Source organism: Rheinheimera sp. WS51 (assembly GCF_050936095.1).
In the GTDB taxonomy this organism is placed as follows: Bacteria; Pseudomonadota; Gammaproteobacteria; order Enterobacterales; family Alteromonadaceae; genus Alishewanella.
The window spans coordinates 1-57,671 of sequence record NZ_JBOTRC010000003.1 but is presented as its reverse complement, the minus strand read 5'-3'; the positions used below and the strand labels follow the sequence as shown (position 1 = coordinate 57,671).

Here is a 57,671-nt window from a genome sequence, read left to right as displayed (position 1 = left end):
TCGGTTTCTGCCAATGCATAAAATCATGTAAATCACTGTGCTTGCTGATGATTTCTGTGCCGGGGCGTAGCATTAAATGAAAGGTATTACCTAAACAAATTTCAGCACCAGTTGCTTCTAACTCTTCTGGCGTCATGCCTTTTACCGTGCCATAAGTGCCTACAGGCATAAAAGCAGGCGTTTCTACAACACCACGCTCAAAGATCATCCGGCCACGACGGGCTTTACCGTCTGTTGTATCTAATTCAAATTTCATTATTATCCTCGTAAGCCAGAGAAACAGTCTGGCTCTATTTTGCTGCGATTATAACAGCATATGTGATAAAACTAAGCAATAAACAGCTGCTATTAGCTTATCGAATAAGCATGGCATCGCCATAAGAGTAAAAACGGTACTGCTCGGCAATAGCCGTCTCATATGCCTGCATTACATAGTCTCGCTGACTAAATGCAGAAACCAACATAATTAAGGTTGATTCCGGCAAATGAAAGTTAGTAATCAAGGCATCAACGACTTTAAATTCATAACCAGGGTAAATAAATATTTGCGTATCGCCTTTATAGGCAATTAAGTCGCCATTACCTTGTTGTGCCGCAGACTCCAATGAACGTACCGAAGTCGTGCCTACTGCCACTACTTTTCCACCACGCGCCTTACAAGCAGCAATAGCAGCAACGGTAGTTTCTGGTATATCAATATATTCAGCATGCATTTTGTGCTCTAACACATTAGCAACCCGAACTGGCTGAAAGGTGCCGGCACCAACATGTAAGGTTACATACGCAAACTCAACCCCTTTAGCGTTCAATTGCTGCAATAAAGGCGCATCAAAATGCAAGCCTGCGGTAGGCGCGGCTACCGCGCCGGGTTTTTCACTATAAACCGTTTGATAACGCGCTTTGTCTTCATCGGTATCTGGCCGGTCAATATAAGGCGGTAAAGGCATATGGCCTAAACGCTCTAGCATTTCTAAAACAGGTTCATCCGTGCTAACGGCTAACTCAAACAACTCATCATGGCGTTGCACCATTTCAACCTGTGCAGATTGCTCTAAAATTAGTATGGCCCCAGGTTTCGGTGCCTTACTGGCGCGAATGTGAGCCAAAAACCGCTTTTCATCTAATACGCGTTCAACTAATACCTCAACCTTGCCACCAGTCGACTTTTGGCCAAATAAACGCGCAGGGATCACCTTAGTATTATTAAAAACCAATAAATCACCGGGGTTAATAAAATCGATAAGTTGCTTAAAAATATGATGACTTAAGGCGCCATTAGCTTTATCCATCACCAATAAACGGCTAGATGAACGTTCAGCTTTAGGGTGACGAGCAATAAGCTGCTCAGGTAGCTGAAAAGAAAAATCACTTACTTGCATAACTTAGATCCTAGTTGGCTTTACCGACCATACTACCGGCCTAACGACTCGGCACGAAAAAACAGCGAGGATATTACCAGAAACTTGCGATTATTGGCATTTTTGCTGTAATACAGTGCCAATTAACTCTGCCATCAAATGATAACTGTCTACTTTACTTGAAGTAGGACGCCACACGACACCAATTTCTCGATAAGCATTTTCTGCTGCAGGTGTTTTAATAATTAATTCTGTGCCTGTTAATAAACCGCTATTAATGGCCATTTGCGGCATAAAGGTCACACCTAATTTATTATTTACCATCTGAGTTAAGGTGTGCAGGCTAGTAGCAAAGAAGGGGTTCACTTTACGGCTATCGGCCAGCTCACAAGCCGTAACAGCATGGCCCGTTAAACAATGCTCACGCTCTAATAAAAAAATACTTTCATCTGGCCATTGGCTAACATCCTGGTTATAACCTCGTTTTTCCCAATCTTTATGTAGCACCAGCTTAAAAGGATCTTTGGCTAAAGTCTGACTATGAAAGCCTTGAGTTTCATAAGGTAGCGCCAGCAGCACCATATCTAAACGACCATCAGCTAAGGCTTGTAAAGAGTTATCTGAGGTATCTTCTCGCAATAATAACTTTAACTCAGGATATTGCTGTCGACAGGCCTGCATCACTTCACTTAACACAAAAGGCGCGATAGTAGGAATACAGCCTAACCGAAACGGCCCTGCCATCGGTTTTCCCTGATAACGAGCAAAATCAGCTAACGACTCACACTGGCCTATAATCTGTCGCGCTTGGCGTACAACTTCTTCACCAACAGCGGTAAAGATAAAGGTTTTATGATCACGCTCTAATAGCTGGGCATCAAGACTTTGCTCTAAATTAGCCACAGCGGCACTCAACGTAGACTGACCAATATAACAAGCTTCAGCCGCACGGCCAAAATGCTGATGTTCATGCAAAGCTAATAAATATTGTAATTGCTTTAAACTAGGTAAATGTTTCATAACAGTTTCTAAGTCATCAATTAAATAGCATAAATAAAATGCAAAACCGCCATCGGCTGGTATCAGCAACCGACAGCGGTATTAGTAGCCTACAACCTAGTGTAGCTTAACCAAAAATGCCCTTTAAGATATAAAAGAACACTATGGCCAAACCTGCACCAACCGGTAAGGTGATAATCCAAGAAATAAAGATATTACGAACCACCCCTAAATTAAGTGCTGCAATGCCGCGAGCTAAGCCAACACCCAATACGGCACCCACTAGAGTTTGAGTAGTAGAAATAGGTAAACCGGTACCCGAGGCAATAACCACTGTTGAAGCTGCAGATAATTCAGCAGCAAAACCACGGCTAGGGGTTAAGTGTGTAATAGCCGTACCTACTGTTTTTATTACCCGCGCACCTAAGGTTGCTAAACCAATTACAATCCCGACTGCACCTAAGGGTAAAATCCACCAAGCTAAGGCAGCTTTACTATTAATTTCGCCGCCAGACGTTACAACGCTAACTACTGCAGCTAGTGGACCTATTGCATTAGCAACATCGTTAGAGCCATGAGCAAAAGCCATACAACAAGCTGTTGTGATCATTAACACGCCAAAAATGCGCTCTACGTTATTAAACTGCATTCTTTTATCAGCAGCAGGGTCAAATTTCAAACGAGAAATAACCACTTTACCAATAATACCAACCACAACCGCAATAGCGATGGCAAGGTAATAACCATTAGCTGTGCCTAAACCTAAACCAACATGCTTTAAGCCTTTTTGGATAGTCACTAACGACATCATAAAGGCGGCAAAAGCCATATAGAAAGGCACATACTTTTTAGCATTTTCCAGCGGATTATCGGTATTAAAAATAAGTCTCTGTGCACTCATAAAGAATAAGTAAGCCAGCACACCAGCCAGCATAGGCGTTACCACCCAGCTACCGACAATACCGCCAACTTTATCCCAGTGCACAGCTTCCATACCTACGCCTACCGCTGCAAAGCCGATAATGGCACCAACAATAGAGTGAGTAGTAGACACCGGCCAACCGAAATAAGAAGCCACTATTAACCAAGTCGCCGCAGCTAATAAAGCCGCTATCATGCCGTACGCCATTAACTCTGGCGCATCAACGAAGAAAGATGGGTCGGTAATACCGCCTCGTATTGTTGAGGTAACAGAACCACCAGCTAAGTAAGCGCCAGCAAATTCAAATATTGCAGCAATAAATATTGCTTGTTTAATGCTAAGTGCTTTAGAGCCCACAGAGGTTCCCATTGCATTAGCTACATCATTAGCACCAACGCCATATGCCATTAGAAAGCCAAATATCACAGCAATGGCAATTAAAATTACACCGTACGATTGTAAAATATCCATTAGAAAAACCTTTTTTAACGACCTAGCATTATTTCGAGCCGTGAACCCACTCGCAGCGCGATATCGGCTAAATCGCCAACCCACTCTAACGTACGGTATAAAAACATGACATCTATAGGGTTTAGCTCCCCTTCTAGTAAGCGTAACGCCCTGCGTAGCTTGATTTGCATCTCATCGGTATCTTTTTCTATCCGATCTAAGCGTTCAATCATTTTCACTACTAAATCAACTGCTCTGCCTCGAAAGCCCGTTTCAAGCAATTCTTCAAACTCATTAATCACGTCACTTGCTAACTGTGTTGCATCAATACAGCGTTGCACATACAGTTTAAAGTCTGCTTGTAGCTCTGCGGGTATTAATAATTCACGGCCCAAAATACGACCGGAAATGTCTTTGGTTTTATTAGCAATTTTATCCTGCTGTGAGACTAGCTCTAAAATATCAGCACGATCAACAGGCAGGAATAAACCTCGAGGTAAGTTAACTCGAATTTCCCGTTTTAAAATGTCGGCTTCCTTTTCCAACAAAACGATTTTCTTCCGAACCTCAGCAGCTACTTCCCAGTTTTTCTGGTACACAGCTTCAAAAAAAGGTAATAATTGTTCACTCGTTTCATGCACCTTGCGAATATGTTCCTCTATCGGCTTAATAGGTGATTTAGCAAACACGGATAAAAAAGTACTAGCTGGCATAGCCTGGCCTCGTATATTTGTTTGACGGTAGTCGGTGCGCATTGTAACGATAATCTCAGCGCATGAAAAATGAAAAATGAATACAAAATGAAAAACAGCCCTTAAAAGGCCGTAAAATCTTGCATTTTATAGTTAATTTAACTGATGTTACTCTCTAGCATCTTGTTCTAGCTGTTCATCAGTGCTATGGCGAACCACTTTACCTTTAACGAAAAATATTACATATTCAGCTAGGTTTTTGCAGCGATCGCCTATCCTTTCTAAAGATCTGGCAGACCAAAGCACATTCATCACTAAGGGTATTGTTGTTGGCTGTTGTGTCATATAAGTCATCAATTGCTGAGTTATCGTTTTATACTCCTTATCAATATGCTTATCTTCTTTATGTACGCGTAATGCCATTGCTACATCCATGCGGGCAAAAGCATCTAACACATCGTGCAGCATCTGTCCTACATGCCTACCCATACTGTCTAAGTTAATTAACAACTCCTGCTGGGTACTATCAAATGGCTCAAGGGCTGCTCGAGCAACGCGACGAATTTCATCGCCTATGCGCTCTAAATCGGCTATCGCTTTTATTATTGCCATAATTAAGCGTAAATCACTCGCGGCAGGCTGACGACGAACGATGATTTCGGTACAGGTTTTATCTATGGTTAATTCCCAATTATTAACCGCAAGATCTTTTGCAATTACCTGCTCTGCAAGTTCAGTGTTCGCGGTTAAAATAGCTTGCAAGGCATGGCTTAACTGCTGCTCTAATAAGCCCCCCATCGCCATGACTTGATTACGAACTTGGTCAATTTCTTCATTAAATGAGCTTGAAATATGTTTGCTTAAATTAAGCTTATCCACTAAGTGCTCCGATTAAAAATACTCGCTTATATTTACTCAGTTTGAATTTTATCTCAAACTGATAAAACACCGCCTAAGTATAGGCAAAAACAACCTGACACAGCCAGTAATGCGCTACGATAAATGACATATTACGCAGGTTTTATTACATTAATTAGCCATGCCATGTTAATTTTCCCATTATATTTTCCAAATTAAAAACATAGAGCTACACTAATATTGTATTAAAATGTAAAACATTAGCTTGGCAACGACGACTTGTCGTTAGCATTACTTCCACATCAGGTCTTAATAGGAATACATAATGAAGCAGTTAGTACTTACGCTAATAGGACAAGACAAACCTGGTTTAGTCGATCATCTTGCCACTGTGGTTAATGATAACAATGGTAATTGGACCGCAAGTAATTTAAGTCATTTAGGCGGTTATTTTGCAGGCATACTACAACTTGAAGTTGCAGAGCAAGATTTACCTAAATTAACCCAGGCGTTGGAGCAAATTTCAGATCTGGATATTAAAATTCAACACGGCATTGCCCACACTCTTAATGAGCAACAACATTTACGCTTTGTGATCACAGGAAACGATCGCCCCGGAATTGTTCGTGAGCTTTCATCTGTCATTAAGCATAAAGGCACTAATATTATTCACTTTGAAAGTAGCAAGCAAAGTGCACCAAATTGGGGAGTTCCTTTATTTACCGCTATTGCTACCGTTGAGCTTCCTAACGGCGTTAGCCGCGATGAAGTAGTTAAAGCCTTAGAAGCTATTGCTTCAGATATTGTCGTTGATGTTGAAATAGATAATTAATTCTACTATTAATCCAGCAGCGGCTTCCTGTCGCTGCTTCTAGTAAGCAATACCTTTTATGCGAATACCCGCAGCGTTCGGAGTAGTAAAGCATGCAACAACAAGATCCAATACAACATGCTGCGTTTCCAAGTTACCCAAGAGAATTAAGTTGGCTTGACTTTAATGGCCGTGTTTTACAAGAAGCTGCAGATGAACGTAACCCTGCCATAGAGCGACTACGCTTCTTAGGTATTTACTCTAATAATATGGACGAGTTTTTCCGCGTTAGAGTCGCAGACGTTAAACGGCGGATTTTACTCAAGAAGTACCAATCTAGTGAACAAGAAGATGCAGAAGCTTTATTACAGCAAATTCAGCAGCAAGTACTGCATCTAGGTCAACGCTTTAATGCTATTTATTTCGATATTCAATTAGAATTGCGTAAACATAATATTGAGCTTATTGATCACTTTAAATTGACCGAGCGTCAAAGCGATTGGGTTAAGCATTACTTTCGCCAAGATGTGCTAAAGCATATTTCACCGATGATTTTATCTGGCGACGAAGTGAAGCTTACTAAAGCCTTAGAAGATAACACCACCTATTTAATGGTGGAAATGACCGGTAATAGCAAGCCTGAATATGCCATTGTTCAAGTTCCCACCAATGAGCTATCACGCTTTATTGAATTGCCACTTGATTTAAATACCCGGAAAAAAAATGGTCATTATCGGCGGCAAATTTTGTTGCTGGATGACGTTATTGTGCATTGTATCGCTGATTTATTTACTGGTTTTTTTCAATTTGAACAAATTCAAGCGTACTCATTAAAATTAACCCGAGATGCCGAGTACAATATTAGCGATAACCTTGACCAAAGCTTAATAGATAAAATGTCTAAAGGTATTCGCCAGCGCTTACAATCTGAGCCGGTACGCTTAGTCTATGATGCCGCTATGCCAGAGCAAATGTTAAAAGTGCTTAATAAACTGCTTGGCACTAGCTCTAATGATTCTTTAGTTTCAGGTGGCCGCTATCGTAATTTTAAAGATTTTATTAACTTTCCTAATTTTGGTCATTCGAGTTTAGAGTTCCCACGTTTTAGCCCTTTAGCTAGCGCAGAGTTTGAGCGCCATGCGACCAGTTTTGATGCTATTAACTATAGCGATATTTTGCTGCACTACCCCTATCACAGCTTCGGTTATTTTACCGAGTGGGTTCGCCAAGCCTCTTTTGATCCTAAGGTTAGCCATATCAAGATCACTATGTATCGTGTTGCTAAACACTCACGTGTAATTCACTCTTTACTTGATGCAGTACGCAATGGCAAAAAAGTCAGCGTAGTAATGGAACTTAAAGCCCGCTTTGACGAAGAAAATAATATTAGCTGGGCTCGAAAAATGACCGAAGGCGGCATTCAAGTTGTTTTTGGTTTAACTAGCTTAAAAGTCCATGCCAAACTGTGCTTAATAACACGACAAGAAAAAGGCAAAGCCATACAGTATGGCCACATTGGTACTGGTAATTTCAATGAAAAAACCGCACTCATTTATACCGACTTTAGTTTATTTACCTGTCATCCAGAGATAACGACTGAGTTAGAGCAGGTTTTTGAATTTATAGAGCATAGTTATCGACCTTATATCTTTAAGCATTTAATAGTGTCACCCACATGGGCCAGACCTAAATTATTGCAATTAATTCAGCGTGAAATAGACTTTGCCCTGGCAGGCAAAAAGGCGGAGATTTTTCTAAAAGTAAATAACCTTGCTGATGAAGAAATTGTGAATTTACTTTATCGCGCTAGCCAAGCCGGCGTAAAAATTCGCTTAATTGTCCGTGGCATGTGCTCACTTATTGCTGGGCTTGCTGATGAAAGTAGCAATATCAAAGTGATTAGTATCTTAGATCGCTTTTTAGAGCACGCCCGAGTTTATGTATTTCATAACGGCGGAGAAACTGATGTTTATTTATCTTCTGCAGATTGGATGACCCGCAATATTGACCAGCGAGTAGAAGTGGGTGTCCCTATTGTCAACCCTCGACTAAAGCAACAAATTCTCGATATTCTCGATATTCAGTGGCGAGATAATGTAAAGGCACGTATTATTGCAGCTGGCCATGATAATGCTTACGTCAAGCGCGGTAATAAACGCAAGATCCGCTCACAGCAGCAGATCTATAATTATTTAGCTCGCCAAGCGCGGCAGCAATTAGACACTGAAACAGAATGAATTTAATTCGCTCACAGCTCGAGCAAGCTGAGCAGCAACCATATATTGCGGCAGTTGATTTAGGCTCAAACTCTTTTCACTTAGTGGTAGCACGTATTATCGATGGCGACATACAGTTACTGCACCGCGAGAAGCAAAGAGTCCATTTAGCGCAAGGCTTAAATGCTGACTTTATTCTTAGTGAAGAAGCCATTGAACGCGGTTTAAAAGCCTTAGCTCAATTTGCCGATACGCTTACTTCTTTTACTTGCGACTCAGTACGCGTTATTGCCACTTTTACTCTTCGCCGTGCTAAAAATTCAGCAACTTTTATTCGACGAGCAAAAACCGTCTTCCCCTTTCCTATTGAAGTTGTATCTGGCCAAGAAGAAGCTAGGATCATCTACCAAGGTGTTGCTCACTTTGAGCATTTTACCGATAACAGATTAGTCATTGATATTGGTGGGGGGAGCACAGAATTTGTTATTGGCCGCGGCCAACAGCCCCTAAGCTTAAGTAGCCGAAATATTGGCTGTGTCAGTTATGGTAATGATTACTTTAGCCAAGGCCGCATTAGCGAAAAAAGATTTAACAGAGCCATCTTACATGCCGAGCAAGAATTAGAGCATATAGCTAATCAGTTTAAAAATATTGGCTGGCAGCGGGCTTTAGGCACTTCTGGCACAGTGAAAGCAGTTAGAGATATTTTAGTCGCGCTGGGTTTTAGCCATGAAAATATTGAACTTAGCCATTTAGAAACCCTAAAAGCTTACTTATTACAATTTACCAACTGTAATGAGCTGACGATACCGGGGTTAACTGACGATCGTAAATTACTTATTTGCTCTGGCTTAGCCATTTTAATTGCAGCCTTTAAACAACTGCAAATCGAACGCCTTTCCTATATAGATGCAGCTTTGCGCGAAGGTATTTTATATGAAATGTGCGACCGACTTCAGCATCTTGATATACGCCAACACAGTATAACTAGCCTACAACGGCGTTATGATGTTGATATTGCCCAAGCAAACCGGGTTAGCCAGACTGCATTACTTTTATTTAATCAGGTCAGCAGCGCTTGGCAGTTACATCAAGAGCACGCAAATACCTTAGTTTGGGCTGCAAATGTATATGAAGTTGGCTTACAAATTAACTCTTCTAGTGTGCAAAAACATTCAGCTTATATCTTACAAAACGCCAACTTACCTGGCTTTAACCAAGAGCAGCAGCAATTACTTGCCACCTTAGTTAGATTTCATCGTCGAAAAATTCGTGCAGAAGAAATTCCTAACTTCAGCTTATATCAGCTACCACAAGTGGTTAATTTAATTGTGTTATTACGTTTAGCTATATTACTCAACCAAAAACGTCGCGATGATTTTCTACCCGACATAAGCCTAAGCGCCAGTGAGCAACAGTTAGAATTACTTATTGCTCCTAACTGGTTACAACAGCAAAGTTTATTGGCTGCTTATTTACACAGTGAACAAAAGCAATTACGCAAAGTGGCCTTTAACTTAGCGTGCCCAGCTTTGCCTATCCCCCAGCAAGAGCCTAGTTAAAGCCTATTTAGGCCTAAGGGCCTAGACTTATCTAGGCCTGCTTTTTCATTAAATATATTGATAAACCAATAAATAAACTACTTGGCAGTATAGCTCCAACAACGGGCGGTAGCTGATAAACTAAAGCAATAGGGCCAAATAACTCGTTGGTCATATAAAACGCAAAACCAGTTAAAATACCCATAATAACTCTCGCGCCCATTGTTACACTGCGTAAAGGGCCAAAGATAAAAGAGAGCGCCATTAATAACATCGCAATTATGGTTAAAGGCTGTAACATTTTACGCCAAAAAGCTAATTGGTAACGACTGGCATCTTGGCCATTTTGCTGCAAGTAATCAACATAATCATCTAAACCAGCAAGTGACAACATTTCAGGTTTTATCGTTACTACACCTAGTTTCTCGGGCGTTAATGACGAACGCCAGCGTAAAGTTTCAGGTAAATCTAAATCTATCTTCTGCTCAGTAAATTGTTGCCGCCTCACCCGCTGTAATAACCAGGCTCCTTGTTCAAAAGCAGCTGACTCAGCGCTAACAATTGATATTAACTTTAGGTCTTGGTCAAACTGATAAATAACGATATTATTTAAATTACCAAAGTCATCAACCTGCTTAATATTAACAAACTGATCACCATCTTTAGCCCAAACGCCTTGTTGAGCAGCAAATAAGTTACCATCAGAAATAGCTTTAGTTCTTAACTCCCGGGCAGCCCTATCACTAACCGGCGATCCCCATTCAGCGACAGCCATCACAATTAACATTAAAACCACGGCAGTTTTCATTACTGAGGCTACTACATTAAATCGTGACATGCCGGCCGCTTGCATTACAACCAATTCGCTATTTGACGCCAACATGCCTAAGCCTATTAAACCGCCTATTAAAGCAGCCATAGGAAAAAACATCACCAAATCACCAGGCACACTATATAACGTATAAAGTGCCGCATGCACCATATCGTAATAACCACGACCAACCGAACGCATTTGGTCTATAAACTTAAACATAGCCGATATAGCAAGCAACACACTTAACGTTAGCATAGAGGTGCTTAAAATCGTGCGGCCGATATAAACATCAAGGATCTTTATCATCTTAATTACGCCCCCCCAGCCAAGCTTGGAATCGTTGCGCGCTTGATCTTGTGCGTACAATTAACACTATGCCTACAATTAACACTATGCCATGCAACCACCACATGCCCAAAATGCTAGGTAAGGTGCCATCTTCTAGTGCAGAGCGCGCAATAATTAACAAAGCGTAATAAGCTAAATAAAGTAACAATGCTGGTAATAAACGACCAAATTTACCTTGACGTGGATTAACTCGGCTCAGTGGCACTGCAATTAAAGTCAGTAAAGGAATAGATAAAGGGATCGCAATACGCCAATGCCATTCAGCCATGGCTTCATTACTGTCTACTTTCATTAACTCGGTTGTTGGTAAACTACTGAGCTTGCGTCGTCGTTGCTCAGCCTCTTGCTCACGAATTTGGATTTGATAGCGACCAAACTCAGTAATTTCAAAGGCTGCTGTTTTTCCCTCGCCAGCATAACGACGCCCTTGCGATAATTCTAATTGTTGCGCACCAGAGGCATCTTCTGTCACCTTACCTAATTGAGCATAAACAATAGCGTGAGCCGGATGACTGCCTTGGCTAATATGGCTGTTGTTTTGTGCCACAAAAACCTTACTTAATTCACCGCTACGATTAATATCATGGACAAAAATAACCGCTTTCTCATTAGAAGTATGCTGAAAACGTCCAGGCATAAGAGAAAACAAACCTGCGCTAGCATCAGCTTTTTCTAATAGTTGATACTCTTGCTCTGTAGCCCAAGGACTAATGTATAACGTTACCGCACCTGCTAACACAGCCAGCAAGACAGATAAAACTAATGTTACCCGCGCCACATACCACTCACTAACACCAGTAGCATGTAATACGGTCATTTCGCTGTCGGCATAAATGCGGCCATAAGCGACTAAAACACCAACAAAAGCACTTAAAGGCAAAATAATCACCGCCAGTTGCGGTAATTTCAACGCGACTATGCTCATCACTAATTGACCTGGCAACTCACCTTCTGAGGCATCAGCTAATATTTTTACAAACCGCTGACTAAGAATTATGGTCATCAAAATAACAAATACGGTTAGCTGAGATTTTAAAACTTCACCTAACAAATAACGGAAAATGATCAAAGCGCCCCCTAAAACCAACCTTTTTACTGGAAGCTTGGCGATTTTTCAGTAAACTGAATGTTTATAACAATTATTATCGACTAAACGGCACAGAAAACCGAGCTTTTTTATATATTCACGGTAGAATTTGCTTATTAATGTACCAAGTGACGTTTATACCGTCTGTTAGAATCAGGAGTTAGCATGGAGTTCAGTGTAAAAAGCGGCAGTCCAGAAAAACAACGCAGTGCTTGTATTGTTGTTGGTGTATATGAGCCTCGTCGCTTATCTGCAGTAGCAGAGCAACTGGATAAAATTAGTGAAGGTTATATTAGCAATTTATTACGCCGCGGCGATTTAGAAGGTAAGTCGGGCCAGATGTTATTATTACATCATGTACCAAATATCTTAAGCGAGCGTGTTCTACTTGTTGGCTGCGGCAAAGAGCGTGAATTAGACGAACGCCAATATAAGCAAATTATCGCAAAAACAATTAGCACCTTAAATGAAACCGGCTCAATGGAAGCGGTGTGCTTTTTATCCGAACTTCATGTTAAAGGTCGTGACACTTATTGGAAAGTTCGCCAAGCAGTAGAAACTACGCAAGATAGCCTATATGTTTTCGATCAGCTAAAAAGTAAAAAAGACGAAACCCGTCGACCATTGCGCAAAATGGTATTTAATGTGCCCACCCGCCGTGATCTGCCTATTGGTGAAAAAGCTGTTGAGCATGGTTTAGGTATTGCCGCTGGCACTAAGTTAAGCAAAGATGTCAGCAATATGCCGCCAAACATTTGTACGCCACAATACTTAGCCGAACAAGCCCAAGCGTTATGTCAGCTATCAAGTAAAGTCAGTGTTGAGGTTTTAGGCCCAGAAGAACTAGACAAGCTAGGTATGCATTCTTATTTAGCGGTAGGCCGTGGCTCTGTTAATGGTCCACGGATGTCAGTAATTAATTATCGTGGTGCTGATAATGACTCAGCCCCAGTGGTGTTAGTGGGTAAAGGATTAACCTTCGACTCAGGCGGTATTAGTATTAAACCTGGCGAAGCCATGGATGAAATGAAATACGATATGTGTGGCGCCGCTTCAGTACTTGGCACTATACGCGCTGTGTTAGAGCTTGAACTGCCAATTAATCTTATCGTAGTGCTTGCTGCAGCAGAAAATATGCCTGATGCCAATGCCTATCGACCAGGCGATATTTTAACCACTATGTCTGGGCAAACCGTTGAAGTATTAAATACCGATGCCGAAGGCCGCTTAGTCTTATGTGACGCCTTAACCTATGTTGAGCGTTTTGATCCTGAGCTCGTTATTGATGTGGCTACCTTAACCGGTGCTTGTGTTATTGCTTTAGGTAAACATGCGACAGGCTTATTAAGTAACCATAACCCTTTAGCACACGAAATTTTAAATGCTTCAGATCAAAGTGGCGATCGTGCTTGGCGCTTACCCTTATGGGACGATTACCAAGATCAGCTAGAAAGTCCTTTTGCTGACTTTAGTAACTTAGGCGGCCGTGCCGCTGGTACTATTACCGCAGCTTGTTTCTTGTCGCGCTTTACCCGTAAATATAACTGGGCTCATTTAGATATTGCCGGCACAGCTTGGCGCAGTGGCGGTAAAGACAAAGGCGCAACGGGCCGTCCTGTTCCTATGTTAACTCAGTTTTTAATTAACCGCGTTAACCAACAACAGGAAAGTTAATGGCAGTTACTTTTTACGTTTTAACTGCTTCGCCTAGCGAACAAAATGAGCTGAGCCCTACGCCAGCTCATTTTGCTTTAGCCTGCCAACTTTGTGCTGATCTGTACCGGACAAAGCAGCGTGTTTTCGTTTATACTGCCGACCAAGCTCAAGCCGAAGCCTTTGATCAACAATTATGGCAATTTGATGCTGAACGCTTTGTGCCGCACAACTTAAGCGGTGAAGGCCCAAGTTACGGTGCAGCCGTTGAAATAGGCTGGCAAGCGCCAAAACAAAATCGCCCGGTTTTAATTAATTTAACCGAGCATGTGCCCGACTTTGCACAGCGCTTTAAACAAATTATCGAATTCGTTCCTACGCAAGAGCAGTTAAAAGCTCAAGCGCGGGAGCGATACAAGCAATATCGTCAGCGCGGTATCACTCCAAGCACGATAACGATCGACTGACAAACAGGTACTATCATGGAAAAAACCTTTAATCCTAGCGAAATTGAACAAGCCATGTATAACGCATGGGAAGCCAAGGGCTATTTTCAGCCTTCAGGTGATCAGAGTAACGGCAATTACTGCATTATGATCCCACCGCCAAACGTCACTGGCAGCTTGCATATGGGCCATGCTTTTCAACAAACTATTATGGATGCCTTAACTCGTTATCAGCGTATGCAAGGAAAGAATACCTTATGGCAAGTCGGTAGCGACCATGCCGGTATTGCCACCCAAATGGTTGTAGAGCGCAAATTAGCAGCTGAAAACTCACCTAATCGCCATCAGCTTGGCCGTGATGCTTTTATTGATAAAATTTGGCAATGGAAAGAAGAATCTGGCGGCACTATTTCAGACCAAATGCGCCGCTTAGGCAACTCAGTAGATTGGACTCGCGAGCGCTTCACTATGGACGAAGGTTTATCTGCCGCGGTGCAGGAAGTTTTTGTTCGCTTATATGAAGACGACTTAATTTACCGTGGTAAACGCTTAGTTAACTGGGATCCAAAATTACACACAGCGATTTCTGATCTGGAAGTTGAAAATAAAGAGCAAAAAGGCCACTTGTGGTATTTACGCTATCCATTAGCCGGTGGCGCTAAAACTGCAGATGGCAAAGACTATTTAGTCGTAGCCACTACCCGACCTGAAACCATGTTAGGCGACAGTGCTGTTGCGGTTGACCCAGATGACGAGCGTTACCAAGCCTTAGTAGGCAAGTTTATTCAATTGCCTTTAGTTAACAGACGTATCCCTATTATTGCCGATAGATACGTTGATAAGGAATTTGGTACTGGCTGCGTTAAAATTACTCCCGCCCATGACTTTAATGACTATGAAATGGGCAAACGTCATCAGCTGCCGCTATTTAATATTTTGTCTCATGACGCCATGATTTTAGCTAATGCTGAAATCTATAATATCGACGGTAGCTTAAATCATGATTTGCCTAGTGAATTACCAGCCGACTTTGCCGGTATGGAACGCTTTGCAGCGCGTAAAGCCATTGTTGCCGCCTTTGAACAAGCCGGCTTATTAGAGAAAATTGATGATCACAGTTTAAAGGTGCCTTATGGTGATCGCAGTGGCGTTGTTATTGAGCCGTTACTCACCGACCAATGGTATGTTCGGGTTGCACCTCTAGCTAAAACAGCAACAGAGGCGGTTGAAACAGGCCAAATTGAATTTGTGCCTAAGCAATACGAAAACATGTATTACAGCTGGATGCGCGATATCCAAGACTGGTGTATTTCGCGGCAACTTTGGTGGGGCCACCGCATTCCTGCATGGTATGACAATGACGGTAAAGTCTATGTTGGCCGTGATGAAGCAGAAGTACGCGCTAAATACAATTTAGCCAATGACATTAGCTTACGCCAAGACGATGACGTTCTTGATACCTGGTTTAGCTCTGCGCTTTGGACTTTCTCAACCTTAGGCTGGCCTGAAGATACCGAAGAACTACGTACTTTTCACCCTACCGATGTCTTAGTAACCGGTTTTGATATTATCTTCTTCTGGGTTGCCCGCATGATCATGATGACCATGCACTTTATTAAAGATGAAAACGGCAAACCGCAAGTGCCCTTTAAAACCGTTTATGTTACCGGCCTTATCCGTGATGAAAATGGCGAAAAGATGTCAAAATCTAAAGGTAATGTTATTGATCCGCTAGATATGATTGACGGCATTGGCTTAGATGACTTACTGGCTAAACGCACTAGTAATATGATGCAGCCCAAAATGGCTGAAAAAATCACTAAAGCCACTAAAGATCAATTCCCAGAAGGCATTAATGCCAGCGGTACTGATGCGGTGCGCTTTACCTTAGCCGCTTTAGCTTCAACTGGTCGTGATATTAACTGGGATATGAAACGCCTAGAGGGCTATCGTAATTTCTGTAATAAGTTATGGAATGCCAGCCGCTATGTATTAATGCATACCGAAGATAAAGACTGCGGTTTTAACGACAGCGCCGAGCAACGCCAATTATCTTTAGCAGATACATGGATCCTAGCTCAGTATCAACAAACCGTTACTCAGGTTCGCCAGTATTTCGACAGCTATCGCTTTGATTTAGCGGCTTCAACTTTATATGAGTTTACCTGGAATCAGTTCTGTGATTGGTATTTAGAGCTAACTAAGCCGGTGTTATTTAAAGGCACAGAAGCCGAGCAGCGTGGTACTCGTCATACCTTAATTACTGTATTAGAAAGCTTATTGCGCTTAATGCACCCTATTATGCCGTATATTACTGAGACCATCTGGCAATCTGTTAAGCCAATAGCGGGTATTGAAGCAGACAGCATTATGTTGCAGCCTTACCCAGAGCATAACAGCGCTTTAATCAACGAAACTGCCACCGCAGACTTAGAATGGTTAAAAGCCGTTATTACGGCTATTCGCAATATCCGCGGCGAAATGAACATAGCCCCGAGTAAAGGCTTAAATATTTTACTGCGTAATTTAAACGACAATGAGCAACGTCGTTTAAGCGAAAACCAAAACTTCTTACAGAACTTGGCTAAGCTAGACAGCATAAATACTCTTGCTGCCAATGACGAAGCGCCAGCTAGTGCTATACAATCTATTGGTAGTATGGATTTATTAATCCCTATGGCCGGTTTAATAGATAAAGAAGCTGAATTAGCTCGGATCGCCAAGCAACTAGAAAAAACTCAGCAAGATTTAGCACGTGTTTCCGGTAAGCTAAATAATGCAGGCTTTGTCGCTAAAGCACCTGAAGCCGTTCTCGCTAAAGAGCAAGCTAAAAAAGCCGAGTTAGAGCAAGCAGTAGTGAAACTACAGCAACAACAAGCTGAGATTGCTACCTTGTAATACAACAAAATCTAACAAAAGCGCTAAATTAAGGCCAAGTAATTCACTTGGCCTTTTTATATTAAAAACTAAGCCAATTGACTATTTCTAAGCGGCATATTACGGTTGTTAATTCAAATTGTTTTGCTATTATTGCGCGATATTTCAGCATGGCAAAAAACATTGCTGAGATACTGCTTGTATAGTCCAATCAGACTATTCAGCTAATGGTTTGGTCTTATAAATTAAGACATTGCCGCCAACTGACACAAGCAAAGCGTACCGTTGGATTGGCATATCTGCTGCAGCGGTTCAATTAACCTTATTCCGGTTCATCGGAAAACCGAAGAGTAATATAAATGATGTCAGCAGATAGCTTAGTTGAAAATTTAGTTGAGAGCCTAACCGAACCTGCCGCGACTGCGGCTGCAACGGCCGCAGTGACTCCAACCGCACTGAGTTTAATCCCACCCTTAGTTGTGTTAGCACTCGCTATTTGGTTAAAGCGGCCAATCTTAGCGTTAATCGTAGGTGCAACAGCCGGATTGTTACTCTATTCGCCTAAAGATGCTTTAGGTAACTTTGCCGATACGTCATTAAACGTTATGCAAAATGAAACCATTGGCTGGCTTATTTTAGTTTGCGGTGGTTTTGGCGCCTTAATAGGTTTATTAGTCCATACCGGTGGCGCTTTAGCTTTTGGTAAAAAAGCCCAACGTTTTGCCACAGGTAAAAAGTCATCTTTATTTATGACCTTTATCTTAGGTTTAGTTATTTTTGTTGACGACTACCTTAACGCCCTTAGTGTGGGCGAAACCATGAAGCGGGTCACCGATAAATATAAAGTGTCACGTGAGATGTTGGCCTATGTAGTTGACTCAACCGCAGCCCCTGTTTGCGTCTTAGTACCACTTTCAACCTGGGCTATCTTTTTTGGCGGCTTATTAGAAGACAATAATGTTGCGGCTGTTGGCCAGGGCGTTAAGGTTTATATGCAGGCTATTCCCTATATGTTGTATGCGTGGTTAGCTTTGTTAGTTGTATTCTTAGTTATTATTGGCGTTATTCCTGCCTTTGGCCCTATGAAAAAAGCCGAGTTAGCTGCTCAACAAGGTCCGCAAGACAAAGTTTCGTTTGCCGATAGTCATCCAGAAAGTACAGCCCCAGATGAGTATGCGGTTAAAGCCTTTGAAGAGGAGTTTGATGACGCTCAAACTAAGGGCAAATTGTATAACTTTTTAATTCCCATGGTAATGCTGGTTCTTTTCACTATCGTGTTTGATCTTGACGTATGGAAAGGCTTAATTGTTACCTTATTAATTACGTTGCCCTTTTATGCGCTGCAACGTTTAATGCCTTTGGCTGATATGATGGAAACCATGATGAATGGTTTTAAAACCATGTTACCGGCAATCGGCACTGTTATTGCTGCTTTTATTTTTAAAGATGTGTGTGACAAATTAATGTTGCCACAATATGTAATAAATAACTTAGCACCTTATATGACAGCACAATTACTACCAGCAGTGGTATTTTTGGCTATGGCGCTACTGGCTTTTGCAACAGGCTCTAGCTGGGGTATTTTTGCGGTAAGTATCCCAATAGTTATGCCTTTAGCTTATGCAGTAGATGCCAATGTTCCATTAATTATTGGGGCTTTAATGTCGGCTAGTTCATTTGGTAGTCAGGCCTGTTTTTATAGTGATTCAACCGTATTAGCAGCGCAAGGCTCAGGTTGTAATTTAGTATCACATGCCATTACTCAGCTACCTTATGCCTTAATTGCTGCCAGTTTGGCCTTTGTTGGCTTTTTACTTATTGCCTAAACCTTGCCACTTAACCTAGCCAAAATTAGGATAAGTAACGATAAGTAACTCTGCAATATGATAAATAACTCAGGCGTTAGCTTACCCCTAACGCCTTTATTTTATAGGACACTATGCTAGGAATTTTAGCTGCATTAACAACTGCGCTATGCTGGGCGATAGCCGCACGCCTTTATCGAAAGCTTGGTGACCATTTTGCGGCCTTAAGTTTGAACTTCTGGAAAGGCCTACTTAGCCTCATGGTGCTATTACCGTTAAGTCTTTTCTATACAGACAGCAGCGCTTCTTATCAACATATTCTCTGGTTACTACTCAGCGGTGCTATTGGCATAGGCATTGGCGATACCTGCTTCTTTTTGGCTTTAACTAAAATTGGCGATCGTCTTTCTTTGCTTATTGCTGAAACCTTAGCCCCTATTCTAACGGCCTTATTCGCAATAGCGTGGTTACAAGAATGGCTAAGTGCCCAGCAATGGCTAGCCATAGCGGTTATCTTATTTGCCGTAGATGCCGTTTTACGCTTACAACCTGGCGCTAAAGTCCTGCAATTAAGTGGCGTAAGCTTTGCTGCGCTTGCGGCTCTTTGTCAGGCTATCGGCGCGGTAATTAGCCGCGACGTTTTAATTAATAGCCAGATAGATGCCATTAGTGGCAGTAGTTGGCGACTTATAGGAGGCATGCTACTTATTATCACTATTATGTGTACCAAACGCAGTCGCTGGCTGCCAATAGCGTCAGGCTCAATCCAGCCTTGGCTCGTATTATTTGTCGCAACTATGATAGGCACTACCGCATCGCTGTATTTACAGATGCTCGCCTTTAGCTACACTAAAGCTGCTGTTGTGCAAACCTTACTGGCAACCAGTGTAATTATCTCTTTAGTTATTACCAAACTAAGCGGTGAGTTAATACCTAAAGGCAGTTGGCGCTGGACCCTATTAGCCTTAATCGGCATAGGCCTATTACTGGTATAGCCGTGTATTTACTCAGACATTGCCCTGACAAATAGCTCAGAGACTGGTACTCTTAACTAAGTAATTTTTTCAACATTAGGGATGCATCATGTTGACGTTATTGGCAAAAATTCTAAAAGCGCTTAATTCTCAAACCTCAACTTGGCAAATAGGCTGGGCTGTGGCTTTAGGCTTATTTATTGGCATTTTACCTCTTGGTTTATTAACCTTTATTATTCTGCTCGTTGTTTGTCTATTTACCGTTAATTTATCTATTTTCTTTGTTATCTGGGGATTAACAAAAGGCTTGATGCTGCTTTTTGCCGAACCGTTAGAAAGCCTAACTTGGCAATTGGCACAAAACGAAAGCCTACTCACCCTATTAGCCCAAACTGAAACCTTGCAGTTACTCCACCTGCACCACACATTAACTTTAGGCAGTTTTATTCTAGGTCTTTGCTTGTTATTGCCCATTGCTTGGTTAAGTAGTTTATTAGTAAAACAATATCGGGTTCGTGTTATGAGCAAAATTGAAAAATTAAAAATTACCCAGATGCTCAAAGCCAGTAGTTTTTTCTCTCTTTATCAAAAATTAAACTAAGGAGCGCATAATGATCCGTAAATCTGGATGGCTTATTTTTATTAGTGTTAGCGCCCTGTTGTTAGCATTAATTTACTTATTCATTGGCCCAGCGCTGCGCCTAGGCATGATCTATAGCTTAGAAAAAGCAACCGGCGCTGAAGTCAATATAGACAAGGTTGCAGTGCAACTTGCTCCCTTAGCAGTAAAAGTTCACCAGTTACAGCTTACCGATCCTGCGGCACCTGACTATAACAGCTTTAGTTTTAGTTATGCAGAAGCAGCCTTAGAGGTTTGGCCGGCTATGCTAGGCTATTATGTAATAAATGATCTAGAAATCACTGACGCAGCCTACGGCACTAAAAGAGCTAAAACGGGAGAAGTCTATCGCTTACCTAATACCGATGGCGAACAAACCTCACTGGCCGATTTATTAAAGTCAGAATTACCTTCAGCTGATGAATTATTAGCACGAGCTGACCTAAAAAGCCCAGCTAAGGCTCAAGCATTACAACAGTTAGCGGCAACTGAACAAGAAGCACTTAAAAGCCTGCCTCAGCAATTACCGAATAAAGAAATTCTGGCTAAATATCAAGCCGATATTAAAGCGCTAACCGAAAGTAAAATTGAAACCGCCGAAGATTTAGCGACAAAAACTAGCCAATTAAACCAGCTTAAAGAGCAATTATTAGCGGAAAAAGAACGTATAAAGCTGGCAGCAGAGCAATTACAGCAAAGTAAAGATAAGTTACAAGTTGCGGTTGCAGAGCTGCAACAAGCCAGCCAAGCCGACTGGCAAAAAGCACAACAATTGGCCAATTTATCTGACGGCGGCTTAGCCGGTATCAGCCAAATTTTACTTGGGCCGGAGCTTACGGCTAGGTTAAGTCAATTAAATAGTCTATATCAATTAGCTAAGCCTTATCTGCCAGCAAAATCTGACGCTGAAGATACCGTTACGTTACCCAATAGAATATTACCATTACCTAGCCAACCTTATCCTGATTTTTGGGTAAAGAAAGCTGAAATTAATTGGCTTATCGGCGGCGGTAATGTTGCTATGTCACTACAGGATATAACAACTCAACACCGTATTATTGATAAGGCCACTAAGTTTGCTTTAGATGCCACTAATTTACCCCAGTTAAAACGAATTAATCTTAACGGTGACTTTGCTATTTTAGAGCAAATGATTACCAACCTTAATTGGCAGCTAGATAGCCTACAAGTTGAAGATTTACTATTTGGCCAAGGTGAAAACGTCTTAGCCTTAGCTAGCAGTTTAGTTAGTTCAACCGGTAATATTAAGCTTACCGATCAGCAAATAATGCAGCATGCTAGCCTAGCCTTAGATCAAGCTAACTTTAATAGCATTGGCAATAAATACCTCCAGCAGTTAGCCGGTATTTTAAATCAGCAATCGAGTATTCCTTTAACTATTGATGCCAGCGGTTTAATCAGCCAGCCAGACGTGAGTATCCGCTCTTCTTTAGATAAAGTGCTAGGTGATGCTTTACTAGGTGAAGCAAAACAAAAGGTGGCAGCATTGCAGGCAGACTTAAAAGCTAAAATAGATAGTCAGTTAGAAAGCGGCTTAGCCGGTCAACAAGACTGGGCCGCATTATTAAGCCAGCAATTTGATACTACAGAGCAAGCGAGTGGCAGTATTGAAGAGTTGTTGTCAGCCAAGCTAGGCAGTGTTAAAGACCAAGCAAAAGATAAGTTAAAGGATAAACTTACCGATAAGTTAAAAGGAAAATTGGGCGGTAACGATTAATTTATAAAGTTAGTCTTACGCCCTATTACACGGCAACTTGGCCATTATCGTTAGCGAGATCCAACTCATAGCAAACGATAATGGTCTATTGCTCAAGCTCAGTTTGTTGAAAAAAGCTCAGCTTATTTTTACCCGTGCTTTTAGCAATATACATGGCCTTATCTGCATTGCTAATTAACTCGCCCGCTGTCGCGCCGTGCTCTGGAAATAAAGAAACACCAATAGATACACCTATATAAAAAGTGCCCTGTTGTATAGTAAAGGGTTGATTAATTGCCGTAATAATACGGTTAGCCACGTCCGTTATATCTTTATTATCTTGCGGATTATTAAGAACAAAAACAAACTCATCGCCACCGACTCTGGCTATAGTGTCTGACTGCCTAACCAGCTGCATAAGCCTTAATGCCACTTCTTTTAGTAAAGCATCTCCCACTTTATGGCCCTGTGTATCATTAACTTGCTTAAAACCATCAAGATCAAGAAACATCACTGCCAACTTACATTGCTCTCGGCTTGCGCTTAGCAGTTTTTGTTTAATTCTATCCATTAGTAAGGTTCTATTAGGTAAGTCAGTTAAGGCATCATGAAAGGCTAAGTGTTTTATATGATCATCTTTACGTCTAAGCTCAGTAATATCGCTAAATACAGAAACATACCGCACAGGCTCACCGGTCCTATCAGGCACCATGCTAATATTTAAGCGTTGTAAATAAATCTCGCCATCTTTACGCTGATTCCATACTTCCCCCTGCCAACAACCGGCATTAATAAGCTCATACCAAATCATCTCATAGGTTATCGTCTCTTGACGGTTAGATTGCAATATTCTAGGCATCTTACCTATTACCTCTTGAGCGGAAAAACCGGTAATTTCAGTAAAAGCCGGATTAACCGAAAGAATAATGCCATTAGCATCGGTAATCACAACGCCATCTAAGGTATTATCAAACACACAAGCTGCTAGCTTTAACTTTGCTTCAGTTTCTTTAAGCAGGGTAACTTCGTTAGATTGAATAAAAAAACCACGAACACTACCATCGCTGGCAAAATCAGGAATATAGTGGCCTATTATATGACCCGTACTACCATCTGCTTTTTGCAGTTTACGCTCAAAGCACTGTGGCTCACCTGCTAACACCTTGCGAATATGCGGCTCGTTTAAATTAAAGAGTTTATCGCCAGCCAGCTCTTGAAATGTTAAACCTATAATTTGCTCTGCGGGCATAGCAAACCATTGACTATAGGCTTTATTGGCATAGCGACAACGTAAATCTTTATCCCAATAACCCATCATATTAGGCGTGTTATCAATAATAGATTTAATAAACTGTTCATTGTGGTCGCTAATAGCAGTTTGTCGTTTAGTTTGTTTAAGTGCTTTAGCCATCTTCTGCACAGCTTCAGCATAGTAAGAGATAAAGCTAGAAGTGATAACAAAAATGGCTAATTTAAATAGATCTAGGCTATTTTCAATATAAGGATGATTTAGCAGGGCAGGCCATAAGAAAATAATGCTGACACAGGCTACTGCCGTAATAAATAAACCAGCATAAAAACCAAAATAAAGGGCAACAATAATAACTAAGGGATAAAAAATTAACCAAGAAAAGCCAGACTCTAAGGCTTGCTCTGGCCATAATAGCCCAGCAGCAACCAGCAAACTTAAAATAGCCATTATGAAGAAAAAGTATTTTAAACAATACGATGCAAAAACACTGCGCCGCCTCTGCCCCTCTTCCTGTGAATGTTTCATACTTTACCTTTGCTATTGACTCTTTTGCTTATTAATTACTTATTAACTGCTTATCATAAGCCGGTCAATTTAACGTCTGTAGTTAAAGAATAACACTATGTCTAAGCAAAGGTAGCGTACAGCAACACTTTTTTATTATTTTTCTCTGAATGCTTAAAATAAAGCTAACGTCTGAAGCTGCATGCTAGACTCACTGCAATACCTTATTACCCTTTGTTTAAGCAAAGCTTAAACAAAAAAGCCAGTTGCGAAACACAACTGGCTTTTATCAACAAACTATTAAAGCGCTATTATTAGTGACTTGTTACTTCTTCATCGTCAATAAAGTCGTCATCATCACCTTCAAAGTAAGTGCCCCAACCATCATATTCAACATGATATTTCTTTGCTAAGGCTTCAAGTTTTATTGCATCAGCAACAATAGTTTCTGTTACCAAAGACTGCTCACGAATAGCATCGAAAACCCAAGCACTTTCGCCATCTTCAAATTCAACTTCTTCAGCATCGGTTACTTCATAGCCTAGCTTAAATAAAGCCACGGCTAGTTTTTCTAACTTAGCAAAGTCTTGATCATAAAAGTGATGCTCTATTGTGTATTCAGCATCAGGATCACTGCCATCTTCTAATAATGCGTTAATTGTTTCTTCAGTAAATTCTTGCCAGTCTTCCATAGCTCTACTCTTTAGCCGTTATATTTTGCGCAGTGTAATCTTTGCTCAGTTCGGTATCAAGCATCGCAATCTGCTCTGCCATTGTTTTATGTAAGTTCTCAGATACCTGACGAATATTGGGTTTAGTTTCAGGTAAATTTATCGGCGCTAATATTTGAATAATTACTTTGCCGTTATTCCAGCGGTTTAACTTAAACTGATTATGTGTCGTACTCATACATACGGGCATTAAGGGCACTTTTGCTTCTAAGGCAATATGAAAAGCGCCCACCTTAAAAGGCAGTAAACCTCTGCCATAACTGCGGGTGCCTTCAGGAAACATCCATACTGAAATATTCTCACGGCTAATTCGCTGGGCCGCGGCAAGCATAGTAGATAAAGCACGGGCTCTATTGGTACGATCAATTAAAATATTACCGCTAAGCCAATACAGTTGGCCAAAAAAAGGCACATATTTTAAGCTTTTTTTGCCTAAAGTAACGGTTCTTGGCTGCACCGCATTACTAATGGTAAATAAATCTAAATTATTTTGATGATTAGCCACATAAACATAAGGTCTAGTGTTATCAATATGCTCAACGCCACGCAGCTCAACTTCAATGCCTAATATTTTTGCTACACTGCCATACCAATGCGAAAAAATACGAACGTTATCGGCATGGAAGGGGCGAACTAAACAAATTAGCAAACCTGCTATGGTGCTAAAAACAAAAAACAAAATTAATAAAATTATTCGTAAAACCGCTATCACTCTATTCTCCATGGCTACAACAACTGGTACTCAAGGCGCCAATTAAGGCGCCTAGTATAACGAGATTTAACTTTCTGCGCTGCTTGTTTCACTATTTAACTGCACAGCATCAATTCGTTGTAAGCCTCTTGGCAGCTTATTACCTCGGCGTCCTCGTTCACCATAATAATGTTGTAAATCATCAGGCTTTAATGTCAGTTTACGCTTACCGGCGATAAGTGTCACGCTGCCGTCTACAGGGACTATTGCTAACTGGCAGACAAACTCTTCGCGACTAGCCGCGCGTGCTGTGGGAATAGACATAATTTTATTGCCTTTACCTTTACTTAGCTTAGGTAAGTCCGCCACAGGGAAAACCAGCATTCTGCCTTCGTTTGAAATAGATAAAACTAAATCTGTTTCTGGCTGCTTTACTACAATAGGTGCTAATACTTTTGCCCCTTTAGGCAAGCTTAATACCGCTTTACCCGCTTTATTGCGGCTGAGTAAATCGGCAAATTCAGCAATAAAACCATAACCGGCATCAGAAGCCAGCAGCATGGCTTGTTTGTCTTCAGCCATTAATACCTGCTCAAAGCTTTCGCCGGCGACAATGCCGAAGCGACCGCTTAATGGCTCACCTTGTCCTCTGGCTGATGGTAAATCATGAGCTTCGGTTGCAAAGCTGCGCCCTGAAGAGTCTAAAAACACCACTTGTTGATTAGAGCGGCCGCTAGCCATAGCTTTAAAGCCATCACCGGCTCGATAACTTAGTGCATTGCCATCAACATCATGACCTTTAGCACAGCGTACCCAACCTTTTTCTGATAAAACAATAGTCACAGGTTCACTAGGCAGTAATTCTTTTTCGCTTAAAGCTTTGGCTTCTTCACGAACCACTATAGGGCTGCGCCGCTCATCACCATATTTTTCAGCATCGGCTAATAGCTCATCACGAATTAACTTAGTTAACTTTTTCTCTGAGCCTAATATCGCTTCAAGTTTATCTCGCTCTTTACTTAATTCATCAAGTTCAGCACGTATTTTAATTTCTTCTAACTTAGCTAATTGACGAAGTTTTAATTCCAGTATGGCTTCAGCTTGGCGATCCGTAATGGCAAACGCCGCCATCAATTCTGGTTTAGGCTTATCGTAGCTGCGTACTATGCGAATAACTTCATCTATATTTAAAAAGGCAATTAATAAACCTTCTAATACATGCAGCCTGTCTAGCACTTTGTCTAAGCGGTGCTGTAAACGGCGACGTACCGTATCACGGCGGAATACTAACCATTCGGTTAAAATTTCAACTAAGTTTTTAACCCTTGGCCGTTGATCTAAGCCTAAAATATTTAAATTAACTCGGTAGCTTTTCTCTAAATCTGTCGTGGCAAATAAGTGCTGCATTAATTGTTCAAGATCAACACGGTTAGAACGCGGTACTATCACAATCCGTGTTGGGCTTTCATGATCAGACTCATCTCGTAAGTCTGTCACCATAGGTAATTTTTTTGCCTGCATTTGAGCAGCTATTTGCTCTAATACTTTAGAGCCAGAGGTTTGATGCGGCAATGCCGTGATAACAATATCACCCTCTTCTACTTGATACAGGGCACGCATTTTTACGCTGCCACGGCCGTTTTCATAAATAGCGGCTAACTCATGGCTTGGGCTAATAATTTCTGCATCAGTCGGGTAATCTGGGCCTTGAACGAATTGCATTAAATCTGCCACTGTGCTTTTAGGCTTATCTAGCAATAGCGCACAAGCCTTAGCGACTTCACGGGCATTATGCGGCGGTATATCCGTTGCCATACCCACAGCGATACCTGTGATACCATTAAGTAAAATATGCGGTAATCGTGCTGGCAACACCTTAGGCTCTTCCATAGTGCCATCAAAATTTGGCAACCAGTCGGTTGTACCGGCTCCTAGCTCAGATAATAATACTTCAGCAAAACGTGATAGCTTAGATTCGGTATAACGCATGGCAGCAAAAGACTTAGGATCATCCGGCGCCCCCCAGTTGCCTTGGCCATCAACTAAAGGGTAACGATAGGAAAAAGGCTGCGCCATTAATACCATAGCTTCATAACAGGCCGAGTCACCATGAGGATGAAACTTACCTAGTACATCACCCACTGTCCTTGCCGACTTCTTATATTTGGCTAAATGAGATAGGCCTAGCTCTGACATCGCATAAATAATACGCCTTTGCACTGGCTTTAAACCATCGCCAATATGCGGTAAAGCGCGGTCCATAATCACGTACATTGAATAATTCAAATAGGCGTCTTCTGTAAAACGCCTTAACGCCAGTTGTTCAACGCCATCATGAGAAATTACCGTATCTGTCATGCTTGTTCCTACTGTTCTTATCGGTATCTATTGCCAAGATTGGCACCGATTAAGCTGCTTTAATAGCAGACTTAATATTATTTATATTGTGGTAACAGACTAATTAGGCTCTGCCGCGGCTGAGTAATATTAACTAAGCGACTACGGCTTTATCCCCTTTTTGCTCTAACCAAGCTCGTCTATCTGAAGCGCGTTTTTTGGCAAGTAACATATCCATTAACTCAAATGTTTCTTCATGATTATCAATAGTTAATTGCACTAACCTACGTGTATTCGGATCCATAGTCGTTTCACGCAATTGCAATGGGTTCATTTCACCTAAGCCTTTAAAGCGTTGTACGTTTACTTTGCCACGTTTTTTCTCAGCTTCAATTCGGTCAAGTACGCCATCTTTTTCAGCTTCATCTAAGGCATAATAAACATCCTTACCAATATCAATACGATATAGCGGTGGCATCGCCACATAAACATGACCCGCTGCAACCAACGTTTTAAAATGACGCATAAATAATGCACAGAGCAAGGTCGCGATATGCAAACCATCGGAGTCAGCATCAGCAAGAATACAAATTTTGCCATAGCGTAATGCGGATAAATCTTCACTGTCAGGATCAATACCTATAGCAACCGAAATATCATGCACCTCTTGTGAAGCAAGAATTTGCCCTGACTCAACTTCCCATGTATTAAGTATTTTACCCCGCAGTGGCATTACCGCCTGAAACTCACGATCTCGCGCTTGTTTTGCACTACCACCAGCAGAGTCACCCTCGACTAAAAATAATTCGGTTTGCTTAAGATCTTGCGCAGAGCAGTCAGCTAACTTACCTGGTAAAGCGGGGCCAGAAGTCACTTTTTTCCTGACCACTTTTTTCGCCGCTTTTAAACGTTTCTGGGCATTATTAATACAAAATTCAGCCAGTTGCTCAGCAATAGTCGTATGTTCATTTAGCCATAAACTAAAGGCATCTTTAACAACACCGCTGACAAAGGCGACCGACTGCCGGGAAGATAGGCGCTCTTTAGTTTGGCCGGCAAACTGTGGATCTTGCATCTTGGTTGATAAAATATAACCACAACGATCCCATATATCATCTGCCGATAATTTAATGCCGCGTGGCAATAAGTTTCTAAACTCACAAAACTCGCGTAACGCTTCTAAAAGCCCTTGGCGTAAACCATTAACATGAGTTCCACCTTGAGGCGTGGGGATTAAATTCACATAACTTTCAGTAACTAATTCCCCCCCCTCAGGTAACCAAAGTAGCGCCCATTCAACTGCTTCATTATTCCCGGCAAACTTGCCAACAAAAGGCGTTTCAGGCAAACAAACATAACCTTGTACCGCTTCGGTTAGATAATCTTCAATACCGGCTTCATAGCACCATTCGTATTTTTGCTTATTAACTTGATCATCAAAGCTTACCGTTAAACCTGGGCATAATACGGCTTTAGCTTTTAATACATGCAATAAACGACTGATAGAAAACTTTGCAGAATCAAAATAAGACGCCGTTGGCCAAAAACGTACCCGAGTACCGGTATTACGCTTACCTACAGTACCAGTAATAGCTAATTCAGATACCTTTTCGCCATGTTCAAAGGCCATTTCATAGATATTACCTTCACGACGCACAGTAACATCAACGCGGCTAGATAGCGCATTAACAACAGAAATACCCACACCATGTAAACCACCTGAGAACTGATAGTTTTTATTAGAGAACTTACCCCCAGCATGCAGACGGCAAAAAATCAGCTCTACGCCACTCACGCCTTCTTCTGGGTGAATATCAACAGGCATGCCACGGCCGTTGTCTATCACTTCTAATGATTGATCAGCATAAAGAATAATCTGTAGTTTATCGGCATGGCCAGCTAAGGCTTCATCTACACTGTTGTCGATAACTTCTTGAGCTAAGTGATTAGGTCGGGTGGTATCGGTATACATACCAGGGCGGCGCTTTACCGGCTCTAGTCCTGTTAATACCTCTATTGAATCAGCATTATATATTTGTGAAGTCATATTCTCAGTCATTAGCAGAAAACCTCTGCGCGTATTACACTGTAACAATAAAGAACAGTATAAATTAGCAACGCGCTAGTTAAGTTGGCAAAATTCAGTAAGCGTGCTTAATTGTTGCTGATAATCAATATAACTATGATTACCGCCTTCGCGGACATAAATTAATGCCCCTTGATAATAATCTAGTGCTAAACGGTAATCTAACACTTCATCACCGGTTTGCAATAACACCAGATAATTTTCTGGATGTTGTAAGTTTTTGGGCATAAGCTGCTGTAAGCTAGCCATATGTGATTCTGTTACCTGATAAAACTGTTGTAGTACCGGGTGAAAATACTCACCTAAATGGTTAGCCAATATGGTATGAGGTGCAACAGCAGGATTAATTAAACAAGCGCAGCCGCCATATTGCTCAACAATACACGTTGCTAGAAATCCACCTAAAGAGCTACCTATCATCACTAAGCGATCATTATTTACGGCTTTGTCAGCAGCTGTACAACCTATTTCCCTTTGTTGTAAATGTGTTTTAATTACAGCCAATGCGGCTATAGGATCATAAGGTAAATCTAAGGCGGTAAAATCTACAGTTGGGTAATAAGTCGCAAAATATTCTGTAGTAAGTTGCGCTTTCTCTGACTGCGATGAACTGGCAAAACCATGCAAATAGACCACTACTTTATTCATTACCTTTCCTACTTAACGTTTTAAACTGCCACTGTACCGCGTGATCAGTACTAAAAATCCACTCGCACCACTGTGGGCCCTGATCGTTAGTTTGCCATTCTAACGTTGGTAAAAATTGCACTGAGCTAGCAGGACAACCAACAATATTAACCATACCAAAACGGGCACTATATGCATAATGACTATGGCCATGAGCAATGCCTCGTATTCTGGGCTCTGCCGCTATATGCTGCCATAAGATATCGGCATCTTCTTGACCATGTGTATCAATAGAGTGGCCCAAAGGTCTTGGATGATGATGACAAAACAGCCAGCAATCACTGGCCTCACTTTGCCTTAGCTGTTGCTGTAACCACTGTTGCTGTGCTTGCGGGAAAACACCACTAGGGGTTGGCCCTTTGGTATTGAGCAATAACAACTGCCAATTATTTAAATTTAAATTCATCGCCGGCTGAAAAGGAGGCTGTTGGGTTAATAAAGCCAGTTGCGCTAGATCATCGTGATTCCCCGGTAAACAAAATATCGGGCAACTTAACGGTGCCATAATATCAGCCAGTAACTGATACGCCAAAGCACTAGCTTGCTGTACTAAGTCTCCGGTTAAAATAATGCCATCAGGCTCGGCCAGAGTGAGCTCATCGACAATAGCTTGTAAATGTTTGGCCGGTTGAATACCTTGATAATAATCATCAGGCGACGCCAATAAATGACAGTCTGATATTTGCACCAAACGATACTGGTGCTGTGACGGAAAAATATACGGCATTAATCACTCTTCCCAAGCTTGCTGAACTTTAGTTAAATTCAGCGCCAGCCATTGTAACGCAATTACCGTTGCCGCATTGTCTATCTTTTGCTCGGCTAATAACTTCAATGCCTCCGGTCTCGACATAACATGCACTTTAATATCTTCATGCTCTTGGCTTAATCCATAAATACCAGACTCAACTGGGGAAGTTAGTCTGCCAACATAAAGCTGGATCCGCTCAGTTGTCCCCCCCGGGCTAGATAAATAATTTAGCATCGGCATTAGTTCATTAATGACCAGACCCGCTTCTTCTGCAGCCTCACGAATAGCAACTTGCTCGGCAGTTTCATCAGTGTCAATCATACCGGCGATAATTTCTAATAGCCAAGGGCTTGGGCTAGACGCGGCAGCACCAACCCGAATTTGCTCAATCAGCACCACTTCATCGGTTATAGGATTGTAAGGTAATATTGCAGCAGCATGACCGCGTTCAAATATTTCACGCTGAATTGGTCCACTCCAGCCGCCAGAAAACAAGCGATGACGCAAAGTATATTGTTCAATACGAAAGAAACCTTGAAAAACCGTGGTTTTATCGAGTATTTCCAGATCTTTATCACTAAATGACGGATACTGTGCCGCATTATAAGTTGACATAAAAGCACTCACATTCTGTTACACTCTTAGATGTAACTTTACTCTTTAATGATTACTTAGTTTACCGTAAAAGGGTATCATTTGTGCAGTCTCCATTTATCTGGCTAGGAATTGGCAAACATGAAACAAACCTTATTAAGCAGCTTTTTTGCTACAACTATAGGCTTACTTAGCTGGCACAGCTATGCCGCTGACGACTTACAAGATATTTATCAGTTAGCTACTCAAAAAGATCCTACTGTATTACGAGCAGCCGCTTCGCGCGATCGCGCTGCTGCGGGTATTGATGTTTCTCGTGCAGTATTATTACCTAACGTTACAGGAAGCGCAGGCTATGGTCGTAGCGATAACGATGGCTTTGGTTTTGATGGCCCTAACGCTTTAACTGCCGATATTACGTTAAGGCAAAGCTTATTTGACTGGTCCAACTGGGGCAAGCTAGCGCGTGCAGAAAAAGTTGCGTTACAAGTACAAACAGCTTACGACAGTGAAGTACAAAATTTGTTGGTCCGAGTTACTAATGCTTATTTTGATGCCTTAAGTGCTAAAGATGATTTAGGCTTTGCTGAAGCAGAAAAGCGTTCAATTGAACGCCAATTAGAACAAACTAAACAACGTTTTGCGGTCGGCTTAACCGCAATTACGGATGTTCACGAAGCACAAGCTCAATATGACAGTGCTGTAGCCCGTGAAATCATTGCTCAAAATGAGCTAGAAAATGCCCGTGAATTTTTACGTGAAATCACCGGACAATATCACCAAGACTTAGCTCAACTTAACACTGACAAGTTTTCAACAGGTCAACCTAGCCCTGAAAAAGTGCAAGATTGGGTAAGTTTGGCTCAAGATAATAATCTGGTATTAAAAAGCCAAAGAGTATTATTAGATATTGCTGAGCAAGATATCGATTTAGCCAAAGCTGGCCATTATCCAAGCTTAAATTTAACCGCTCAACTAGGCGTTACTAAGGTTTCAGGATTTGATCGTGCAGACGATAGCTCAATCGGGATCAACTTAGCGGTGCCAATTTATAGTGGTGGTGGCGTTGAAGCGGGTGTTGCTGTAGCGCAATCGAACTATGTTGAAGTTAGCCAAACCTTAGAGTTAAACCACCGTGCGGTTATCCGTCAGGTACGCAGCTCTTACAATGGGGTTAATGCGCAAATTTCTTCAATTCGCGCTTTAGAGCAGGCCGTGGTTTCAGCTCAAAGCGCATTAAATGCCACTGAAGCAGGCTTTGAAGTTGGTACTCGTACTATTGTAGATGTATTATTAAGTACACGTAATCTATTTGAAGCCAAACGTAATTTAGCTAAGGCTCGTTATACTTATATTTTGTCTATGATGAAATTAAAACAAGCTGCCGGTAATTTATCAGAGCAAGACTTATTAGCGGTAAACCAAGCTCTTATCTCTGAGTAATCTGCTATAAATGCGAGCTTCACTAGAGCAATACAGCTTATTAGTGGAGCTCGTACCAATTTAGTCTGTTGTCCTGCCATTTTTTAGTTACAATACTGCATTATTTATTACTGAGGTCATGCTGTGGTTAATGCCCCTCAATTTAGTTGGCACTTTTTACATCCTAAATATTGGCTGCTCTGGTTAGGGGCGGGTCTTTTATGGCTGATCAGTTGGTTGCCTTATTCAGTACTGATGTGGCTCGGTGCAGGCTTTGGTAAACTGCTATTTAAAGTTTTAAAGTCTAGACGAAAAGTTGCCTTGCGTAATATAGAGTTATGTTTTCCTGATATGCCAGAAGCCGAGCAACAACGCTTGGTGCGGCAAAACTTTATTGAAACAGGCCGGGCACTATTTGATACGGTTATTGGCTGGTGGTGGCCTAATTGGCGCATTCGTAACTTATCTCACTTTTATGGCTATGAACATATCCAAGCCGCACTTGATCAAGGTAAGGGCGTCTTATTATTAGCTCCTCATGTGTTACATTTAGAGGCTGCTTGTCGTGTATTTGGTTTAACCCACCCCAGTGTTGGTTTCTATCGTCCTAACAATAATTTGCTTATCGACTATTTGCAGTACCATGGTCGTAACCGAGCCAACAAATATATGATTGGTAAGCGTGATGTTAAGGGATTAATTGCCGCTTTAGACCAAGGTGAAGTGTGCTTTTACTTACCTGATCAAGATTATGGTCGTAAACGGGCAGAATTTGTGCCCTTTTTCGCCGTACAAGAAGCAGCAACAACCACCGGAACCTTATTATTTGCTAACGCAGCCAATTGCGCTGTAATCCCAGTGCTGCCTAGCCGATTAGCTAACAACCAAGGCTATGAAGTGCGCATTTTGCCAGCTTTGGACTCATTTCCTTCTGCTGATGATAAGGCGGATGTGACCCGCGTTAATCAATGGGTAGAGCAAGTAGTCAAGCAAAACCCAGAGCAATATATGTGGTTACACAGGCGTTTTAAAACTCGACCTAACCCCGAGGATGCTTCATTATATAAGTGATCACGAAATATATCGGTTTCTAGTCATAATAAAAGTGATCATAAAAGGGGTGATAAATGTGGTTTTGGATCCGAAATATTTTACTGTTACTAATATTAGGTAGCGCGGGCTATATTCTATTAGTGCGACCTGATCTTGTTGATCTCTCTAGTAGGACAAACCAAGCCGCTGAAGGCCTAAGTAAATTTTACAGCAGTATTCGCGGTTCTATCGCTGATGGTGCAGATAAACTGTCAAAGTTTAAGCTAACCCTGCCCGATACCAGTAAAGACTTAACTTCACAGTTACAGCAACGTGCAACAGCAGTAACCCCCTTAGAGGCAAATTGGCGCGGTCAAGTTACCGATCGGCGGTTTCGCGAAGGAGAAACGGTAAAAACCCTGTTATCTGGTTATGCCATGCAACAAGGTATCCAATTATATTGGACCCTGCCCCGCGACTATGTCGTTAAGCATTACTTTCAAACCGATACCAGCTTTATTGGCACTGTGTATCAGATTAGCCAAGCCATATCACCAGACTTTTCTTTAGGCGTTCAAGCTTACTTTTGTCCTCAAGAACGGGCTGCGGTTATCACTGATAAACAAAATGATTATATACAACAACATTGTATTGCTATTAAACAAGACGTCATTTCACTACCAGCAGAATAGGCTAACCACTAAACGCCGCTTTTTATTGCTTAAATAGCTGCTGCCAAATTTCGCTAACTTGCTGCTGTGCTTGCTCTGCAGCATCAACTAAAGGCAAAGTAGCTGGCATTAACGTTTGCCGATGCCCGACCCCCCGCAAAAGTTGATAAGCTTGCTGTAACACCCCTACTTGTGTTGGCGGTAATAAGCCAACGTCTGCAACCGCATCTAAAATACGAATATTATCACTATACTGATATAACTGAGGATAGCGCTCAGCATAAGCTAGCACTAAATATTGGCTAATAAACTCTAGATCAACGATACCACCAGCGCTGTGTTTCATATCCATTACTTCAGCTTGGTGATGCTGGCGTAGCTTTTGCCGCATTTGCTGGACATCTTCAGCTAACTGCTTAATATCGCGCGGTAAAGTGAGAATTTTCTGACGTATTTTTTCAAATTTATTAGTTAAATCACCACTAGAATAGACTACTCTGGCTCTAACTAAAGCTTGATGCTCCCAAGTCCATGCTTCTTGCTGTAAATATTCACCATAAGTATCAATGTGAATAGCGAGTAGCCCTGAATTACCAGATGGCCTTAGGCGCGTATCTACTTCATATAATACGCCGCTATTGGTTCTTGTAGTACATAAGTGCAGAATTCGCTGTACTAGCTTAAGATAAAATTGTCTCGAATCAATTTGTCGTTTGCCATTGGTACCAGCTTGGCTATCACATTGATGAACAAAAACCACATCTAAATCAGAGCCATAACCAAGCTCAATACCGCCAAGTTTGCCATAAGCAATAACGGCTAAGCCTTTATCTTCTGCAGTAAAGCCTGCCGGCTCGCCATAACGCTCTGCCATTTGTAACCAAGCAATATCAATTACTTGTTCTAATATAACTTCCGCCAACCAAGTTAAATGATCGCTTACTTGCATTAAAGGCAAAACACCGCGAATATCCGCGGCGGCAATACGTAGCTGCTGCACTTGCTTGTATTGCCTTAAGGTTTCCATTAATAACTCAAGATCATCCGTTGCCACCCGTAACAGATGCTGACGTAACCTATCAGCGTAATCGGCCTTAGTTGATAGCTGATATAATTCTTTGGGGTTTATCAGCTCGTCTAATAGCATTGGGAAACGCGATAAATGCCGAGCCAACCAACCACTTTCAGTGCATAAGGTAACTAGCTGCTGCAGTGCCGCCAAGTTTTCATATAACAACTCTAAATAGGCTGTTCGGGTGACTATTTGCTTGAATACCACTAAAACCTGCTCTAACACTACCGGCGCTGAAGCTTGCTGTTGTAGCATAAACAACAGGTGTGGCATCAGTTTAGCCAGATATTGCCTACCTCGTACCCCTAGACTGCGCTTTTGACAGTCTTGTTTAAATTGGTGCAATATACTGATGACTTGCTTGGCCTGCTCTAAATCTAACCAATCAATTAACACTGCAAGTTCATCAATATCTTGATCGCTATCCCATAATAAGCGACCTAAGGTTGTATCTTGTTCTTCAACATCTTCTTCAATATCAATCACCTGCAAAAAGTGCTGATGAATACGATGCATTGCACTCGTTACTGCGCTCATCAGCTCTGACCAAGTCGCTATAGAAACCGATAGCAGCAATTGCTGCTGCGTAGCTTGATCATCCGGTAAGGTTTGGGTTTGTTGATCATTTATTCCTTGTAGCGCCTGCTCTATTTTACGCAGTAATAAATAATCTGTTTTTAGCTCTGCCGCTTCTTGCGCTGATATGATGTCTTCATTAACCAAGGCGACTAAAGCTTTTAATAAAGAGGTTTGCTGTAATACTGGTATCCTACCACCACGAATTAACTGTAGCGTTTGCACCACAAACTCAACTTCTCTAATACCACCAACACCTAACTTAATATTATTAGTTCGGTTTAACCGCCGGTTTTCTTGCTCAATTTGCTGTTTCATACGCCGAAGTGATTCTATTGCAGAAAAATCGATATAGCGCCGATAAATAAAAGGCCGCAGTAGTTTTTGTAATTCACTGCTGTAATGAGAATCAAGGTTTATTACCCGTGCTTTTAGCATGGCATAACGTTCCCATTCTCGGCCTTGTTCTTGATAATAATCTTCCATGGCCGCAAAACTCAGCACTAAAGGACCGCTATCGCCAAAGGGGCGCAACCGCATATCTACCCGATAAACAAAACCGTCTGCGGTAACTTGATGTAAAGCGGCAATCAGCTTTTGGCCAAGCTTAGTAAAAAACTGTTGGTTTTCAATGCTGCGCCTAGCGCCAGCAGTTTCGCCATGGCATGGGTAGGTAAAAATAAGATCAATATCAGAAGAAAAATTAAGCTCTTTACCGCCTAGTTTGCCCATGCCTAATATCAGCAAAGGCAGTGCATTACCGTTTTTATCTTGTGGAGTTCCCCACTGCAAGGCAAGTTGCTGATAAGCCCAATGATAAGCAGTAGTAATTAAGTTATCGGCCAGCTCCGACACCCGAACTAAACTGTCAGCAACGCTTTGCAGCTGTAAAATATCGGCCGATAAAATGGCACAAAGCATGGCATTACGGTGCTGACGTAATTGCGTAAATACCGCGCTTTCGTCTTCTGAATTTAAAATAATGGGTTTAGTACACTGCGAAATATAACGCTGCAGTGCGTCAGGATCAGTATAAATGGCAACTAAATCGGCTTGCTGCGCTATGGTGTTATCAATAAATTGACTGGCAGAGATTAACTTTTTTAAGCGCCCTAAGGCATCAGCCGAAAGCGATTGCATAATATTATCCATCATTAACTACTTGAATCCCCATCAAAGTTGCTGACGTTGTAAATAAAATTTACTCTATTATTGAAAATAAATATTCACTTAGCGCTAATAGCAATAAATTATACTGCTCACTGCCGAGTATACTGGCATCTTCTTTGGCCATGTCTGCTAATGACATAGCCACCTCATACCATGGTTGCAGCCGCTCATGATTATGCAGCGAACCGGCTATTGCAATTAAAGCTTGGTAACAGAACTGTAATGCATCTGCCGATTTCTGCTGTATAAAGCAAGCTTCAGCTTGTTGTAAGGCAGTAATTTGTTGCAATAAATCCTGACCAATATCGGCCGGTAAACTTAAAGCCGATCCTTGTCTTAACTGATAGCCCCGCGCTGCTTTGCTTAACCAGCCTGTTTGTAATGACAAATGCTGAATTAAATGCCTAGCTAATACAAATAGCTGCTTAGCATCACCTGAAATAAACTCTAATTCTAATTCTGATATTTGCTGAGCCTTGTCTGCTGCGAGCACTTGGCCAAAGTCATAAACCAGTTCAATTTGTGTTTTATCCTCTAACTCTAACAGCCAGCGCTTTCGAGTAAAATCGGTTCTAAATAACTCGATTAAATTTTGTTGTAACTGAGAGATATCAACAATATCAGCACTATCTTTAGGCCATATTTCAGCAGGAAACTTAGCTAAGTCAGGTATCACGCCAGCACAAGCTAGGTTATATTCAGGCCGCATTTGTAATGCACCATGTTGCTTGCCCGCTAATTTAATAGTCTGCTCAAACTGACCTTGTTTTTGCCTACTGCGTAGGCCAAAGTCATGCTGGCGAAACCAATTATCAGCCGTATCAAAATAAGCATTTAATAGCTTGCTCTCATCAGAATGGATAATTCTAGCCACCGGCCTTATTAAATTAGGTAATTGTTCAGCGGCCTCAGCCGAGATTAAATACTTCAGTTCCAGTTCAGTCGTCATGCTTTACTCTATTAGTTGCTTACAGATAATCACAACCCTGTTCAAGATTAGGCCTTGTCAAATTCAGTACAACTGCCTATCATCGAGAGCATCGGTTGCAAACCACCCTTCGTTAATTAGCTCAGGATACCTATGTTGACACTAAAAAAATGTATTTTGCTGGTATTATTTTTATTGCCATTCTCTGTTCTTTCACAGCAAACGACTGAAAATCAATCTGCTAAAGCTGCTTATATTAGTGATGAGTTATTTGTCTATCTGCATTCAGGCCCTAGCAATAAATACCGCATTGTCGGCACCATTAACGCAGGAGAAAGTGTAACCTATATTCAGCAAGATAATGAATCTGACTATGTTGAAATAAAATATGACGGCGACAAAACCGCTTGGCTACCAAAGCAATATGTCACCTTTACCCCAGGATTAGCCAGTCAATTAGCACAGATTAAATCTGACTACGCTAACCATGCTGATATTGTTACTGATTTACAACAACAACGCGATAACTTAAGCAGTGAATTAAGAGCCGTTATTTCCGAGCGGGATGTTGCATTAGAGCAATTAGAACAAACCAAACAAACATATAGCTTATTAAAACAACGCTTAGATGCAACTCAAGCTTCTATATGGGAGAAGCCAATGGTGTTGGGGTCGTTAATTTTACTTATCGGCTTAGTTTTTGGTTTGTTATTACCTATTATCATGCCCAAACGACGCAATAAAGATCGCTGGATGTAATGCATCGCTCTATCGGCAGTAGCAGTAATAGTACAGACTAATTAAAACCAGTGCTCTCTAGCGCTGGTTTTACCGGTAAACCTTGATCCTGCTTTACCGATTCTAGCACAACATAGGTATGCGTTTGGGCAACACCCGGTAAGTCGACAATATCGGCTAACATCATACGATAAGCATCCATATTTTTTAGCCGTAGTTTTAATAAATAGTCAAAACCACCAGCAATCATGTGGCACTCTGCAACTTGCGGTATTTTAATCACAGCATCACGAAACTGATTAAAGATATCGCTAGTGGTTCTATCTAACGTGACTTGAATAAAAACGGCCGTGCCACAACCTAACTTTGTTGCATTTAAGCGAGCACCATAACCATCGATGTAGCCTTCTTTTTCAAGCCGCTTAACCCGATCGATACAGGGGCTAGCACTTAAGTTTACTTTTTTGGCTAACTCAACATTGGATATTCTACCTTCACGTTGCAAGGTATCTAGTATGTTAATATCAATACGATCAAGTGCTTTAGTTTTTACTGGATTAGACATAGCCGTAACTTTTATGGTTTTATGGTCATTCTACAGAATTATATAGTGTTATATAGCAAAAATAACCACCCTATGCTGCATAGTTTTCAATAAAATGCCGCCTTCTTAGTCAATGTCAGGAAGCTTACTATGATGTTCAATGGTTCCCTGGTTGCCACCCAACCGCTGCGTCAAACAATTCGTAATAATTACCGCGCCAATGAAGATGAGGTGCTAGACTTTTTACTGCCTATTGCCGATATTGGTGTTAATGCCCGCAGTAGAGCTTGGGAGCGTGCTCGCCAGCTAGTACTAGGCATTCGTTTAGCCCAAGTAGGCAAAGGCGGTGTTGATGCTTTATTAAATGAGTTTTCGTTATCAACCGAAGAAGGCTTAGTGTTAATGTGCTTAGCCGAAGCGTTATTACGGGTGCCTGATAATCTTACAGCTGATCGCCTTATCCGTGACAAATTAGCTAACGGAGACTGGGGGGCACACATTGGTAATAGTAAATCTCTATTCGTCAATATCTCTGCTTGGGGCTTACTATTAACAGGCAAGCTTGTTAACTATAGTGATGAGCAGAAAAAACAACAATTTAGCGTACTAAAACGCACTTGTGGTCGCTTAGGTGAGCCGGTTATTCGCCAAGCTGTACGCTATGCAATGCAGATTATGGGCGCTCAGTTTGTTATGGGCACCAATATTACCGCAGCATTAGAGCGCGCAACGGAATTAGAAAGTAAAGGCTTCCGTTATTCTTACGATATGCTAGGCGAAGGCGCTCGCACTATGGAAGATGCGGATCGTTATTTTGCTAGCTATATGAATGCCATTGACACTATAGGCCGCGCCGCTAAAGGCCGTGGTCCATTTAAAAGCCCTGGTATTTCAGTAAAACTCTCGGCTATCCACCCTCGCTATGAGTTTGCTAAACGCGAGCGCGTGATGACAGAACTAGTGCCTCGGTTAAAAGCCCTCGCTTTAGCGGCTAAAGCTTATGATATTAATTTTACCGTAGATGCTGAAGAAGCGGATAGGCTGGATTTATCGTTAGACATTATTGAAGCTGTATTTAGTGATGATGATTTAGGTGATTGGCAAGGCTTTGGCTTAGCCGTTCAAGCGTATCAAAAGCGTGGCTTCCATGTTATTGAGTGGTTACGCGATCTTACTGTTCGTGTTGGCCGTAAAATGATGGTTCGTCTCGTTAAAGGCGCCTATTGGGATAGTGAAATTAAAATATGCCAAGTAGAAGGCTTTGCTGGTTTCCCTGTATTTACGCGTAAACCGTCTACCGATGTGTCTTATCAAGCTTGTGCTAAAAAGCTATTAGAGTATCGCGATACTATTTACCCTCAATTCGCCACTCATAATGCCTATACCGTTGCCACTATTATGGAAATGACCAAAGACTACACAGGCTTTGAATTCCAATGTTTGCATGGCATGGGTGATGCGTTATACGACACTATTGTCAATGACGATAAAATTCCTTGTCGTATCTACGCACCAGTAGGTGAGCATGCCGATTTGCTGGCTTACTTAGTACGCCGCTTATTAGAAAACGGCGCTAATAGCTCCTTTGTAAATAATATTATCGACGAAACGATACCGGTAGAATCTCTGCTAGCAGATCCTGTTGAAGTGGTCTCGGGTTGGAAAAATAAAGCTAACCAGCAAATACCTCAAGCAGCTAATTTATATGGCATTGAGCGTTTAAATTCAAACGGCTTAGATCTAACCGATGCTGATGAAATTACCGCAGTTAAAGCAGCCATGGATCAATGGTTAAGCTCAGTTAAAAACCTGCCGCATCAACCAGGTTCTACCGCGGTAACTAACCCAGCTAACCTTGATGAGGTTATTGGCTATATAGATTATGCAGATGCCGACGCAATGCAGCAAATCATTAGTAACGCTGATGCTGCTTTTGCTACCTGGTCACAATCTGATGTAAAAGAGCGGGCTAATTTATTACGTCGCATTGGTGACTCTTTAGAGCAACATCGTGATGAGTTATTTGCCCTTTGTATTAAAGAAGCAGGTAAAACGCCTTTAGACAGCATTGCTGAGGTGCGTGAAGCTATTGATTTTTGTCGCTATTATGCAGCAAGAGCTGAGCAATTATTTGCTGAGCCACAACAAGCCCGTGGTGTATTTTTATGTATTAGCCCATGGAACTTCCCATTAGCTATTTTCTTAGGCCAAGTTGCTGCCGCTATTGTTGTTGGCAACACTGTTGTCGCTAAGCCTGCTGAGCAAACTAGCCTTGTTGCTAAACGCACATTAGAACTCATGCTAGAATGCGGCATGCCAGAACACGTGGTGCAGCTTGTTATTGCACCAGGCCGTGAGGTGGGCGAACATATTGTGCCTGATTTACGTATTCAAGGCGTTATGTTTACAGGTTCAACCGAAACCGGTTGTTGGATTGCCCGTAAATTGGCAGAGCGCGGTGGCGAACCTGTGCCATTGATTGCTGAAACCGGCGGTCAAAACTGTATGATAGTTGACTCCACAGCACTACCGGAGCAAGTAGTAGATGATGTTATTGCCTCTGGCTTCCAAAGCGCAGGTCAACGTTGTTCTGCTCTTCGGGTACTCTTTCTACAAGAAGATGTCGCCGACAATATTATTACTATGCTAAAAGGCGCTATGGCAGAGCTAAAAGTCGGCGATCCAGCTTATTTAGACACTGACTTAGGCCCGGTAATTGATGCTAAAGCACACGAGCGCTTAACCAGCCATGTGCAATATTTGCATGATAAAGCCACTTTACATTACAGCTGTGAGATCCCAAGCGGAGACAATCATTACTTCTTTGCACCTCATTTATATGAGATTAGCGATTTAACCGTATTAGAGCGTGAAGTCTTTGGTCCTGTGGTCCACATCATTCGCTTTAAAGCTGAAGAGCTAGATAAGATTATTCAGCAGATTAATGCCACAGGTTATGGTTTAACTATGGGTGTTCATAGCCGGATTGATGAATTTACTCATAGGATCACCAAAGAAATTAAAGCCGGTAATATTTACGTTAACCGTAATATGATTGGCGCTGTTGTTGGTGTGCAACCTTTTGGTGGCCGTGCGCTATCAGGTACCGGACCTAAAGCCGGTGGCCCATTGTACTTAACGCGTTTAGTTAAAGATAACGACAATACCGACTGTGCAGAGTTAGCGCCTGAAACTAAGTTACGCTTATTAAGCGAAACCACAAGTAGTGCAGTCGCTTATGCCATGCCGGTTGCGGCTATTGCCCAAGAGCAATGGGCGCAAATAGATATTAACCAGCGCACGTCTGTATTGCGGCAATTTTTGGCTTTATTAGCTGCCAATACTGTAGTTAATAAAAACGAACCTGATCTTGAGCCTATTTTAACTTTGGCGCAGAAAAAGCTGCAGCGAGTAGAGCGCGAACTCCTTAAACCCACTATGCTGCCTGGACCTACGGGTGAGTCAAACCAATTAGTGTTAGATCCGCGTGGAACAGTGGCCTTAATTCGCGATGAAACCAGTTCATTCCAGTATTGGCTACTGGCAATTATCACCGCCTTAGCAACAGGTAATGCCGTAATCACCGCGGTAGAAGAGCAAGATTTACTTGAGGCTGAAGCCTGTATAAAAGCCTTAGTTCAAGCCGGTATGCCGGTTAATCTAGTGGCAGCAGTACGTATTGACTGCTTAACTACGCTATTAGCGCATGTTGACCTAGCCGGTGCTATGGTAGAAGTGAGCAGTGCAGTTAAACCTTTATGTGCCGAGCTACTAGCAAGTCGTGAGGGGGCTATTTTACCATTAATTACCGCACCTCCAGGACAAAGGCTGCTACAGCGTTTAGTCACAGAAAAAACCATTACCATTAATACCACTGCCGCAGGCGGAAATGCATCATTAATGACAATGGAAGAAAACTTAGCTTAAACCTACAGCTATAATAAAAACTGCCAGGCATAGCTAATGCCTGGCAGCCTTACTTTAATAATAAACTCATTCCTCTTTTCTATTAAACTTTTTATCTATGCTTTACATAGCAATTGCTATTATCTCACGTTAGTATGTTGTTAACTTCAGCTCAAACTGTTAGTTATATAATTATTTATCACCTGGATTTAGGCGAACGATGACATTTAAACAAGTTCCGATTTCTGAATTATCACCAGGTAGCTATGTTGTTCAAGTGTTAGAGCAAAGTGGTGATATCGCTGTAAAACACGCCGGTTGGGTTAGAACCGCGGCGGCGGTTGCCCTATTGCAGAAAAAAGGCGTGAAAGTGGTCTTAGTTGACCCTAGTAAACAACTCAAACCTGAGCTAGAAGCCCCCGCCTCGTCTGAAAAAAACATAAATCATGATCTATCAGATCCCATTTTATTTGCCGATGAACTGCCCAGAGCCGAGCGCATAATGGTGCAAAGCCAACAAGTACAACGTCATGTTCTTGATGCAGCAAAGCATGATGAAATGATCGACTTAAGCTTAGTCCATGAAGTTAGTTCTGGTATTTCCAGCTCAATTAGTCGGAATCAAGATGTTCTGCTATTTTTAATGCGGATTGCCCAGCACAGCGATGCTTTATTACAACACAGCATTAACTGTGCAATTTATATTGCCGCCTTTGCTCGTTATCTGAACTTAGCTAGCGATAAAATTCAGGCGCTAATTACAGCCGCACTATTACACGACATTGCAAAATCTAACTACGATAACCCTTTGCAACAACCGGATCATATCGGGATAGCTAATAGCTTAAAGTTACTACAAAAGCACCCTCAATTAGCTAATGGAGTCTCATTATGGATTAGCCAACACTGCGCCTATTTAGATGGCAGTGGTCACCCAAAAATCACAGCGGTACATATTGATGCTGGCAGTAGAATGCTGGCTATTGTTAACACCTATGAACAGCTTACCTCTCCTTTACAAGATAAACTTGGCCCTTTAACGGCCTCTAGACAGTTATTACAACAAACACCCAAAGAGTTAGACGCTAGATTAGTACAGCACTTTATTAAATGTATTGGCATTTACCCACCAGGTTCGGTAGTTAAATTAAGCAGCGGAAAGTTAGCCTTAGTTTTAGAAAATAATATCAAAAAGCCTTTGTTACCCAAAGTTAAATTGTTTTATCACAGCGTACACCAGCATCATATACCAATTAGAATACTCGACTTAGCAAAACAACAAGAAGAAAGTATTGATGCCTGCGTAGATTTAAAAAACTACGGTTTAAATCTTAAAAATTATCTTTAGCTTGGATCCCAGCTTGATAAAGCCACCATACTAAATAACGTATCGCCATATTCAAGCAATACATACTGCGGCTTAATCTCTTTAATTTTTATATCCGCTGTCAGCCACTGGTTTTCTTGCAAAGTTTTACCATTCGCCTTGACCCAACGTTGCCTGGAAGATGTTGCATACACATGCGCCTCAAAGCTAATACTCGGGATACTTTGTCGAATGCTTATCGCTAGTTCGCTTACATCGGCTGCAGGCGCACCTGAACTGCGCCGAGGTAACTTAACAGCGTTATTCTCAGTAGCTTGTATCGCTAAAGAAAACTTGTCTCTAAGCTCGGCCGGTACATCTTCTGGCTTCACCTCTGCCTGCTCCTGCTCAAGCGCTGGCTGACTGTTTTTTACGGTAGGCGCCGTAACAGTAACTACCGGCCTTTCATCAACAAAGGTTTCTACTTGCACTGCTGGTGTTGTTAAGTTGGCCACTGTCGGTTGACTACTGTCATTACTTTTTACGGTCTCTGCTTGAATCTTTTCAGCATTCTCTATGCTACTTAATGCCGCTAAAATTTGTTCGGGCTCTGCCTCACTAAACTCAGTTTCAGCAACAGTTTCTGTGCCACTCTTTAGCGTATTATTAGGCACCGCTGTAGTAGACACTAACAAGAAATACCCTGCGGCTGCACCAAATAATAATGCCAATAATAAAGCCAAGGCCAGCGCAATATTGCGCCATACGTTACTGCTTGCGGCAACAGCTTGATTAGGCTGTTGCTGCTTTAAAGCATCCATAAGAATTGACATAATTACCTTTGCAATAGGGGCATAATAATGATGGCTAAACTAAAGCCAACTACTATAGCGCAAACGCCAATTAACGACCAGAACCAGCTAGGTAGCTTATTAGGTTTGTTTGAAAGGGTTAAGGGCAGCACTTCATTAGCCGCTAACAGTACTAATTTATCATTTACAAGCGCTTGTTGTTGGCTATAGGCTGCAAGCAAGGCTCTGTCGGCCATTAAATTAACTAAACGCGGAATACCACCACTTAACTGATATAGTTTTTTAATTGCCGCGACAGTAAAAATAGGTCGCTGACAACCTGACACCTTTAAACGATACGTTAAGTACTGCTGCACCTCATGCAAATCAAGTGGCAACAGATGATACCGCGCTGTGATCCGCTGGGCTAATTGCCGTAAATCATTGCGCTTTAATACTTCTTGTAACTCAGGCTGGCCAATTAAAATGACTTGTAATAATTTTTGTGTGTTGGTTTCCAAATTGGTCAGCAGCCGTAACTGCTCTAAAACCGCAGGTTGTAAATGCTGGGCTTCGTCAATAATCAATAAAGTTTGTTTACCTAGCTGATGATTTTTTAATAGCCGTTGTTTAATTTTATCGCCCAGCAGCTTTAAGCTAGCATCCGACTTTTTATAACGTATTTTTAATTCATCACAAATCGCCGCTAAAAGCTCTAACTCTGATAGCGTTGGGTTAAGAATAAAGGCCACTTCAGCGTTTTCATCTAACTCTTGCAATAAGCTACGTGATACCGTGGTTTTACCTGTGCCAACTTCACCGGTTAATAATACAAAGCCGCCTGCATCACCTAAACCATAGCGTAAGTGAGCAAGTGCCTCAGCATGGCGCGGACTTAAATAAAGAAAATCTGGGTTAGGCGCAATAGAAAATGGTGCGCTGGTTAAGCCGAAAAATCCGGTATACATGGTGCTTCCTAGCGGTTAAGACACTGCAATTTATTACAACAGCGTTATAATGACAAAAAAATAGCTAACAGGAAAGTGAATGCAAATTTATCTCGTTGGTGGTGCGGTTCGCGACAGTCTTTTAAATTACCCTTTTACCGAGCGTGACTGGGTAGTTGTAGGTGCCACACCACAACAACTAATAGACTTAGGCTACCAACAAGTTGGTAAAGATTTTCCGGTTTTTTTGCATCCACAAACCAAAGAAGAATATGCATTAGCTCGCACAGAGCGTAAGAACGGTAAAGGTTATACCGGCTTTGCTGTCTATGCCGACCCCGATGTTACACTAGAACAAGACTTAATGCGTCGCGATCTCACCATTAATGCCATTGCTAAACAGAAAAATGGTCAATTAGTTGATCCATTTTCTGGTGTAGAAGATATCAAGAATAGAATATTACGCCATGTCTCTCCTGCCTTTAGCGAAGATCCTTTGCGGGTACTGCGGGTTGCCCGCTTCTATGCTCGTTATGCCCACTTAGGCTTTACCGTTGCCAACGAAACCCTAGCCCTAATGCGTGATATTAGTCAACGCGATGAATTAAGCACCATTAGCCCAGAGCGTGTCTGGGTTGAAACCGCTAAAGCCTTACAAGAGCGTAACCCAGAGGCTTATATTCAGGTTTTACAGCAAACGTCGGCTTTAAGCCACATAATGCCAGAGGTTGCAGCGCTTTGGGGCGTGCCACAACCAGAAAAATGGCACCCCGAAATTGATACCGGCATTCATACATTATTAGTATTAGAACAAGCCGCCAAATTAAGCCCAAGATTAGATATTCGTTTTGCAGCCCTGGTTCATGATGTAGGCAAAGGCGCCACGGATCCTAAGCAATGGCCAGCCCATCACGGCCATGATCATAGTGGGTTAAAGTTAATAGAAACACTGTGCCAACGGCTACGTGTCCCTAATGACTGCAAAGACTTAGCGCTATTGGTTTGTCAGTATCATCAAATAATTCACAATGCCTTTGATCTAAAGCCAGCGACAGTACTCAAAATGTTTAACAGCATTGACTTATGGCGCAAACCAGAGCGATTAGAAGCCATGTTATTAGCCTGCACCGCAGATTTACGTGGTCGCACTGGCTTTGAACAAGCCGACTATCCACAGGCTAAATATTTAAGCGCTTTAGCCCAAGCCGCTAGGCAGGTTAATGTTCAAGATATTATCGCCACCGGGATAACTGGCCCTGCTATAAAACCCGCTTTACAGCAACAGAGGCTTAATGCCATTAGCACCGCAAAACAAAAATGGCCTAGTCTTATTAAAAACTAGGCCATGATTTAGGGCTTTATTGCAAACTTAGCTCTAATAGTGTGGTTTATAGTGTGGTTAATACCGCAAATAAGGTGATACCTAACAATAAGCGATAAATCACAAAAGGCAGCATGCCCATGCGGTTAATTACTTTTAAAAATAAATGAATACAAACTAACGCACTGATAAAAGACAAGCCTGTTCCTAACAAAATAGCATTTAAGTCGTAGTTAGCAGGAGCAGAAAGCAACTTCATGCCTTGATAGCCGCCACTTAAAATAATAATTGGAATTGATAATAAAAATGAAAATCGCGCGGCACTCACTCTGTCTAAACCTAGTAGCAAGGCGGCGGTCATGGTGATGCCCGAGCGCGAAGTACCAGGAATTAACGCTACCGCTTGGGCTATACCAATCAATAACGCTTGGCCCCAGCTTAAGCTTTCCATCGTTTGAATTTGTTTTGCTTTAGCATCAGCTAGCCATAGCGCTAAACCAAACACGATAGTGGTTATTGCAATAACATAAGGCGAGCGTAAATAAAGCTCAATTAAATCACCGGCAAATAAGCCCGCTAACCCTGCTGGAATGGTGGCTAAAATAACCCACCAGGCTAATTTACTATCAGTACTATGCTGGCCGCCTAAAGACTTAACCCAACCGACAGTTAAATTAGCGATATCTTGACGAAAATACAGCATAACAGCTAATAAAGTACCCACATGCACCGCAACATCGAACACGATGCCTTGATCTTGCCAACCTAAAATAGCCGAAGGCAAAATAAGGTGAGCAGACGAAGAAATTGGTAAAAACTCGGTTAAGCCTTGAATAATGGCAAGAATAATAACTTCAACTGTACTCACAAAGAATCACTCCAATCAAATGGCACCGGCCATAATTTTTGTTTTTTAGTATAATTACGCCATAATTCGGCATAAGTTTGCTGGGTTAACGGATGAATTTGTTGCGGGGCAATTTCAGCTAAGGGCCATAAAACAAAGGCATTTTCAGTAATTTCTGCACGGGGCAACTGCACTGGCTGCTGACAAATTAACGCATCATAGGTTAGCAAGTCTAAATCTAAAGTTCGACCGCTGAAACGCTCAGCACTTCTATCACGGCCATAGTCATCTTCAATTTGTTTAAATAATGTTTTGCACTGCATAATAGAAAGCTCAGTTGTAGCCCCTACCACTAAATTATAAAAACTATCGCCACTAAAGCCGACTGACTCACTTTCATAAACCGAAGAAACTTGCAGCTCACCTAGGTGCTGACGTAATGCTTTAACTCCTTGGCGCACATGATACTCTCGATTCGTATTGCTACCCACACTAATATAAATTAGCGCCATCAGTTATTACCTTTATTAGTTTTCTGGCTGCGCATTATGGTTACACCAACCGTCTGAGCATCAGATAACGCATCCGGTTTGCATACGGTTACTTTCACCGCAGTTGTTGCAAATTCAGTTAACAGTAAATGGGCAACCTGCTCGGCAACGGTTTCAATTAACTCTAACGGTTTTGCCGTAACAAATTGCTTAACTCGTTGAGAAATAACCGCATAATCTAAGGTTTGCCGAATATCATCATTTTTAGCTGCGGCGCTAATATCAGTGCTTAACTCTAAATCGACAAATAAGCGCTGCTGAATGCTTTTTTCCCATTCATAAACGCCAATTACTGTATCAATTTGTAGCTGTTTTATAAAAACTATGTCCATTTGGTTAATCCGCATTGCGTTATTTCTGGTTTCAGGTAGGCTGGTCGGATAGGTAAAAGCGTGAAAACCCTTTACTCTGCTAGCTGAAAAGCATGGTTTGATCTTAACGTAAAAACTGGTATTGAGGAACCGCAATTAATGACTCCGCTAATAGGATTTATGCTACTGAGTGCTTACCTGTGCGGTTCTATCTCATCGGCCGTGCTGGTCAGTCAATTATTTCGCTTGCCAGATCCTAGAACTCACGGCTCCTGTAACCCTGGGGCAACTAACGTATTACGTTTAGGTGGTAAATTCCCTGCTAGCCTTGTTTTAGTTTTTGATTTATTAAAAGGCACTATTCCTGTTTGGGGCTCCTATTTTTTAAATATCGAACCTTTATATCTAGGGCTCATCGCTGTCAGTGCCTGTATCGGCCATATTTTTCCTATTTTCTTTAATTTTCAAGGCGGCAAAGCTGTAGCAACCGCTTTTGGTGCCATGCTGCCTATAGGTTTAGACTTAGGGGGCCTATTACTGGCTAGCTGGATGCTACTGGTAGGAATAACCGGCTATTCTTCGTTAGCGGCTATTTTAACTGTCAGTTTAGCCCCTCTATTTACTTGGTTTATTAAGCCTTTATATACCTTGCCAGTTTCTATGCTCAGCGTGCTAATTATCTTGCGCCATCACGAAAATATTGTTCGCTTATGGCGCGGTAAAGAAAGCAAAGTTTGGGATAAAAGCAAACGCCTTCGCGAATAGCTGCTTAAATTTTTCACTACAACACGAAATTGAGATAGCAAATCTGATGTGGCCGACACAGGATGTCTAAGTAAGGGCGCAAGCCTGAGCGAGTGACTGTGGCGAGCCAAAGCAGGAGTTTCAATTGAAGCTCGCCCTCTAACCTACGTTGAATAACCTAAATAGCCGGTAATTCTTGCATTGGCCAACGCGGTGTTACGCCTATGGTTAAATCTTGCTGCTGGCCTGCGGCTAAACGCCGATAACCGGCATAAGCAATCATGGCGCCATTATCAGTACAAAACTCTTTGCGCGGATAAAACACTTCACCGCCAAAGCGAGTTAATAATACCTTAAGTTGCTCACGTAAAGAGGTATTTGCACTAACACCTCCAGCAATAACTAAACGCTTATAACCGGTTTGTTCTAAGGCGCGCTGGCATTTAATAACTAAGGTATCAACAACAGCTTGCTGAAAAGAGGCAGCAATATTCGCTTGCACTTCTGGGCTATTACCTTCTTTTGCTATCACATTTGCCGCAGAGGTTTTTAAACCACTAAAGCTAAAGTCTAAACCTGGGCGATCTGTCATTGGCCGTGGAAAACGATACTTTTTAGCATCACCTTGCAGGGCTAATTTTGCCAACAAAGGGCCACCAGGATAATCTAAGCCCATTAACTTAGCGGTTTTATCAAAGGCTTCGCCGGCGGCATCGTCAATAGACTCACCTAATAGTTGATACTGGCCAATACCTTCAACAGCTACTAACTGGGTATGACCACCTGACACTAACAAAGCTAAAAAAGGAAAAGCAGGGGCATTATCTTCTAACATAGGAGCTAATAAATGGCCTTCCATATGATGCACTGCTAAGGCCGGCTTTTGCCATGCCATAGCCAAAGAGCGGCCTATAGTCGCACCAACTAACAAGGCACCTGCTAGCCCAGGTCCGGCAGTATAAGCTACGCCATCTATGCTAGCAGCATCACAATTCGCTTCAGCCAACGCTTGCTTTATAAGCGGAATTGTTTTTCGAATATGATCACGCGAAGCTAATTCCGGCACAACACCACCATAATCGGCGTGAATTGGAATTTGACTATATAATACATGACTTAATAAACCTTGCTCACCATCATAAATAGCAATACCGGTTTCATCGCAAGATGTTTCAATACCTAAAACTCGCATTGGTGTCTCAAATTGGCTAGAATAGCCGAATATTGTATCGTTTCTTAGCCTTCAGAGCTAGAGATCAGATTTAGATCGCAGAATGGCTTTACATCGCCCTACCTTTTTGCGTAAAATGCTGCACCATTTTTAATACTATTGGTTTAATGATAACCAATTTGGCCTGAGGTGAGAAATTTAATGCCTGTAGTTAAAGTAAAAGAGAACGAACCGTTTGACGTAGCATTACGTCGTTTTAAGCGCTCATGTGAAAAAGCTGGCGTATTAGCTGATGTACGCGCTAAAGAATTCTACGAGAAGCCAACTTGGATCCGTAAGCGTAAAAAAGCAGCAGCTGTTAAGCGTCACGCTAAAAAGATGTCTCGCGAAAACGCACGTCGTATCAAGCTTTACTAAGAATTACTTAGTTAAGCTGCGTGTACCCTACTAACTAAGTTTTTCTAAACTTCATTAAGCTAAGTTTATAGTTACACAAACTTAGCTAAGTTAGTATCGCACAAGCCGACTTCAGCATACCGTGCTCACAAGGCACGGTTTGTCTTTTTCTGAATAACTGTGAAGGAAAAAGGTGGCCGGACAAATTCCCAGACAATTTATCGATGACTTACTAGCCCGCACCGATATAGTCGAACTTATAGATCACCGTGTACCGTTAAAAAAAGCCGGTAGGAATTATGCCGCCTGTTGCCCATTCCATAACGAAAAATCACCGTCTTTTACCGTAAGTCCAGATAAGCAGTTTTATCATTGCTTTGGCTGTGGTGCCAACGGTAATGCTATAACTTTTTTAATGGAATTTGAGCAACTAGAATTTGTTGAAAGTATTGAAGAGCTAGCGCAAATACATCACCTTGAGGTTCCGCGCGAGCAAAGTTTGCACCCGCAACGACCCACAGCACAAGCTGATGATTACAGTTTAATGCAACAAGCTGCGGATTATTATCAGCAGCAGCTGCAACAACACCCTGACAGTGCAGAAGTTAAACACTATTTAAGCCAACGCGGTATTAGTGCGCAAACCATTGCAGACTTTGCTATTGGTTATGCACCTGATGGTTGGGATAATATTTTAAAGCGGCTAAGCCCTAGCAATAATAAAGCACTAAGAGAGCAGTTAGTTGAACTGCGCTTAATTAATCGCAGCGATAGCGGCCGTGAGTATGACTTTTTCCGGCAGCGGCTAATGTTCCCTATTCGTGATCGCCGCGGCCGCGTTATAGCCTTTGGCGGTAGAATTTTAGGTGAAGGTACACCTAAATACCTAAACTCACCAGAAAGCCGGCTATTCCATAAAGGCAGTGAGCTTTATGGTTTATATGAAGCTAGACAACAGCCTGGTTACCTAGACCAAGTGCTCGTCGTTGAGGGCTATATGGATGTGGTCGCTTTAGCTGAACAAGATATTCGCTTTGCCGTTGCCTGTTTAGGAACAGCGACGACGAGCGATCAAATACACACTTTATTCCGTTATACGCCTCGAGTAGTCTGCTGTTACGATGGCGATAGAGCCGGCTTAGATGCCGCTTGGCGTGCCTTACAAAATGCACTGCCGCAATTAAAAGATGGTGTTGAACTTAACTTTGTCTTTTTACCCGAAGGCGAAGATCCTGATTCTTTAGTACAAAAAGAAGGTAAAACCGCCTTTTTGCAACGTATTACCGACTCAGTACCTTTAACTCAATATTTTTTTCAGCGCTTAATGCAGGAACACAACCCTGCAACGGATGCTGGAAAATCGGCGCTATCAGTACAAGCTACTGAATTAATAAATAAAATACCTAGTGAGTTTTATCGGGAAACCCTGTTAGACAAGCTAGCGAATTTACTTGGCCAAACTCGACAGCAGCAAAAAAAATCCGGCACAAAAGCAGCGAATAAGCCAAAACCTGCTAAAATTAAAATCACGCCAATGCGCCGGGCTATTGGTTTATTGCTACAGTACCCCAACTTAGTCAATATAATGCCTGATGCACCTGAGTTGGCACACAGTGATATACCGGGTATAGGCTTATTGCTTTCTTTACAACAAAGATTAAAACAACAACCCTCGCAAACCACGGCGCAATTGCTAGAAAACTGGCGAGATTTACCTGAACATGGCATTTTGCTAAAACTAGCATCATGGCAACACCAAATTGAACCGGAGCAACTGTCACAAGAATTTGTCGACACGTTTCATTCAATAGAAGACCAATATCTACAGCAACGGCTTGAAGCCCTTGAGCGTAAAGACAAGCTAGAGCAGCTGTCAAAAGTAGAATGGCATGAATATAAATTATTGTTACAAGCGTTAAAAAGTAAAAAACCAAAGCTTGCGAATTAATGCTGCTGGCTAGAAAAGCTGCAGTTTGTTATAATCACTAGTTCGCAATTTTAGATTAATCAACATTGGTGGAAGATACGTCTCTATGGATCAAAATCCTCAGTCGCAGTTAAAACTCCTGATCGTGAAAGGTAAAGAGCAAGGTTATCTAACTTTTGCTGAAGTTAACGATCACCTTCCACAAGATATTATCGATTCGGATCAGATTGAAGATATCATCCGCATGATCAACGACATGGGTATTCAAGTATTTGAAAGTGCCCCTGATGCCGATGATTTAATTATGTCGGATGCCAATACTGATGAAGACGCCGTTGAAGAAGCAGCCCAAGCTCTAGTTAGCGTTGATAAAGAGCTAGGCCGTACAACGGACCCAGTACGGATGTATATGCGTGAAATGGGTACAGTTGAACTGTTAACCCGCGAAGGCGAAATCGTTATAGCCAAGCGCATAGAAGAAGGCATCAATACTGTACAGTCTTCGGTTGCAGAATACCCAGAAGCGATTACCTATTTACTAGAGCAGTGGGATAAATACGAAGCAGAAGAAATTCGCTTAAGCGATATCGTCAGTGGCTTCATTGATCCTAATGAAATTGAAGACGCACCTATTATTGGCACTAACATTGGTTCTGAAGTACCGCAGAACAAACGTGACGATAATGATGACGACAACGATGAAGACGAAGATGAAGATGAAGACGAGGAAGAAGTAGATACTGGGCCAGATCCAGAGCTTGCTCGTGAAAAATTCTCAGAATTACGCGCTCAGTACGAAACCACTCGTAACTCTATCGAGAAAAACGGTCGCGAACACCCAACCACTAAAGCTGAAATTGAAGCCTTAAGTGAAGTGTTCCGTTGCTTCCGTTTAGTACCAAAACAATTTGATCGTCTAGTAAAAAGCATGCGCGAAATGATGGGCCGTGTTCGGGTACAAGAACGCCTCATCTTAAAGCACTGTGTTGAATACGCAAAAATGCCGAAAAAAGCCTTTGTTAAAGCTTTTACCGGTAGCGAATCATCAACAGCTTGGTTAGACGCCGAACTTGCAGCGGGTAAACCGCACTCAGCAAAACTGCAAGAAATGCAGGAAGAGCTGTTCCGCAGCATCGAAAAGCTGAAAAAAATTGAAGAAGAAACCGGACTAAGTATTGCTAACATCAAAGACATCAATCGTCGTATGTCTATTGGTGAAGCCAAAGCACGCCGTGCTAAAAAAGAAATGGTTGAAGCAAACTTACGTTTAGTTATCTCAATAGCTAAAAAATACACTAACCGCGGATTACAATTCTTAGACTTAATTCAAGAAGGTAATATCGGCTTAATGAAGGCGGTAGATAAGTTTGAATACCGTCGCGGTTATAAGTTCTCAACCTATGCAACCTGGTGGATACGCCAAGCTATCACGCGTTCAATCGCTGACCAAGCTCGCACCATCCGTATACCAGTGCATATGATTGAAACCATAAACAAGCTAAACCGTATTTCACGGCAAATGCTACAGGAAATGGGCCGCGAAGCCACACCAGAAGAATTATCAGAGCGCATGTTAATGCCTGAAGATAAAATTTTAAAAGTGTTAAAAATTGCTAAAGAGCCTATTTCAATGGAAACCCCTATCGGTGATGACGATGATTCACACTTAGGTGACTTCATTGAAGATGCCGGTGGCGAGTCACCATTAGACTCAGCAACCATCGAAAGCTTAAAAAATGCCACTAACGATGTGCTAGCAGGCCTAACCGCTCGTGAAGCCAAAGTACTACGTATGCGGTTTGGTATTGACATGAATACCGACCACACGTTAGAAGAAGTCGGTAAGCAATTCGACGTAACCCGTGAACGTATTCGTCAAATTGAAGCCAAAGCGTTGCGCAAGCTTCGCCACCCTTCACGCTCAGAAGTATTAAAAAGCTTCTTAGACGAATAAAAACAGCAAAATAAAGGCGCCAAACGGCGCCTTTATTATTTATTATCAAGAAAAGACTAAAAAGTAAGCAGTTAAGCCATAATAAGCACACAAGTCAGATGACAAAGCGATGAAAAGTTTTTATACTGCCCTCGCTTTCTAAAAAGCAGCTACAAAAGTTTCACATGGCCCCATAGCTCAGTTGGCTGAGGGTCGGTCACCACGAGGTGATAAGGGGTGACTTAACGTCACGCCGAAAGACACGAAGGCGAGACCTTGGATGGTCGAGCTGGAAAACTGCTACAGGACGTACCCTAGCAGATGTGTAAAAAGTTTAATATGGCCCCATAGCTCAGTTGGTTAGAGCGCTCGACTCATAATCGATCGGTCGCTGGTTCGAGTCCAGCTGGGGCCACCATTCTTAAAGGCTTGTCGTTTTACCACACGTCCTGAAAATAGCTCGGTGCTACCTCTGTGCTACCGACACCCTAACGGAATATTAATAACTCCTCCAAGGCATAATTTTAAAACTGCTTGTGTACTTCTTTATAACGCTTACAAAAATACAATATTTCTATATCAATAAACTCATGAAGAGTTTTGTTTAACGGACTCACTAGACCTATAGCTGCACTTTTGGGGTTCGTTATACAAGCAAAAATAAAAAAGTTACAAATAAATGGCGCAAAGTTTACAAAATAAACATCTTGACACGACAGTACAGGTTTGTATATTTACTTCAACGTTCATGAAAAACACAATGGAGTGATGTATGAGAAAAATAGGATTACTATTAATAGGGGCTCTTGCCCTGAGTTTTAGCTCAATAGCAGAAGAAAAAGATCACGTGAAGCGCCTATTAGAGAACGTGAATGTTAGTGCTAAAACCCTAAATTTGAGAAGTGAGCAGTTTATGCAAGCAGCTCATAAGTTTGAACGACTGGAAGAAAATGGTTCAGACATGTTGCCACTGCATGAAACCGCAACCTTCAAAGAAGTTGCAACATACGTCGCTAATGAAATGGAAGTACCGGCGCTTCTGCAAGATAGATTACAAAGCCTGATTAACGAAAGAAAAGCTAAATTAGCATCATTGCTTGGTTTAGACGTTAATTACCTAGAAGCTTTTTTAGATTACTACTCTGAACAGAGAATGGGGCGTTTAAACAGCGGTACCCAACACGCTATTGCTGGCGTGACGGAAACTATTACAGTGGTTTGCTCAGGTGACGGATGCATGCCAGGCTCACCATACAGTATCAATATGTCATTAACTATTTACCAGAAAGCTGTTTCTGCTGGCGTTCAACCTTATACGCAGTTCAGAGTTGAATTTAACAAACAGAATACCACCACTACTACTAAAGCAGAAATCTGGAAGTATAACGATTACTCTGGCGCATGGATGGTAAGATCCGCTCCATGCACCCAGTGTCATGTAGATTACTAAGAGTTAGTACTAGCTCAGACTTGATCTGACAGTTACCAGTTTTTCACGGTGTCTGTCAGATTAGATTTGAGTCAGATTTTTCTGCACCCAAACCTGC

The 57,671-nt window shown here is 41.8% G+C and carries 47 protein-coding genes and 1 tRNA gene (1 of these 48 running past the window's edge); 23 read left to right on the top strand and 25 right to left on the bottom strand.

Annotated features, from left to right (window positions below; genetic code table 11):
• The 6 genes from tgt to phoU form a co-directional block, all read right to left on the bottom strand.
• Window positions 1-256: the start of a tRNA guanosine(34) transglycosylase Tgt gene (gene tgt / locus ACRCA4_RS05690; protein ID WP_433185407.1), read on the bottom strand. The gene continues 887 nt to the left of window position 1, outside the view; the window shows 256 of its 1,143 coding nt (coding positions 1-256); its start codon is at window positions 254-256; its stop codon lies beyond the left edge, outside the window.
• A gap of 97 nt (window positions 257-353) precedes the next feature.
• The gene (gene queA, locus ACRCA4_RS05685; RefSeq protein ID WP_433185404.1) at window positions 354-1,379 is read right to left on the bottom strand and encodes a tRNA preQ1(34) S-adenosylmethionine ribosyltransferase-isomerase QueA; all 1,026 of its coding nucleotides are present in this window, start codon (window positions 1,377-1,379) and stop codon (window positions 354-356) included.
• A 90-nt stretch (window positions 1,380-1,469) separates the two neighbouring features.
• Entirely contained in the window at window positions 1,470-2,378 is a 909-nt protein-coding gene (locus ACRCA4_RS05680; protein WP_433185401.1) for a hydrogen peroxide-inducible genes activator, read from the bottom strand.
• A gap of 106 nt (window positions 2,379-2,484) precedes the next feature.
• Window positions 2,485-3,750 carry an inorganic phosphate transporter gene (locus tag ACRCA4_RS05675; protein WP_433185399.1) on the bottom strand — a complete coding sequence of 422 codons (1,266 nt, stop codon included), beginning with the start codon at window positions 3,748-3,750 and terminating at the stop codon, window positions 2,485-2,487.
• Between the two features lie 14 nt (window positions 3,751-3,764).
• Complete coding sequence (locus tag ACRCA4_RS05670; RefSeq protein ID WP_433185396.1) at window positions 3,765-4,442, bottom strand: TIGR00153 family protein; 678 nt, start codon at window positions 4,440-4,442, stop codon at window positions 3,765-3,767.
• 147 nt (window positions 4,443-4,589) lie between these two features.
• Complete coding sequence (gene phoU, locus ACRCA4_RS05665) at window positions 4,590-5,300, bottom strand: phosphate signaling complex protein PhoU (RefSeq protein ID WP_433185394.1); 711 nt, start codon at window positions 5,298-5,300, stop codon at window positions 4,590-4,592.
• A 304-nt stretch (window positions 5,301-5,604) separates the two neighbouring features.
• On the opposite strand from phoU, the gene ACRCA4_RS05660 reads away from it, so the two are divergent.
• From ACRCA4_RS05660 to ACRCA4_RS05650, 3 genes are all read left to right on the top strand, one after another.
• Window positions 5,605-6,111 (top strand): glycine cleavage system protein R, encoded by a 507-nt coding sequence (locus tag ACRCA4_RS05660; RefSeq protein ID WP_433185391.1) that lies wholly within the window; start codon window positions 5,605-5,607, stop codon window positions 6,109-6,111.
• A gap of 92 nt (window positions 6,112-6,203) precedes the next feature.
• On the top strand, window positions 6,204-8,327 hold the full coding sequence (gene ppk1 / locus ACRCA4_RS05655) for a polyphosphate kinase 1 (RefSeq protein ID WP_433185389.1): 2,124 nt from the start codon (window positions 6,204-6,206) through the stop codon (window positions 8,325-8,327).
• Window positions 8,324-9,868 carry an exopolyphosphatase gene (locus tag ACRCA4_RS05650; RefSeq protein ID WP_433185387.1) on the top strand — a complete coding sequence of 515 codons (1,545 nt, stop codon included), beginning with the start codon at window positions 8,324-8,326 and terminating at the stop codon, window positions 9,866-9,868. The genes ppk1 and ACRCA4_RS05650 overlap by 4 nt, the downstream gene beginning before the upstream one ends.
• Before the next feature lie 31 nt (window positions 9,869-9,899).
• On the opposite strand, the gene lptG is transcribed toward ACRCA4_RS05650, so the two are convergent.
• Together lptG and lptF are read right to left on the bottom strand one after the other, a co-directional pair.
• The gene (gene lptG / locus ACRCA4_RS05645) at window positions 9,900-10,967 is read right to left on the bottom strand and encodes an LPS export ABC transporter permease LptG (RefSeq protein WP_433185384.1); all 1,068 of its coding nucleotides are present in this window, start codon (window positions 10,965-10,967) and stop codon (window positions 9,900-9,902) included.
• Window position 10,968: 1 nt separating this feature from the next.
• On the bottom strand, window positions 10,969-12,078 hold the full coding sequence (gene lptF, locus ACRCA4_RS05640) for an LPS export ABC transporter permease LptF (RefSeq protein ID WP_433185382.1): 1,110 nt from the start codon (window positions 12,076-12,078) through the stop codon (window positions 10,969-10,971).
• Window positions 12,079-12,261: 183 nt separating this feature from the next.
• Here lptF and pepA point away from each other — a divergent pair, with 183 nt between their 5' ends.
• The 7 genes from pepA to ACRCA4_RS05605 all read left to right on the top strand — a co-directional run bounded on the left by pepA (window position 12,262) and on the right by ACRCA4_RS05605 (window position 22,208).
• Window positions 12,262-13,770, top strand: coding sequence for a leucyl aminopeptidase (gene pepA / locus ACRCA4_RS05635; RefSeq protein ID WP_433185379.1), 1,509 nt, complete (start codon window positions 12,262-12,264; stop codon window positions 13,768-13,770).
• A complete protein-coding gene (locus tag ACRCA4_RS05630; protein WP_433185377.1) occupies window positions 13,770-14,216 on the top strand; it encodes a DNA polymerase III subunit chi in 447 nt (148 codons plus the stop codon). The genes pepA and ACRCA4_RS05630 overlap by 1 nt, the downstream gene beginning before the upstream one ends.
• Window positions 14,217-14,231: 15 nt before the next feature.
• Window positions 14,232-17,093, top strand: coding sequence for a valine--tRNA ligase (locus tag ACRCA4_RS05625; protein WP_433185374.1), 2,862 nt, complete (start codon window positions 14,232-14,234; stop codon window positions 17,091-17,093).
• Between the two features lie 338 nt (window positions 17,094-17,431).
• The gene (locus ACRCA4_RS05620) at window positions 17,432-18,898 is read left to right on the top strand and encodes a Na+/H+ antiporter NhaC family protein (RefSeq protein WP_433185372.1); all 1,467 of its coding nucleotides are present in this window, start codon (window positions 17,432-17,434) and stop codon (window positions 18,896-18,898) included.
• 113 nt (window positions 18,899-19,011) lie between these two features.
• On the top strand, window positions 19,012-19,872 hold the full coding sequence (locus ACRCA4_RS05615) for a DMT family transporter (RefSeq protein WP_433185369.1): 861 nt from the start codon (window positions 19,012-19,014) through the stop codon (window positions 19,870-19,872).
• Between the two features lie 88 nt (window positions 19,873-19,960).
• Entirely contained in the window at window positions 19,961-20,452 is a 492-nt protein-coding gene (locus tag ACRCA4_RS05610) for a TIGR03546 family protein (RefSeq protein WP_433185367.1), read from the top strand.
• 10 nt (window positions 20,453-20,462) lie between these two features.
• Entirely contained in the window at window positions 20,463-22,208 is a 1,746-nt protein-coding gene (locus ACRCA4_RS05605; RefSeq protein WP_433185364.1) for a TIGR03545 family protein, read from the top strand.
• Window positions 22,209-22,293: 85 nt separating this feature from the next.
• On the opposite strand, the gene ACRCA4_RS05600 is transcribed toward ACRCA4_RS05605, so the two are convergent.
• From ACRCA4_RS05600 to nudF, 8 genes are all read right to left on the bottom strand, one after another.
• Window positions 22,294-23,964: a diguanylate cyclase domain-containing protein gene (locus ACRCA4_RS05600; protein ID WP_433185361.1), complete on the bottom strand. Its 1,671-nt coding sequence runs from the start codon at window positions 23,962-23,964 to the stop codon at window positions 22,294-22,296.
• Between the two features lie 293 nt (window positions 23,965-24,257).
• Window positions 24,258-24,635: a ribonuclease E inhibitor RraB gene (gene rraB, locus ACRCA4_RS05595; protein ID WP_433185359.1), complete on the bottom strand. Its 378-nt coding sequence runs from the start codon at window positions 24,633-24,635 to the stop codon at window positions 24,258-24,260.
• A 4-nt stretch (window positions 24,636-24,639) separates the two neighbouring features.
• Entirely contained in the window at window positions 24,640-25,386 is a 747-nt protein-coding gene (locus tag ACRCA4_RS05590; protein WP_433185356.1) for a 1-acylglycerol-3-phosphate O-acyltransferase, read from the bottom strand.
• 66 nt (window positions 25,387-25,452) lie between these two features.
• Window positions 25,453-27,723 carry a DNA topoisomerase IV subunit A gene (gene parC / locus ACRCA4_RS05585; protein WP_433185353.1) on the bottom strand — a complete coding sequence of 757 codons (2,271 nt, stop codon included), beginning with the start codon at window positions 27,721-27,723 and terminating at the stop codon, window positions 25,453-25,455.
• 133 nt (window positions 27,724-27,856) lie between these two features.
• The gene (gene parE, locus ACRCA4_RS05580; protein WP_433186003.1) at window positions 27,857-29,749 is read right to left on the bottom strand and encodes a DNA topoisomerase IV subunit B; all 1,893 of its coding nucleotides are present in this window, start codon (window positions 29,747-29,749) and stop codon (window positions 27,857-27,859) included.
• A gap of 75 nt (window positions 29,750-29,824) precedes the next feature.
• A complete protein-coding gene (locus ACRCA4_RS05575) occupies window positions 29,825-30,436 on the bottom strand; it encodes a YqiA/YcfP family alpha/beta fold hydrolase (protein ID WP_433185350.1) in 612 nt (203 codons plus the stop codon).
• On the bottom strand, window positions 30,429-31,202 hold the full coding sequence (locus ACRCA4_RS05570) for a metallophosphoesterase (protein ID WP_433185348.1): 774 nt from the start codon (window positions 31,200-31,202) through the stop codon (window positions 30,429-30,431). The genes ACRCA4_RS05575 and ACRCA4_RS05570 overlap by 8 nt, the downstream gene beginning before the upstream one ends.
• A 3-nt stretch (window positions 31,203-31,205) precedes the next feature.
• Window positions 31,206-31,841, bottom strand: a complete 636-nt coding sequence (gene nudF / locus ACRCA4_RS05565) for an ADP-ribose diphosphatase (protein ID WP_433185345.1) — start codon at window positions 31,839-31,841, stop codon at window positions 31,206-31,208.
• A gap of 120 nt (window positions 31,842-31,961) precedes the next feature.
• On the opposite strand from nudF, the gene tolC reads away from it, so the two are divergent.
• The 3 genes from tolC (at window position 31,962) to ACRCA4_RS05550 (ending at window position 34,966) form a co-directional block, all read left to right on the top strand.
• Window positions 31,962-33,263, top strand: coding sequence for an outer membrane channel protein TolC (gene tolC, locus ACRCA4_RS05560; protein WP_433185342.1), 1,302 nt, complete (start codon window positions 31,962-31,964; stop codon window positions 33,261-33,263).
• A 123-nt stretch (window positions 33,264-33,386) separates the two neighbouring features.
• Window positions 33,387-34,313 (top strand): LpxL/LpxP family Kdo(2)-lipid IV(A) lauroyl/palmitoleoyl acyltransferase, encoded by a 927-nt coding sequence (gene lpxL, locus ACRCA4_RS05555; RefSeq protein ID WP_433185339.1) that lies wholly within the window; start codon window positions 33,387-33,389, stop codon window positions 34,311-34,313.
• 56 nt (window positions 34,314-34,369) lie between these two features.
• Window positions 34,370-34,966, top strand: coding sequence for a TcpQ domain-containing protein (locus ACRCA4_RS05550; protein WP_433185336.1), 597 nt, complete (start codon window positions 34,370-34,372; stop codon window positions 34,964-34,966).
• 22 nt (window positions 34,967-34,988) lie between these two features.
• On the opposite strand, the gene glnE is transcribed toward ACRCA4_RS05550, so the two are convergent.
• Complete coding sequence (gene glnE / locus ACRCA4_RS05545) at window positions 34,989-37,733, bottom strand: bifunctional [glutamate--ammonia ligase]-adenylyl-L-tyrosine phosphorylase/[glutamate--ammonia-ligase] adenylyltransferase (protein WP_433185333.1); 2,745 nt, start codon at window positions 37,731-37,733, stop codon at window positions 34,989-34,991.
• Between the two features lie 61 nt (window positions 37,734-37,794).
• A complete protein-coding gene (locus ACRCA4_RS05540) occupies window positions 37,795-38,712 on the bottom strand; it encodes an inorganic triphosphatase (protein WP_433185330.1) in 918 nt (305 codons plus the stop codon).
• Window positions 38,713-38,844: 132 nt separating this feature from the next.
• Here ACRCA4_RS05540 and ACRCA4_RS05535 point away from each other — a divergent pair, with 132 nt between their 5' ends.
• The gene (locus tag ACRCA4_RS05535) at window positions 38,845-39,450 is read left to right on the top strand and encodes a TIGR04211 family SH3 domain-containing protein (protein WP_433185327.1); all 606 of its coding nucleotides are present in this window, start codon (window positions 38,845-38,847) and stop codon (window positions 39,448-39,450) included.
• Window positions 39,451-39,487: 37 nt separating this feature from the next.
• Here the strand turns inward: ACRCA4_RS05535 and ACRCA4_RS05530 are convergent, their stop codons facing one another.
• Window positions 39,488-39,994, bottom strand: coding sequence for a winged helix-turn-helix transcriptional regulator (locus ACRCA4_RS05530; RefSeq protein ID WP_433185324.1), 507 nt, complete (start codon window positions 39,992-39,994; stop codon window positions 39,488-39,490).
• 129 nt (window positions 39,995-40,123) lie between these two features.
• Here ACRCA4_RS05530 and putA point away from each other — a divergent pair, with 129 nt between their 5' ends.
• On the top strand, window positions 40,124-43,900 hold the full coding sequence (gene putA, locus ACRCA4_RS05525; protein ID WP_433185321.1) for a bifunctional proline dehydrogenase/L-glutamate gamma-semialdehyde dehydrogenase PutA: 3,777 nt from the start codon (window positions 40,124-40,126) through the stop codon (window positions 43,898-43,900).
• A 199-nt stretch (window positions 43,901-44,099) separates the two neighbouring features.
• Window positions 44,100-45,227 (top strand): HD-GYP domain-containing protein, encoded by a 1,128-nt coding sequence (locus ACRCA4_RS05520; RefSeq protein WP_433185318.1) that lies wholly within the window; start codon window positions 44,100-44,102, stop codon window positions 45,225-45,227.
• Here ACRCA4_RS05520 and ACRCA4_RS05515 read toward each other — a convergent pair.
• Both ACRCA4_RS05515 and ACRCA4_RS05510 read right to left on the bottom strand, forming a co-directional pair.
• On the bottom strand, window positions 45,224-46,018 hold the full coding sequence (locus tag ACRCA4_RS05515) for a general secretion pathway protein GspB (RefSeq protein WP_433185315.1): 795 nt from the start codon (window positions 46,016-46,018) through the stop codon (window positions 45,224-45,226). The two genes, ACRCA4_RS05520 and ACRCA4_RS05515, sit on opposite strands and share 4 nt — an antisense overlap.
• Window positions 46,019-46,020: 2 nt before the next feature.
• Window positions 46,021-46,944: an ExeA family protein gene (locus ACRCA4_RS05510; RefSeq protein ID WP_433185312.1), complete on the bottom strand. Its 924-nt coding sequence runs from the start codon at window positions 46,942-46,944 to the stop codon at window positions 46,021-46,023.
• Between the two features lie 79 nt (window positions 46,945-47,023).
• Between ACRCA4_RS05510 and ACRCA4_RS05505 the strand changes: the two genes are divergently transcribed.
• Complete coding sequence (locus tag ACRCA4_RS05505) at window positions 47,024-48,265, top strand: multifunctional CCA addition/repair protein (RefSeq protein WP_433185309.1); 1,242 nt, start codon at window positions 47,024-47,026, stop codon at window positions 48,263-48,265.
• A 46-nt stretch (window positions 48,266-48,311) separates the two neighbouring features.
• Here the strand turns inward: ACRCA4_RS05505 and ACRCA4_RS05500 are convergent, their stop codons facing one another.
• Genes ACRCA4_RS05500 through folB form a run of 3 tightly spaced genes read right to left on the bottom strand, consistent with a single transcriptional unit; the run spans window position 48,312 to window position 49,974 of the window.
• Window positions 48,312-49,112 carry an undecaprenyl-diphosphate phosphatase gene (locus ACRCA4_RS05500; RefSeq protein ID WP_433185306.1) on the bottom strand — a complete coding sequence of 267 codons (801 nt, stop codon included), beginning with the start codon at window positions 49,110-49,112 and terminating at the stop codon, window positions 48,312-48,314.
• Window positions 49,109-49,603 (bottom strand): 2-amino-4-hydroxy-6-hydroxymethyldihydropteridine diphosphokinase, encoded by a 495-nt coding sequence (folK, locus tag ACRCA4_RS05495; RefSeq protein ID WP_433185304.1) that lies wholly within the window; start codon window positions 49,601-49,603, stop codon window positions 49,109-49,111. Before folK ends, ACRCA4_RS05500 begins: the two co-directional genes overlap by 4 nt.
• Complete coding sequence (gene folB, locus ACRCA4_RS05490; protein ID WP_433185301.1) at window positions 49,603-49,974, bottom strand: dihydroneopterin aldolase; 372 nt, start codon at window positions 49,972-49,974, stop codon at window positions 49,603-49,605. The genes folK and folB overlap by 1 nt, the downstream gene beginning before the upstream one ends.
• A 138-nt stretch (window positions 49,975-50,112) precedes the next feature.
• Between folB and plsY the strand changes: the two genes are divergently transcribed.
• A complete protein-coding gene (gene plsY, locus ACRCA4_RS05485) occupies window positions 50,113-50,718 on the top strand; it encodes a glycerol-3-phosphate 1-O-acyltransferase PlsY (protein WP_433185298.1) in 606 nt (201 codons plus the stop codon).
• Window positions 50,719-50,875: 157 nt separating this feature from the next.
• Here plsY and tsaD read toward each other — a convergent pair whose 3' ends face one another.
• Window positions 50,876-51,889 (bottom strand): tRNA (adenosine(37)-N6)-threonylcarbamoyltransferase complex transferase subunit TsaD, encoded by a 1,014-nt coding sequence (gene tsaD, locus ACRCA4_RS05480; protein ID WP_433185295.1) that lies wholly within the window; start codon window positions 51,887-51,889, stop codon window positions 50,876-50,878.
• Window positions 51,890-52,069: 180 nt separating this feature from the next.
• Between tsaD and rpsU the strand changes: the two genes are divergently transcribed.
• From rpsU to ACRCA4_RS05455, 5 genes are all read left to right on the top strand, one after another.
• The gene (gene rpsU, locus ACRCA4_RS05475) at window positions 52,070-52,285 is read left to right on the top strand and encodes a 30S ribosomal protein S21 (protein WP_335734930.1); all 216 of its coding nucleotides are present in this window, start codon (window positions 52,070-52,072) and stop codon (window positions 52,283-52,285) included.
• 172 nt (window positions 52,286-52,457) lie between these two features.
• Window positions 52,458-54,212, top strand: a complete 1,755-nt coding sequence (gene dnaG / locus ACRCA4_RS05470) for a DNA primase (RefSeq protein WP_433185292.1) — start codon at window positions 52,458-52,460, stop codon at window positions 54,210-54,212.
• An 85-nt stretch (window positions 54,213-54,297) separates the two neighbouring features.
• Window positions 54,298-56,145 carry an RNA polymerase sigma factor RpoD gene (gene rpoD / locus ACRCA4_RS05465; RefSeq protein WP_433185290.1) on the top strand — a complete coding sequence of 616 codons (1,848 nt, stop codon included), beginning with the start codon at window positions 54,298-54,300 and terminating at the stop codon, window positions 56,143-56,145.
• Between the two features lie 320 nt (window positions 56,146-56,465).
• Window positions 56,466-56,542 (top strand) — tRNA-Ile (locus tag ACRCA4_RS05460).
• A 354-nt stretch (window positions 56,543-56,896) separates the two neighbouring features.
• Window positions 56,897-57,574, top strand: coding sequence for a hypothetical protein (locus tag ACRCA4_RS05455; protein WP_433185287.1), 678 nt, complete (start codon window positions 56,897-56,899; stop codon window positions 57,572-57,574).
• Window positions 57,575-57,671: the final 97 nt, after the last annotated feature.

What these genes read in the sequence shown, in the direction of transcription:
- folK (WP_433185304.1), bottom strand. Translation starts at nt 49,603, where the DNA reads ATGGCGCTAATTTATATTAGTGTGGGTAGCAATACGAATCGAGAGTAT.
- ACRCA4_RS05650 (WP_433185387.1), top strand. Translation starts at nt 8,324, where the DNA reads ATGAATTTAATTCGCTCACAGCTCGAGCAAGCTGAGCAGCAACCATAT.
- nudF (WP_433185345.1), bottom strand. Translation starts at nt 31,841, where the DNA reads ATGTCAACTTATAATGCGGCACAGTATCCGTCATTTAGTGATAAAGAT.
- lptG (WP_433185384.1), bottom strand. Translation starts at nt 10,967, where the DNA reads ATGATAAAGATCCTTGATGTTTATATCGGCCGCACGATTTTAAGCACC.
- ACRCA4_RS05615 (WP_433185369.1), top strand. Translation starts at nt 19,012, where the DNA reads ATGCTAGGAATTTTAGCTGCATTAACAACTGCGCTATGCTGGGCGATA.
- rpsU (WP_335734930.1), top strand. Translation starts at nt 52,070, where the DNA reads ATGCCTGTAGTTAAAGTAAAAGAGAACGAACCGTTTGACGTAGCATTA.
- ACRCA4_RS05530 (WP_433185324.1), bottom strand. Translation starts at nt 39,994, where the DNA reads ATGTCTAATCCAGTAAAAACTAAAGCACTTGATCGTATTGATATTAAC.
- ACRCA4_RS05540 (WP_433185330.1), bottom strand. Translation starts at nt 38,712, where the DNA reads ATGACGACTGAACTGGAACTGAAGTATTTAATCTCGGCTGAGGCCGCT.
- ACRCA4_RS05520 (WP_433185318.1), top strand. Translation starts at nt 44,100, where the DNA reads ATGACATTTAAACAAGTTCCGATTTCTGAATTATCACCAGGTAGCTAT.
- ACRCA4_RS05505 (WP_433185309.1), top strand. Translation starts at nt 47,024, where the DNA reads ATGCAAATTTATCTCGTTGGTGGTGCGGTTCGCGACAGTCTTTTAAAT.
- ACRCA4_RS05670 (WP_433185396.1), bottom strand. Translation starts at nt 4,442, where the DNA reads ATGCCAGCTAGTACTTTTTTATCCGTGTTTGCTAAATCACCTATTAAG.
- ACRCA4_RS05625 (WP_433185374.1), top strand. Translation starts at nt 14,232, where the DNA reads ATGGAAAAAACCTTTAATCCTAGCGAAATTGAACAAGCCATGTATAAC.
- ACRCA4_RS05605 (WP_433185364.1), top strand. Translation starts at nt 20,463, where the DNA reads ATGATCCGTAAATCTGGATGGCTTATTTTTATTAGTGTTAGCGCCCTG.
- parE (WP_433186003.1), bottom strand. Translation starts at nt 29,749, where the DNA reads ATGACTTCACAAATATATAATGCTGATTCAATAGAGGTATTAACAGGA.
- ACRCA4_RS05575 (WP_433185350.1), bottom strand. Translation starts at nt 30,436, where the DNA reads ATGAATAAAGTAGTGGTCTATTTGCATGGTTTTGCCAGTTCATCGCAG.
- pepA (WP_433185379.1), top strand. Translation starts at nt 12,262, where the DNA reads ATGGAGTTCAGTGTAAAAAGCGGCAGTCCAGAAAAACAACGCAGTGCT.
- parC (WP_433185353.1), bottom strand. Translation starts at nt 27,723, where the DNA reads ATGACAGATACGGTAATTTCTCATGATGGCGTTGAACAACTGGCGTTA.
- ACRCA4_RS05620 (WP_433185372.1), top strand. Translation starts at nt 17,432, where the DNA reads ATGATGTCAGCAGATAGCTTAGTTGAAAATTTAGTTGAGAGCCTAACC.
- ACRCA4_RS05550 (WP_433185336.1), top strand. Translation starts at nt 34,370, where the DNA reads ATGTGGTTTTGGATCCGAAATATTTTACTGTTACTAATATTAGGTAGC.
- ACRCA4_RS05600 (WP_433185361.1), bottom strand. Translation starts at nt 23,964, where the DNA reads ATGAAACATTCACAGGAAGAGGGGCAGAGGCGGCGCAGTGTTTTTGCA.
- ACRCA4_RS05570 (WP_433185348.1), bottom strand. Translation starts at nt 31,202, where the DNA reads ATGCCGTATATTTTTCCGTCACAGCACCAGTATCGTTTGGTGCAAATA.
- plsY (WP_433185298.1), top strand. Translation starts at nt 50,113, where the DNA reads ATGACTCCGCTAATAGGATTTATGCTACTGAGTGCTTACCTGTGCGGT.
- rpoD (WP_433185290.1), top strand. Translation starts at nt 54,298, where the DNA reads ATGGATCAAAATCCTCAGTCGCAGTTAAAACTCCTGATCGTGAAAGGT.
- ACRCA4_RS05510 (WP_433185312.1), bottom strand. Translation starts at nt 46,944, where the DNA reads ATGTATACCGGATTTTTCGGCTTAACCAGCGCACCATTTTCTATTGCG.
- glnE (WP_433185333.1), bottom strand. Translation starts at nt 37,733, where the DNA reads ATGCAATCGCTTTCGGCTGATGCCTTAGGGCGCTTAAAAAAGTTAATC.
- ACRCA4_RS05610 (WP_433185367.1), top strand. Translation starts at nt 19,961, where the DNA reads ATGTTGACGTTATTGGCAAAAATTCTAAAAGCGCTTAATTCTCAAACC.
- ACRCA4_RS05675 (WP_433185399.1), bottom strand. Translation starts at nt 3,750, where the DNA reads ATGGATATTTTACAATCGTACGGTGTAATTTTAATTGCCATTGCTGTG.
- rraB (WP_433185359.1), bottom strand. Translation starts at nt 24,635, where the DNA reads ATGGAAGACTGGCAAGAATTTACTGAAGAAACAATTAACGCATTATTA.
- ACRCA4_RS05455 (WP_433185287.1), top strand. Translation starts at nt 56,897, where the DNA reads ATGAGAAAAATAGGATTACTATTAATAGGGGCTCTTGCCCTGAGTTTT.
- tsaD (WP_433185295.1), bottom strand. Translation starts at nt 51,889, where the DNA reads ATGCGAGTTTTAGGTATTGAAACATCTTGCGATGAAACCGGTATTGCT.
- ACRCA4_RS05680 (WP_433185401.1), bottom strand. Translation starts at nt 2,378, where the DNA reads ATGAAACATTTACCTAGTTTAAAGCAATTACAATATTTATTAGCTTTG.
- ACRCA4_RS05515 (WP_433185315.1), bottom strand. Translation starts at nt 46,018, where the DNA reads ATGTCAATTCTTATGGATGCTTTAAAGCAGCAACAGCCTAATCAAGCT.
- queA (WP_433185404.1), bottom strand. Translation starts at nt 1,379, where the DNA reads ATGCAAGTAAGTGATTTTTCTTTTCAGCTACCTGAGCAGCTTATTGCT.
- ppk1 (WP_433185389.1), top strand. Translation starts at nt 6,204, where the DNA reads ATGCAACAACAAGATCCAATACAACATGCTGCGTTTCCAAGTTACCCA.
- ACRCA4_RS05630 (WP_433185377.1), top strand. Translation starts at nt 13,770, where the DNA reads ATGGCAGTTACTTTTTACGTTTTAACTGCTTCGCCTAGCGAACAAAAT.
- folB (WP_433185301.1), bottom strand. Translation starts at nt 49,974, where the DNA reads ATGGACATAGTTTTTATAAAACAGCTACAAATTGATACAGTAATTGGC.
- ACRCA4_RS05535 (WP_433185327.1), top strand. Translation starts at nt 38,845, where the DNA reads ATGTTGACACTAAAAAAATGTATTTTGCTGGTATTATTTTTATTGCCA.
- putA (WP_433185321.1), top strand. Translation starts at nt 40,124, where the DNA reads ATGATGTTCAATGGTTCCCTGGTTGCCACCCAACCGCTGCGTCAAACA.
- ACRCA4_RS05660 (WP_433185391.1), top strand. Translation starts at nt 5,605, where the DNA reads ATGAAGCAGTTAGTACTTACGCTAATAGGACAAGACAAACCTGGTTTA.
- tolC (WP_433185342.1), top strand. Translation starts at nt 31,962, where the DNA reads ATGAAACAAACCTTATTAAGCAGCTTTTTTGCTACAACTATAGGCTTA.